The organism is Pseudomonas sp. PB105, assembly GCF_009764655.1.
Classification (GTDB): domain Bacteria; phylum Pseudomonadota; class Gammaproteobacteria; order Pseudomonadales; family Pseudomonadaceae; genus Aquipseudomonas; species Aquipseudomonas cyclaminis.
Genome location: NZ_RWIO01000015.1, coordinates 1 through 56,662 on the forward strand (window position 1 = coordinate 1; position 56,662 = coordinate 56,662).

53 protein-coding genes and 1 tRNA gene (1 of these 54 cut by a window edge) are annotated in these 56,662 nt (G+C 60.8%); 42 read left to right on the forward strand and 12 right to left on the reverse strand.

Features of this window, described 5'->3' with window-relative positions; all coding sequences use genetic code 11:
• Nucleotides 1-498: 498 nt before the first annotated feature.
• From EJD88_RS02035 to EJD88_RS02090, 12 genes are all read left to right on the forward strand, one after another.
• The gene (locus tag EJD88_RS02035) at nt 499-909 is read left to right on the forward strand and encodes a MarR family winged helix-turn-helix transcriptional regulator (RefSeq protein WP_112192894.1); all 411 of its coding nucleotides are present in this window, start codon (nt 499-501) and stop codon (nt 907-909) included.
• Nucleotides 906-2,984 carry an FUSC family protein gene (locus tag EJD88_RS02040; RefSeq protein WP_158876518.1) on the forward strand — a complete coding sequence of 693 codons (2,079 nt, stop codon included), beginning with the start codon at nt 906-908 and terminating at the stop codon, nt 2,982-2,984. Before EJD88_RS02035 ends, EJD88_RS02040 begins: the two co-directional genes overlap by 4 nt.
• On the forward strand, nt 2,981-3,190 hold the full coding sequence (locus EJD88_RS02045) for a DUF1656 domain-containing protein (protein ID WP_003187469.1): 210 nt from the start codon (nt 2,981-2,983) through the stop codon (nt 3,188-3,190). The genes EJD88_RS02040 and EJD88_RS02045 overlap by 4 nt, the downstream gene beginning before the upstream one ends.
• A complete protein-coding gene (locus EJD88_RS02050; protein ID WP_099584332.1) occupies nt 3,187-4,077 on the forward strand; it encodes an efflux RND transporter periplasmic adaptor subunit in 891 nt (296 codons plus the stop codon). Before EJD88_RS02045 ends, EJD88_RS02050 begins: the two co-directional genes overlap by 4 nt.
• Nucleotides 4,074-5,516, forward strand: a complete 1,443-nt coding sequence (locus tag EJD88_RS02055; RefSeq protein WP_158876520.1) for an efflux transporter outer membrane subunit — start codon at nt 4,074-4,076, stop codon at nt 5,514-5,516. Before EJD88_RS02050 ends, EJD88_RS02055 begins: the two co-directional genes overlap by 4 nt.
• Nucleotides 5,517-5,597: 81 nt before the next feature.
• Nucleotides 5,598-6,230, forward strand: coding sequence for an NADH:ubiquinone oxidoreductase subunit N (locus EJD88_RS02060; RefSeq protein ID WP_112192895.1), 633 nt, complete (start codon nt 5,598-5,600; stop codon nt 6,228-6,230).
• A 146-nt stretch (nt 6,231-6,376) separates the two neighbouring features.
• Nucleotides 6,377-7,873, forward strand: coding sequence for a YdgA family protein (locus EJD88_RS02065; protein WP_099584335.1), 1,497 nt, complete (start codon nt 6,377-6,379; stop codon nt 7,871-7,873).
• A gap of 298 nt (nt 7,874-8,171) precedes the next feature.
• The gene (pgaA, locus tag EJD88_RS02070) at nt 8,172-10,652 is read left to right on the forward strand and encodes a poly-beta-1,6 N-acetyl-D-glucosamine export porin PgaA (RefSeq protein ID WP_158876522.1); all 2,481 of its coding nucleotides are present in this window, start codon (nt 8,172-8,174) and stop codon (nt 10,650-10,652) included.
• 12 nt (nt 10,653-10,664) lie between these two features.
• Nucleotides 10,665-12,662 (forward strand): poly-beta-1,6-N-acetyl-D-glucosamine N-deacetylase PgaB, encoded by a 1,998-nt coding sequence (gene pgaB / locus EJD88_RS02075; protein ID WP_158876525.1) that lies wholly within the window; start codon nt 10,665-10,667, stop codon nt 12,660-12,662.
• Between the two features lie 2 nt (nt 12,663-12,664).
• The gene (gene pgaC, locus EJD88_RS02080; protein WP_099584338.1) at nt 12,665-14,005 is read left to right on the forward strand and encodes a poly-beta-1,6-N-acetyl-D-glucosamine synthase; all 1,341 of its coding nucleotides are present in this window, start codon (nt 12,665-12,667) and stop codon (nt 14,003-14,005) included.
• A 2-nt stretch (nt 14,006-14,007) separates the two neighbouring features.
• Nucleotides 14,008-14,490, forward strand: coding sequence for a poly-beta-1,6-N-acetyl-D-glucosamine biosynthesis protein PgaD (pgaD, locus tag EJD88_RS02085; RefSeq protein ID WP_099584339.1), 483 nt, complete (start codon nt 14,008-14,010; stop codon nt 14,488-14,490).
• Nucleotides 14,491-14,902: 412 nt separating this feature from the next.
• Nucleotides 14,903-15,523, forward strand: coding sequence for a hypothetical protein (locus EJD88_RS02090; protein WP_158876527.1), 621 nt, complete (start codon nt 14,903-14,905; stop codon nt 15,521-15,523).
• Between the two features lie 90 nt (nt 15,524-15,613).
• Here EJD88_RS02090 and EJD88_RS02095 read toward each other — a convergent pair whose 3' ends face one another.
• Both EJD88_RS02095 and EJD88_RS02100 read right to left on the reverse strand, forming a co-directional pair.
• Nucleotides 15,614-16,201, reverse strand: a complete 588-nt coding sequence (locus tag EJD88_RS02095; RefSeq protein ID WP_158876530.1) for a hypothetical protein — start codon at nt 16,199-16,201, stop codon at nt 15,614-15,616.
• Nucleotides 16,202-16,217: 16 nt separating this feature from the next.
• Nucleotides 16,218-16,829, reverse strand: a complete 612-nt coding sequence (locus tag EJD88_RS02100) for a hypothetical protein (RefSeq protein ID WP_158876532.1) — start codon at nt 16,827-16,829, stop codon at nt 16,218-16,220.
• 173 nt (nt 16,830-17,002) lie between these two features.
• Here EJD88_RS02100 and EJD88_RS02105 point away from each other — a divergent pair, with 173 nt between their 5' ends.
• From EJD88_RS02105 to EJD88_RS02155, 11 genes are all read left to right on the forward strand, one after another.
• Nucleotides 17,003-17,584, forward strand: a complete 582-nt coding sequence (locus tag EJD88_RS02105; RefSeq protein WP_099584343.1) for a hypothetical protein — start codon at nt 17,003-17,005, stop codon at nt 17,582-17,584.
• Nucleotides 17,584-18,303, forward strand: coding sequence for a CsgG/HfaB family protein (locus EJD88_RS02110; RefSeq protein ID WP_244653407.1), 720 nt, complete (start codon nt 17,584-17,586; stop codon nt 18,301-18,303). The genes EJD88_RS02105 and EJD88_RS02110 overlap by 1 nt, the downstream gene beginning before the upstream one ends.
• A 29-nt stretch (nt 18,304-18,332) precedes the next feature.
• Nucleotides 18,333-18,695 (forward strand): DUF4810 domain-containing protein, encoded by a 363-nt coding sequence (locus EJD88_RS02115; protein WP_032884856.1) that lies wholly within the window; start codon nt 18,333-18,335, stop codon nt 18,693-18,695.
• The gene (locus tag EJD88_RS02120; protein ID WP_099584345.1) at nt 18,692-19,342 is read left to right on the forward strand and encodes a DUF799 domain-containing protein; all 651 of its coding nucleotides are present in this window, start codon (nt 18,692-18,694) and stop codon (nt 19,340-19,342) included. The genes EJD88_RS02115 and EJD88_RS02120 overlap by 4 nt, the downstream gene beginning before the upstream one ends.
• A gap of 144 nt (nt 19,343-19,486) precedes the next feature.
• Nucleotides 19,487-21,109 carry a VWA domain-containing protein gene (locus EJD88_RS02125; protein ID WP_158876534.1) on the forward strand — a complete coding sequence of 541 codons (1,623 nt, stop codon included), beginning with the start codon at nt 19,487-19,489 and terminating at the stop codon, nt 21,107-21,109.
• A gap of 131 nt (nt 21,110-21,240) precedes the next feature.
• Nucleotides 21,241-21,813 (forward strand): RNA polymerase sigma factor, encoded by a 573-nt coding sequence (locus EJD88_RS02130; RefSeq protein WP_158876537.1) that lies wholly within the window; start codon nt 21,241-21,243, stop codon nt 21,811-21,813.
• Complete coding sequence (locus EJD88_RS02135; protein WP_158876539.1) at nt 21,810-22,415, forward strand: hypothetical protein; 606 nt, start codon at nt 21,810-21,812, stop codon at nt 22,413-22,415. The genes EJD88_RS02130 and EJD88_RS02135 overlap by 4 nt, the downstream gene beginning before the upstream one ends.
• Nucleotides 22,416-22,572: 157 nt before the next feature.
• Nucleotides 22,573-24,027, forward strand: a complete 1,455-nt coding sequence (locus EJD88_RS02140) for a DUF3375 domain-containing protein (protein ID WP_158876541.1) — start codon at nt 22,573-22,575, stop codon at nt 24,025-24,027.
• Nucleotides 24,024-24,692, forward strand: coding sequence for a DUF4194 domain-containing protein (locus EJD88_RS02145; protein WP_158876543.1), 669 nt, complete (start codon nt 24,024-24,026; stop codon nt 24,690-24,692). Before EJD88_RS02140 ends, EJD88_RS02145 begins: the two co-directional genes overlap by 4 nt.
• Nucleotides 24,685-28,041: an ATP-binding protein gene (locus EJD88_RS02150; protein WP_158876546.1), complete on the forward strand. Its 3,357-nt coding sequence runs from the start codon at nt 24,685-24,687 to the stop codon at nt 28,039-28,041. The genes EJD88_RS02145 and EJD88_RS02150 overlap by 8 nt, the downstream gene beginning before the upstream one ends.
• A 2-nt stretch (nt 28,042-28,043) precedes the next feature.
• Nucleotides 28,044-29,258 (forward strand): DUF3322 domain-containing protein, encoded by a 1,215-nt coding sequence (locus tag EJD88_RS02155; RefSeq protein ID WP_158876549.1) that lies wholly within the window; start codon nt 28,044-28,046, stop codon nt 29,256-29,258.
• Between the two features lie 395 nt (nt 29,259-29,653).
• Here EJD88_RS02155 and EJD88_RS02160 read toward each other — a convergent pair whose 3' ends face one another.
• Entirely contained in the window at nt 29,654-30,694 is a 1,041-nt protein-coding gene (locus tag EJD88_RS02160; protein ID WP_158876551.1) for a virulence RhuM family protein, read from the reverse strand.
• An 80-nt stretch (nt 30,695-30,774) separates the two neighbouring features.
• A tRNA-Arg gene (locus EJD88_RS02165) sits at nt 30,775-30,851 on the reverse strand.
• 369 nt (nt 30,852-31,220) lie between these two features.
• Here EJD88_RS02165 and gabD point away from each other — a divergent pair.
• Complete coding sequence (gene gabD, locus EJD88_RS02170; protein ID WP_095186318.1) at nt 31,221-32,663, forward strand: NADP-dependent succinate-semialdehyde dehydrogenase; 1,443 nt, start codon at nt 31,221-31,223, stop codon at nt 32,661-32,663.
• Nucleotides 32,664-32,846: 183 nt separating this feature from the next.
• Nucleotides 32,847-34,124 (forward strand): 4-aminobutyrate--2-oxoglutarate transaminase, encoded by a 1,278-nt coding sequence (gene gabT, locus EJD88_RS02175; RefSeq protein WP_032884867.1) that lies wholly within the window; start codon nt 32,847-32,849, stop codon nt 34,122-34,124.
• An 82-nt stretch (nt 34,125-34,206) separates the two neighbouring features.
• Here the strand turns inward: gabT and EJD88_RS02180 are convergent, their stop codons facing one another.
• Both EJD88_RS02180 and desA read right to left on the reverse strand, forming a co-directional pair.
• A complete protein-coding gene (locus tag EJD88_RS02180) occupies nt 34,207-35,208 on the reverse strand; it encodes a sensor domain-containing diguanylate cyclase (protein ID WP_099584355.1) in 1,002 nt (333 codons plus the stop codon).
• A gap of 188 nt (nt 35,209-35,396) precedes the next feature.
• A complete protein-coding gene (gene desA / locus EJD88_RS02185) occupies nt 35,397-36,581 on the reverse strand; it encodes a delta-9 fatty acid desaturase DesA (protein WP_099584356.1) in 1,185 nt (394 codons plus the stop codon).
• Nucleotides 36,582-36,747: 166 nt separating this feature from the next.
• Between desA and dibA the strand changes: the two genes are divergently transcribed.
• From dibA to EJD88_RS02215, 6 genes are all read left to right on the forward strand, one after another.
• On the forward strand, nt 36,748-38,661 hold the full coding sequence (gene dibA / locus EJD88_RS02190; protein WP_158876554.1) for a phosphodiesterase DibA: 1,914 nt from the start codon (nt 36,748-36,750) through the stop codon (nt 38,659-38,661).
• A gap of 279 nt (nt 38,662-38,940) precedes the next feature.
• The gene (gene oscA, locus EJD88_RS02195) at nt 38,941-39,123 is read left to right on the forward strand and encodes a sulfur starvation response protein OscA (RefSeq protein WP_003170956.1); all 183 of its coding nucleotides are present in this window, start codon (nt 38,941-38,943) and stop codon (nt 39,121-39,123) included.
• A gap of 66 nt (nt 39,124-39,189) precedes the next feature.
• Nucleotides 39,190-40,200 (forward strand): sulfate ABC transporter substrate-binding protein, encoded by a 1,011-nt coding sequence (locus EJD88_RS02200; protein ID WP_027607869.1) that lies wholly within the window; start codon nt 39,190-39,192, stop codon nt 40,198-40,200.
• A 76-nt stretch (nt 40,201-40,276) separates the two neighbouring features.
• Nucleotides 40,277-41,095 carry a sulfate ABC transporter permease subunit CysT gene (gene cysT / locus EJD88_RS02205; protein WP_064450147.1) on the forward strand — a complete coding sequence of 273 codons (819 nt, stop codon included), beginning with the start codon at nt 40,277-40,279 and terminating at the stop codon, nt 41,093-41,095.
• 13 nt (nt 41,096-41,108) lie between these two features.
• Nucleotides 41,109-41,981, forward strand: a complete 873-nt coding sequence (gene cysW / locus EJD88_RS02210) for a sulfate ABC transporter permease subunit CysW (RefSeq protein ID WP_099584358.1) — start codon at nt 41,109-41,111, stop codon at nt 41,979-41,981.
• Nucleotides 41,982-41,984: 3 nt separating this feature from the next.
• A complete protein-coding gene (locus EJD88_RS02215) occupies nt 41,985-42,965 on the forward strand; it encodes a sulfate/molybdate ABC transporter ATP-binding protein (protein WP_099584359.1) in 981 nt (326 codons plus the stop codon).
• A gap of 65 nt (nt 42,966-43,030) precedes the next feature.
• Here EJD88_RS02215 and EJD88_RS02220 read toward each other — a convergent pair whose 3' ends face one another.
• Nucleotides 43,031-43,558, reverse strand: coding sequence for a DUF962 domain-containing protein (locus tag EJD88_RS02220; RefSeq protein WP_158876556.1), 528 nt, complete (start codon nt 43,556-43,558; stop codon nt 43,031-43,033).
• Nucleotides 43,559-43,641: 83 nt separating this feature from the next.
• Here EJD88_RS02220 and EJD88_RS02225 point away from each other — a divergent pair, with 83 nt between their 5' ends.
• Nucleotides 43,642-44,328 carry a Crp/Fnr family transcriptional regulator gene (locus tag EJD88_RS02225; protein ID WP_158876560.1) on the forward strand — a complete coding sequence of 229 codons (687 nt, stop codon included), beginning with the start codon at nt 43,642-43,644 and terminating at the stop codon, nt 44,326-44,328.
• On the opposite strand, the gene uraH is transcribed toward EJD88_RS02225, so the two are convergent.
• Complete coding sequence (gene uraH / locus EJD88_RS02230) at nt 44,323-44,733, reverse strand: hydroxyisourate hydrolase (RefSeq protein ID WP_099584362.1); 411 nt, start codon at nt 44,731-44,733, stop codon at nt 44,323-44,325. The genes EJD88_RS02225 and uraH overlap by 6 nt on opposite strands.
• Nucleotides 44,734-44,755: 22 nt before the next feature.
• Nucleotides 44,756-45,229: a heme-binding protein gene (locus EJD88_RS02235; protein WP_112192919.1), complete on the reverse strand. Its 474-nt coding sequence runs from the start codon at nt 45,227-45,229 to the stop codon at nt 44,756-44,758.
• 100 nt (nt 45,230-45,329) lie between these two features.
• Between EJD88_RS02235 and EJD88_RS02240 the strand changes: the two genes are divergently transcribed.
• The gene (locus EJD88_RS02240; protein WP_112192920.1) at nt 45,330-45,695 is read left to right on the forward strand and encodes a response regulator transcription factor; all 366 of its coding nucleotides are present in this window, start codon (nt 45,330-45,332) and stop codon (nt 45,693-45,695) included.
• 118 nt (nt 45,696-45,813) lie between these two features.
• Here EJD88_RS02240 and EJD88_RS02245 read toward each other — a convergent pair whose 3' ends face one another.
• A complete protein-coding gene (locus EJD88_RS02245; protein ID WP_112192921.1) occupies nt 45,814-46,818 on the reverse strand; it encodes an AraC family transcriptional regulator in 1,005 nt (334 codons plus the stop codon).
• Nucleotides 46,819-46,918: 100 nt separating this feature from the next.
• Between EJD88_RS02245 and EJD88_RS02250 the strand changes: the two genes are divergently transcribed.
• The gene (locus EJD88_RS02250; protein WP_158876563.1) at nt 46,919-48,013 is read left to right on the forward strand and encodes a fatty acid desaturase; all 1,095 of its coding nucleotides are present in this window, start codon (nt 46,919-46,921) and stop codon (nt 48,011-48,013) included.
• On the opposite strand, the gene EJD88_RS02255 is transcribed toward EJD88_RS02250, so the two are convergent.
• Entirely contained in the window at nt 47,904-48,839 is a 936-nt protein-coding gene (locus tag EJD88_RS02255) for a LysR family transcriptional regulator (protein ID WP_158876565.1), read from the reverse strand. The two genes, EJD88_RS02250 and EJD88_RS02255, sit on opposite strands and share 110 nt — an antisense overlap.
• A 97-nt stretch (nt 48,840-48,936) precedes the next feature.
• A complete protein-coding gene (locus EJD88_RS02260) occupies nt 48,937-50,106 on the reverse strand; it encodes a CynX/NimT family MFS transporter (protein WP_158876568.1) in 1,170 nt (389 codons plus the stop codon).
• Between the two features lie 102 nt (nt 50,107-50,208).
• Between EJD88_RS02260 and EJD88_RS02265 the strand changes: the two genes are divergently transcribed.
• From EJD88_RS02265 to EJD88_RS02300, 8 genes are all read left to right on the forward strand, one after another.
• Nucleotides 50,209-51,075 carry a LysR family transcriptional regulator gene (locus EJD88_RS02265; RefSeq protein WP_158876570.1) on the forward strand — a complete coding sequence of 289 codons (867 nt, stop codon included), beginning with the start codon at nt 50,209-50,211 and terminating at the stop codon, nt 51,073-51,075.
• A gap of 224 nt (nt 51,076-51,299) precedes the next feature.
• On the forward strand, nt 51,300-52,139 hold the full coding sequence (locus EJD88_RS02270; protein ID WP_158876573.1) for an energy transducer TonB: 840 nt from the start codon (nt 51,300-51,302) through the stop codon (nt 52,137-52,139).
• Nucleotides 52,140-52,193: 54 nt separating this feature from the next.
• The gene (locus tag EJD88_RS02275) at nt 52,194-52,913 is read left to right on the forward strand and encodes a MotA/TolQ/ExbB proton channel family protein (RefSeq protein ID WP_150762466.1); all 720 of its coding nucleotides are present in this window, start codon (nt 52,194-52,196) and stop codon (nt 52,911-52,913) included.
• A 1-nt stretch (nt 52,914) separates the two neighbouring features.
• Nucleotides 52,915-53,316 carry a biopolymer transporter ExbD gene (locus EJD88_RS02280; protein ID WP_010565408.1) on the forward strand — a complete coding sequence of 134 codons (402 nt, stop codon included), beginning with the start codon at nt 52,915-52,917 and terminating at the stop codon, nt 53,314-53,316.
• Nucleotides 53,317-53,938: 622 nt separating this feature from the next.
• A complete protein-coding gene (locus EJD88_RS02285) occupies nt 53,939-54,187 on the forward strand; it encodes a hypothetical protein (protein ID WP_099584372.1) in 249 nt (82 codons plus the stop codon).
• 241 nt (nt 54,188-54,428) lie between these two features.
• Nucleotides 54,429-55,010: an alpha/beta hydrolase gene (locus tag EJD88_RS02290; RefSeq protein WP_099584373.1), complete on the forward strand. Its 582-nt coding sequence runs from the start codon at nt 54,429-54,431 to the stop codon at nt 55,008-55,010.
• Between the two features lie 47 nt (nt 55,011-55,057).
• A complete protein-coding gene (locus tag EJD88_RS02295; protein ID WP_158876574.1) occupies nt 55,058-55,981 on the forward strand; it encodes a sigma 54-interacting transcriptional regulator in 924 nt (307 codons plus the stop codon).
• 126 nt (nt 55,982-56,107) lie between these two features.
• Nucleotides 56,108-56,662, forward strand: partial view of a MetQ/NlpA family ABC transporter substrate-binding protein gene (locus EJD88_RS02300; protein WP_099584375.1) — the 5' portion only. It continues 228 nt past the right edge of the window; 555 of the gene's 783 nt are visible here — the first part of the coding sequence; its start codon is at nt 56,108-56,110; the stop codon falls past the right edge of the window.

Genomic DNA, 56,662 nt, shown 5'->3' on the forward strand with positions numbered 1-56,662 from the left:
GGTCGATCAGCTCTTGGGGAATGGATGGAAGGTCTCGCGGGGCCTCACGGGCCGGTTTCTTTTTGGTCGGCATACATGCACCTCTATCAACATGTTATGCCCGAACACAAAATTTATGACAGTCCCCTGACCGGCCAAGAGACCTGAGAACCCATCAAGTCTGTGGCACAACCTCATCTGACATCCAAAACCGCCGCACTGGTCTCCCTGCCCTATGGCCTCGACATGATGGAAAATCCAGCAAGCCGACACCGATCCAAATGTGGGAGGGGGCTTGCCCCCGATGAGGGAGTGCCAGCGCATGCATCAATGACTGGCCCGCCGCAATCGTGGGCAAGCCCCCTCTCACATGGGTTTTGCGCTGCTGCCACTGAAACGCTCCACCCATCGCTAAATTGTTTCAAAACTTGACGGAACAACCACCCTCCATCATATTGATAGTTAGCAAACTAACTGTATGCGAACTATCCAGTGCCTCAATCCCTCGAACAACTCCAGATGAACCTCAGCAGCAGCATGGTGGTGGGCGCCCGTAACTGGCGCAAAATCTGCCAGACCACGCTGGTGAGCTATGGCATCTCCGAAGCCTGCGCCGTGCCGCTCTTGATGATCGGTCGTTTGGGCGACGGTGTGCATCAGGTCAAAGTGGCCCAGGCGTCCGGGATGGAAAGCCCGTCCCTGGTGCGCCTGCTGGATCGCCTGTGCAGTGACGGCTACGTGTGCCGTACCGAAGACGTCCACGACCGCCGCGCCAAGGCCTTGAGCCTCACCGAGCGTGGCCGTGAGTTGGTGCAAGCGGTTGAAGTGCAACTGGTGCGCCTGCGCCGCGAAGTGCTGGCGCAGATCGCACCCGCCGATATGGAAGCCGCGCTGCGTGTGCTGCGCGCCTTTGAGGCGGCGACGCTTTGAACGGGTTCTTTACCGGTTTTCCGCCCGCCCGCGACTGGTTCTACGGCGTGCGTACCTTCGCCGCGTCGATGATCGCGCTGTACATCGCCATGCTCATGCAAATGCCGCGTCCGTATTGGGCGATGGCCACGGTGTATATCGTCTCCAGCCCGTTTGTCGGCCCCACCAGCTCCAAGGCCCTGTACCGCGCCATTGGCACCTTGATGGGCGCGGCGGCGGCGGTGTTTTTTGTGCCGATGTTCGTGCAGTCACCCTACATTTTGGTAGTGGTGATCGCGCTGTGGACGGGCACTTTGCTGTTCCTCTCCATGCACCTGCGCACCGCCAACAACTATGCGCTAATGCTGGCCGGCTACACGCTGCCGCTGATCGCCCTGCCCGTGGTGGATAACCCGCTGGCGGTGTGGGATGTCGCCGAGGCGCGGACCGAAGAAATCTTCCTCGGCATTGCGGTCGCTGCCGTAGTGGGCGCGATGTTCTGGCCGCGCCGCCTGATGCCGGTATTCGATGGCTCGGTGGCCAAGTGGTTTGCCGATGCCCAGGTCTACAGCCAGCGCTTTCTGACGCGCAACGTGGCGCCGGAAGAGGTCAGCACCTTGCGCGGCGGCATGGTTGCCACCTTCAACACCCTTGAATTGATGATCGGCCAGTTGCCCCACGAAGGCGCGCGGCCGCAGACAGTGCACAACACCAAGGAACTGCGTGGGCGCATGATCCATCTGCTGCCGGTGGTGGATGCCCTGGATGATGCCCTGTACGCCATCGAACACCGTGCGCCGGAATTTCTAGACCGCATCAAGCCGATCCTGGAAGCCACCAGCCAATGGCTGGAAGGCGCCCAAGAAAGCGCACCCATGGAAAGCTGGCGCGCCCTGCGTGATCAGGTCGACGCCCTGCAACCCCAAGGCGAAGCGCTGGATGATCGCCACACCTTGTTGTATTCCAACGCGCTGTACCGCCTGGGCGAATGGATCGACCTGTGGCAAGACTGCCGCAGCCTGCAGGCCGCGATCCAGTGCGAAAGCCAAGACACCTGGCGCGCCGTGTACCGTCACTGGCGCCTGGGCCGGCTTACGCCATTCCTCGACCGTGGCCTGATGTTCTACTCGGCGTTTTCCACCGTCACCGCGATCATCGTCGCCTCGGTGCTGTGGATTCTGCTGGGCTGGACCGACGGCGGCAGCGCCGTGATCCTGGCCGCCGTGGCGTGCAGCTTCTTCGCGTCGATGGACGACCCGGCGCCGCAGATCTATCGGTTCTTTTTCTGGACCGCCATGTCGGTGCTGTTCGCCAGCCTGTACCTGTTTCTGGTGCTGCCCAACCTGCACGATTTTCCGATGCTGGTGCTGGCGTTCGCCGTGCCGTTTATCTGCATCGGCACCCTCACCGTGCAGCCGCGATTCTACTTGGGCATGTTGCTGACGCTGGTGAACACCTCGTCGTTTATCAGTATCCAGGGCGCCTACGACGCGGACTTCCTTAACTTCGCCAACGTCAATCTGGCCGGGCCTGTGGGCCTGCTGTTTGCCTTTGTGTGGACGTTGGTCGCACGGCCTTTTGGCGCCGAATTCGCGGCCAAGCGCCTGACCCGTTTCAGCTGGCGTGACATCGTCGGCCTCACCGAACCCGCCACCCTGGCTGAACACCGGCACTTGGCCGTGCAAATGCTCGATCGCCTGATGCAGCACCTGCCGCGCCTGGCCCTTACCGGCCAGGACACCGGCATCGCCCTGCGCGATTTGCGCGTGGCGCTGAACCTGCTCGACCTGCTGGCCTATTCGCCGCGCATCCTCGGCGTGCCACGGGTGTTGCTCAACCAAGTGGTGGAAGGCGTCGGCGCTTACTTCAAAGCCTGCCTCAAGGCGGGTGAACGCTTGCCCGCGCCCAGCGGTCTGCTGATGACCCTGGACCGCACGCGCCGCGCCCTCAACGGGCAAGGCCTGCAGGACGAAGACGACACCCGCCTGCACCTGTTGCACGCCTTGGCCGGCCTGCGCCTGGCGCTGTTGCCCGGCGTCGAATTTATTGGTGGCACGGAGCTGGAAGCGCCGCTGCCGGATGGAGCGCCTTTATGATCGGTGATCTGGATATCAGCGGGGTGTTCCTGCCCACGCTGCTGGTGCTGATGGGCATTACGTACGTGTTGTTCCTGGTGGTGCACGGGCTGTTGACGCGCATGCACTTCTATCGCCTGGTCTGGCACCGGGCATTGTTCAATGTGGGGCTCTACGCGCTGTTGCTGGGCGCGGTGGACTCACTCAGTCGATACCTGATGACATGAAAAAACCTTTTTTGACCATCGGCCGTGTAGTCCTGACGCTGTTGATCGTGAGCTTCGCGGTCGTCGTTGTGTGGCGCATGGTCATGTACTACATGTTTGCGCCCTGGACCCGCGACGGCCACATTCGTGCCGACATCGTGCAGATCGCCCCGGACGTGTCCGGGCTGATCCAGCGCGTGGACGTGCGCGACAACCAGTTGGTGACCAAGGGCCAGGTACTGTTTGCCGTCGACCAGGACCGCTTCAAGCTGGCCCTGCGCCAGGCCCAGGCCGCCGTGGCCGACCGCCAGGAAACCCTGGCCCAGGCCAGCCGCGAGTACAAGCGTAACCGTGGCCTCGGCAACCTGGTGCCCAGCGAGCAACTGGAAGAAAGCCAGTCCCGCGTGGCCCGTGCCCAGTCGGCCCTGGCCGAAGCGCAAGTGACGGTGGATTCGGCCCAACTCAACCTGGATCGCTCGGTGATCCGCAGCCCGGTGGACGGCTACGTCAACGACCGCGCGCCGCGTACCCAGGAATTCGTCACCGCTGGCCACCCAGTGCTGTCGGTGGTGGACAGCAATTCCTTCCATATCGACGGCTATTTCGAAGAGACCAAGCTCGACGGCATCCACGTCGGCATGGCCGTGGACATCCGCGTGATCGGCGACAACGCCCGCCTGCGCGGCCATGTGCAGAGCATCGTCGCCGGTATCGAAGACCGCGACCGCAGCAGCGGCTCCAACCTGCTGCCCAACGTCAACCCGGCGTTCAGTTGGGTACGCCTGGCCCAGCGGATTCCGGTGCGCATCGCCTTTGACGACGTGCCGGCGGACTTCCGTATGATCGCCGGGCGCACGGCCACGGTGTCGATCATTGGCGACAAGCCCAATGACGGAGCCACGCCATGAAGCAGCTGTTGGCAACCGCCGCGCTGGGTTTGTTGCTGTCGGCCTGCCAAGTGGTAGGCCCGGACTACACGCTGCCGGACAAGGCCGCCGTCAACCGTGGCGACCTGCAAGGGCCAATCGCGGGCGAGGGCGCCAACGTGGTGTCGGCGCCGGTGCCGAGCGACTGGTGGAAGCTGTACAAAGACCCGCGCCTGGACGAACTGGTGCGCCAAGCGATGGCCTCCAACACCGACCTGCGCGTGGCCGCTGCCAACTTGCAGCGTGCGCGTTTCCAGACCCAACAGGCTGAATCTGCCGGCGGCTGGAGCCTCGGCGCCAAGGCCGAGGCGCAGCGCCTGCAGGAGTCCGGCGAAGCATTTTTGCTGGCCGACAAAGTGCCGGTGGGTAACATCGGCAGCGTCGGCATCACTACCTCGTATCAATTCGACCTGTTCGGCACCTTGCAACGCGGCATCGAAAGCGCCCAGGCCAGCGCCGATGCGGCCCAGGCCGCTGCCGATATCGCACGCATCACCCTGGTGGCCGATGTGGTGCGTTCCTACACCCAAGTGTGCGCGGCCAACGAAGAACTGGCGATTGCCAACGAGTCCCTGGACCTGCAAGCCCAAAGCACCAAACTGACCCAGCGCCTGCGCGACGCCGGCCGTGGCGATGAAACCCAGGTCACCCGTTCGCAAACCCAGTACAAATCCCTGCGCGCCGACATGCCGCGCTACGAAGCGGCGCGCCAGGCCGGGTTGTTCCGCCTGTCGATGCTGCTGGCCAAGCCGCTGGACCAACTGCCAGCGGGCACCGGCAGATGCGCCGAGCTACCGCACATCGCCCAACTGCTGCCCGTGGGTGACGGCGCGGCGCTGCTCAAGCGCCGCCCCGACGTGCGCCAGGCGGAACGCCAACTGGCCGCCGCCACCGCTCGGATCGGCGTGGCCACTGGCGCCCTGTACCCGGACATCGCCATCGGCGCCACGGTGGGCACCGTCGGCCTGCTCGAAAACCTTGGCACGCCTGCGACCAACCGCTGGGGTTTTGGCCCGATGATCAGTTGGACCGTGCCGACCAACGGCGCCCGTGCCCGTGTCCACGAAGCCGAAGCCGCAACCCAGGGCGCCTTGGCGCATTTCGACGGAGTGGTACTCAACGCCATCCGCGAAACCCAGACCGGCCTGGCGCAATACACCGCGCAGTTGCAACGGCGCGACGCACTGGCCGAAGCGGGTGAGTCGGCCAAGGAAGCGGCGGGGCAGACCCACCGCTTCTTCCAGGCCGGCCGTGCGTCGTTCCTGGCGGACCTGCAAGCCACCCGCACCTACACCGACGTGCGGGCGCAGCTGGCGGCGGCCAACACCCAGGTTGCGATGAGTCAGATCGACCTGTTCCTGGCCTTGGGCGGCGGCTGGGAAAGCGGACGAACGCAACCTGCGCAAGCCAGCAAACCCTGAGCAGATAGCTATGCTTTGTCAGGTGGGGCGCCGTGATGCCCTGCCTGACACTGCTCGCGTTTGCTCATGGGGATTCCAATAATGAAAAACCCTTATGCTCCCGCTTTCTGGTGCGTGCTCTTCGCACTGGTGCTGTTATCGGCCGCGTATTTCTACGGCGTCATGCTCGCTCACCAGCTCGACAAGGCCATGGTCTTTCTCGACAGCGCCTGCCTGGTGATCGGTACCTTGTCCATCGGCGTGGTGGCCTGGGCTTCTTACCAGAATCAACGCATCAAGAAAAAACTCCTCGAACAAGGCAAGACCCGCGTGGCGATCTGGGACACCAAGGTTGCGCTGCGCCGGGTGGAAACGGTGTTCGACCGTTATTTCTGGGGCAGCTATTGGCAGCCGGGGCGCACGTTCCAGGAAGTCATGGGCGACCTCACCGGCACGCCGTTGGAAAAAAGCCTCGAAGTCCTGAAAAAACAGTGCGTGGCCCTCGATCAGCAGGTCGCCGAAGGTAGGCATTGGCTCAATAATGCGCGGGAATTGTCTGATGTTGCGACACAGATGGCCCGCGAACGCTACCAACTGGACTTCTGCGACCCCAAGGCCGACACCCCCGGCAATGCGGTGATACACCGCGAGTTTGAGGTGCTGGTGTACACCTGGACGGCGCGCTTGAAGAGTTTCGATCACCAGTTGGATGAAATCGAGCTGGAGTATTCCTGAACTACTACTGAACTGATCCCTCTGAAAGGCTGGGCCGTTTACGGCCGCCAGTGCTAATCTTCCCCCGCTTTCGGCGGGCTTGAGCCAACCCTTACAGGGTTCAAGGAAGACAGCCCACTTCTCACAGGATTTGATCAGGTCACTTCATGAATAAGCCAGCAGTCGTTCTTTTGGGTTTTGTTGTCGCCGTTGGCGTCGTCAGTGCAGGCGGCGCCTGGTACACCGGTAAACAACTGGAGCCGGTGCTGCAAACCGCGATCCAGAACGCCAACAAGGAACTGCAGACCTCCATGGCCGGCGTCGATGGCACCGTGGCCCTGGAGCTGGTCTCCCTGGATCGTGGGGTGTTCAGCAGCACCGCCCATTACCGCTTGAAAGGCCAAGGCTCGGTCTTCGGCGAAGACAACCCGAACCCGGAACTGCTGTTTGTCGACCATATCGAACACGGCCCGCTGCCGTTCTCGCGCCTGGTGACGCTCAAGTGGCTGCCGGTCATGGCCACCAGTCACTACGCGCTGGAAAAGAACGCCACTACCGAGAAGTGGTTCGCCGCCGCCAAAGACGTGTCGCCGCTCAAAGGCGTGGCCAATATCGGCTACACCCGTTCGGTCAACGGCAACATCGAGTTGCTGCCGCTGGAGTTCAAGGACGACAAATCGTCGGTGAGCTTCTCTGGCGCCAACATGAACTTCGACGGCACCGCTGAGGGCCAGAAGGTCAAGGCCGATGGCTTTATGAACAGCCTCAAGGTCGCCGCCGTGGATGCCAATGGCGAAGCCTTCGAAGCCGAGCTGTCGGGCCTGACCATCGCCAGCAATCTGGAAAAATCCACCTTCGGTTTCTACACCGGGCAAAACACCGTTGAGCTGACCGACAGCAAGTTCACCTTCGGCCCGCAGAAAGCCGTGCTGACCGTCAAAGGCTTCGAGCAGAAAGACTCCAGCGAAACCAAGGACAACAACCTGGCCGGCCGTGTCGACTACAAGATCGACGAGATCGGCTACCAAGGCAAACCCGTGGGTTCGGCGGCGCTGGCTGTGAGCATGAAGAATGTCGACATCCCGGCCATGCTGGTGCTGACCAAGCTTTACCAGGACAAGATGCAGCCGGTACAAGCCGCTGCCGCCGCCAACCAGCCGGCACCTGAGCTGCAACTGACCGAAGCCGAGCAAGCCCTGGCCGAAGCCAACGTCAACCAGGTCCTGGCCGCCAAGCCGCAAGTGGCGGTGGAAAACCTGTCGCTGAAAACCACCCACGGCGAAAGCAAGTTCAGCCTGCTGGTCGACCTGGCCAAGCCGGTGTCCATGGAGCTGCCACCGGTTGAACTGGGCAAGCAGATGATTGCGCTGCTGGACGCCAACCTGACCCTGTCCAAGCCGATGATCGCTGACGTTTCCGCGCTGCAAGCGCAACTCGGCGGCGTGACCGACCCGAAAGCCATCGAGCAACAATCCCAGATGGCCGCCGAGATGGTCAGCGGCATGGCGGTGGGCACGCAGTTGGCGACCCTGGTCGGCAGCGACGTGGTGTCCAAGTTGCACTACGCCAACAATGAAGTGACGTTCAACGGCCAGAAGATGACTGTCGAGCAATTCATTGGTTTTGTGATGGCCAAAGTTGGTGCGGTGAGCGGCGCGCAGTAAATAATCTGCCCTGGCTCGCAAATAAATAATGGGGCAGCGGGCCTGCCCGCAACAGAGGTCAAACGGCTGGCGTTCATGCGTACCGAGCCCTTCTGTTGCAGGCAAGTCTGCTCCCGCATTCACATTTCAGATTTGCCCGCAATTCTGAACAATTGTTCTGAATTGGACTTCTGCCAACTTTCCTAAGAGATAGTTCACACAGGAAAGCTAGGCCGGGTCATTAGACGCCGGCACCCTGCAGCGAATCGCGCAGGACCACCTATCGTTACAGCTTTCCGTGTGTAAGGAAGCTCACGATATGTTGCGAAACCTACCACTCAGTGCATCAGGCCGGTTGCGACTGCTCGTCGGGGCAGCTTTATGCAGCCAGCTATTGATGCCCGCTTTCGCCATGGCCGATCCGGCCTATGACGCGCTGATCATCCAGGCGCGCAACGGCAACTTCACACCCGCCCTTACCCAATTGCGTCAGCTGTCGGCCGAGCGCCAGACGCCAGGCCAGGTCAGCGATCATGTGGTGATCGCCGGTTGGGCCGGCCAGGATGCTGAAGTACTTAAGGTGTACGAGGCCGAGGGTAAACATCGCAACCTCAGCACCCAGGCGCTCGCCACCGTGGCGCGCACCTATCGCAATCAAAAGCAGTGGGCCCAGGCAGAGGCGGTCTATCGCCAGGCGCTGCTGCGTGAGCCAAATAACATCGACCTGCAACTGGGCCTCGCCCTGACCCAGGCCGACGGTGGCAAGACCACCGAAGCCGTGCAACGCACCCGTGCGCTGGTGGCCGCCAAGCCCGATGACCCCAACCGGCGCATGGCCCTGGGGTACGCGCTGACCCGCGCCGGCTTGAACTACGACGCGTTGTTTGAATTCGACCAGGCGTTTATCCGCGCCGGCGCCAAGCCTGAAGTCGCCCGCGAATACATCGTTGCCCTGCAAAAGGCCCGCCTGCCGGAAGCCGCGTTGCGCCTGTCGGCCCAACGTCCCGGCCTGCTGGACCCGGTCACTCAACGGCGCCTGGAAGGCGACCTCGCCGCCGAGCGCGTGCGCATGGCCGAGTTCGCCACGCGCAGCGAAAAAGACCGCTACGTGATTGCCGACCGCGCCCTGGCGGATTACGACAAACTGCTCGCCCGCTGGACCCCGGACGCCGCCGCCCATGACGACGTGGTGCGCTGGCGCATCGACCGCCTGGGTGCGCTCAAGGCGCGGGCGCGTACCGCCGAAGTGATCCGTGAGTACGAAATTCTTAAAGGCGAAGGCGTGCAATTGCCGACCTACGCCGTGCGCTGGGTGGCCGCGTCCTACCTCGACCAACGCCAGCCGGAAAAAGCCGAGCCGCTGTATCGCCAGGCCCTGAGCGCCACCGACGCCGAGCCCGATGACCGGGTCGAAGACACCACTGCGTTGTTCTACGCCTTGCAGGAAAGCGACAAAGGCGAGGACGCCAACGAGGTTGCCAAGGGGCTCGCCAACAGCCAGAAACCCCGTGTCGAACTCAAGGGTCTGCCCGTCGGCAACCCCAACGACGCGTGGATGGACGCCCAGCAACTGTCGGCCCAGGCCGGCGTCTACGGCGGCGACCTGCCGGGCAGCGAAGCCGGTTTGGAAGCGCTGGTCGCCAAGGCTCCGGGTAACGTCGGCCTGCGCCTGGCCCAGGCCGACATGTACCGCGCCCGTGATCTGCCACGGCGCGCCGAAGGCATCCTCAAGGAAACCGAAGCCCAGGCCCCGCGCGACATCGGCCTGGAAGTGAGCCAGGCGTACACCGCGATGGACCTGCAGGAGTGGCGCCAGCTCGACGTGCTCACCGACGACGTGGTTGCGCGCAACCCGGACAACCGCCAAGTGCAGCGCCTCAGCCGCCTGCGCGATGTGCATGACATGGCTGAGCTGCGCGTCGAGGCCTACACCGGTAAAAGCTTCGGCGGCGGTAACGACAGCGAGGCAGGGGCGGTTTCGGGGAGTCGTGACTGGGGCATCGAAAGCCGTCTCTACACGCCGCCCATCGACGAAGACTGGCGCCTGTTCGCGGGTGCCGGCTACGCCCGTGCAGATTTCGAAGAGGGCACCGGCCAGCATCGCTGGCAGGTGGTCGGTGTAGAGCGGCGCACCCGCGACATGACCATCGAAGCCGAGGTCTCCAACCATTCCTATGGCGATGGCTCCAAACAAGGCGCCGCGATTTCGATTGCCCGCGACATCAACGACCACTGGCAATACGGCGGCAGCCTCGGCTACCTGCTAAGCACCACGCCGTTGCGCGCGCTGAATGACGGCATCACGGCCAACGGCGGCAGCGGGTTTGTCCGCTGGCGCGCCAACGAAAGCCGCGAGTGGAAACTGACCCTCAGCCCGTCCCATTTCAGCGACGGCAACGACCGCTTCGAAGCCTTGCTCAGCGGCCGCGAGGGCCTCTACAGCTCGCCGAGGGTGCAAGTCGACCTGGGCCTGGAAGTCGGCGCCAGCCGCAACAGCAAGGAAGACACGGTGTACTTCAATCCGAAGTCGGATTTCACCGTGCTGCCCGTCCTCACCATCAACCATGTGCTTTATCACCGCTACGAGACCCAGTGGAGTCAGCAGTTCCAGGTCGGTGCGGGTACGTATAGCCAGCGTGATTACTCCACCGGCGGCATGGCGTTGATCGGCTACGGCCAACGCTATCGCTGGAACGATGTACTGGACGTTGGCGCCAACCTGAGCCTGATCAGCCGACCTTACGACGGTGATCGCGAACGCGATCTGCGCCTGCTCGTCGACCTCACTTACCGTTTCTAAAAGAGCCTGACCATGACCTTCCTCAGCCGTTGCTTGTTGGTTCTGGGTGTATTGCTGGCCAGTGCCTGCGCCCAGCAACCCGCACCTTTCACTCCACCCGCCGAGCGGCCGATCCCGCTCAACGAACAGGCGTGGCCGAAAAACCATTTCCTGGGCATTGCCTACCACGACGTGTCGGATCGCGATCCCGACCAGGCCGTGGTGGCGGTGCGCACCGAGCGTTTGATCGAACAATTGGCCTGGCTGCGCGAGAACGGCTACCAGGCGGTCAGCGTTGACCAAATCCTGGCCGCCCGCCGTGGCGGCCCGGCATTGCCGCCCAAAGCCATCATGCTCAGCTTCGACGATGGCTATTCGAGCTTCTACACCCGCGTGCTGCCGATTTTGCGCGCCTACCACTGGCCGGCCCTGCTGGCGCCAGTGGGCAGTTGGATCGACACACCGCTCAACCAGCCGGTGGACTTTGCCGGCTCGCCCCGGCCGCGTGGCGAGTTCCTGACCTGGCAGCAGATTCGCGAAGTGTCCCAGTCCGGCCTGGTGGAAATCGCCGCGCACACCGACGCCAATCACAAAGGCATCCTCGCCAACCCCCAGGGCAACCTGGAGCCGGCGGCGACCTCGTTGCGTTTTGACCCGGCTACCGGGCGTTATGAAAGCCAGGCGCAGTTCGATGCGCGGTTGCGTGCGGATGTGGTGGCGATCTCCAACAAAATCCAAACCGTGACCGGCAAGAAGCCACGGGTCTGGGTATGGCCATACGGCGCGGCCAAAGGCACCTCGCTGGCCATTGTCGGCGAGCAGGGCTACCAGATGGCCCTGACCCTGGAAGACGGCCTCGACAGCTCCGATAACCTGATGAACAGCCCGCGCTTCCTGGTGGCTTCCGACCCGGACGGCGAGCATTTCGCCAACAGCATTGTCGCGGTGCAAACTCCGGCACCGCTGCGGGTGCTGCATGTGGACCTGGATAACGTCTACGACCCGGATGCCGCCCAACAAGCGCGCAACCTCGACCAGTTGGTACAACGCGTGGTGGACATGGGCGCCGGTACCGTATTCCTGCAAGCCTTCGCCGACCCCAAGGGTGACGGCCTGGTGCACTCGCTGTACTTCCCCAACCGCCACTTGCCGATGCGCGCCGACCTGTTCAACCGCGTCGCCTGGCAGCTGCACACCCGTGCCCATGCCAGCGTGTATGCCTGGATGCCAGTGCTGAGTTTTGCCCTTGATCCCAAGCTGCCGCGTGTGACGCGCTGGGACCCGGAAACCGGCAAGGTGGGCATCGACCCGGATCAATACAAGCGCCTGTCGCCGTTCGACCCGCAAGTGCGCAAAATCATTGGCGAGCTCTATGAAGACCTGGCGCGCAACAGTGCCATCGACGGGGTGCTGTACCACGACGACGCGGTGTTCTCGGACTTCGAAGATGCCAGCCCCGCCGCACTCAAGGCCTATGCCGCCAACGGCCTGCCGGGCAGCATCGAGGCCCTGCGCGCCGACCCTGCGGCGATGCAGCGCTGGACGCGCTTCAAGAGCCGCTACCTGATCGACTTCACCAATGAGCTGACCGCCAAGGTCCGCGCCATTGCCGGGCCGCAGGTGCTGACCGCGCGCAATATCTTCGCGCAGCCGATGCTCAATCCCGAAAGCGAAGCCTGGTTCGCGCAGAACCTTGATGACTTCCTGCAGACCTACGACTGGACCGCGCCCATGGCCATGCCGCTGATGGAAGGCGAGACGCTGAAAAACTCCAACGCCTGGCTGGAAAAGCTGGTTGCGACGGTCAAGGCCCGCCCCGGTGCGATGCAGCGAACCGTATTCGAGCTGCAAGCCAAAGACTGGCGCACCCCGGATGCCCCTGACCTGTCCGCCGCGCAAATGGCTGAATGGATGGGTGTACTCAAGCGCCAGGGTGTCACGAGTTTTGGCTACTACCCGGACAACTTCCTGGAAAATTCCCCGGACCTGAAGACTGTGCGTCCGGCCCTTTCCAACCAATGGAACCCTTGACCATGTTCGACAGAATCCTGGCTTTATTCGTGCTGGCACTGGTCTTGGGCGTGCCCCTGGGCCTGATCTTCCTGGTCACCGGGCAGTTCCTGATGGACTTCGTGTTCTTCTACCCGCTGTTCATGTCGGCGTTGTGGATTGCCGGCGGCTTGTACTTCTGGCTGCACTGGGAGCGCCACTGGCCTTGGGAAGAAGACACCCCGGCGCCGACCCTGGCCGGCAACCCGCTGATCTCGATCATCATCCCTTGCTACAACGAGGGAGATAACGCCGCCGACACCATCCATGCGGCGCTCGGTCAGCTGTACACGAACATCGAAGTGATCGCAGTCAACGACGGTTCCAAAGACAACACCGCCGCCGTGCTCGATGCCCTGGCGCTGGAACATCCCCGCCTGCGGGTGCTGCACCTGGCGCAGAACCAGGGCAAGGCCGTGGCCTTGCGCATGGGCGCCGTGGCGGCGCGCAGTGAGTACCTGGTGTGCATCGACGGCGATGCGCTGCTTGATAAAAACGCAGCGGCCTACATGGTCGCGCCGATGCTCGACAACCCGCGCCTGGGCGCCGTGACCGGCAACCCACGCATCCGCACACGCTCGACCTTGATCGGCCGCGTGCAGGTGGGCGAGTTCTCCTCGATCATCGGCTTGATCAAGCGCACCCAGCGCGTGTTCGGGCGGATCTTCACCGTGTCGGGTGTGGTGGTGGCGTTCCGTAAAAAGGCGCTGGACCGTATCGACTACTGGTCCACCGACATGATCACCGAAGACATCGACGTCAGCTGGAAGCTGCAACTGGACCACTGGAGCATCTTCTACGAGCCGCGCGCACTGTGCTGGATCCTGATGCCCGAAACCGTCGGCGGCCTGTGGAAACAACGCCTGCGCTGGGCCCAGGGTGGTGCCGAAGTGTTGTTCAAAAACATTCGTGGCATCTGGCAATGGCGTCACCGCTACCTGTGGCCGCTGTTGTTCGAATACTGCCTGTCCACCGGCTGGGCCTTCACCTTCATGCTGTCGGTGATCTTTTGGGGCGTGGGTAAGTTCATCCCGCTGCCCCAGGCCATCGCCGTGGACTCACTGATGCCGCCGGCGTTTACCGGCCTGGTGTTGGCGATGGTGTGCCTGCTGCAATTTGCAGTCAGCATCCTGATCGACCGCCGCTACGAGAAAGACCTGTGGAAAACCCTGTTCTGGACCGTGTGGTACCCGATGGTGTTCTGGCTGGTCAGCCTGTTCACCACGTTGGTCAGTTTTCCCAAGGTGCTGTTCAACCAGCACCAGAAACGCGCGCGTTGGGTCAGCCCCGATCGCGGTATCAAACCTGTTGAAGAGGAGGCGTGATCATGAAACTGGTCAGAACTCGCCAAAGTACCGTGATGTGGATCATCGACGTGATCCTGACCCTGATGGCCTGGGCCGGACTGGTCTGGCTGCTGGCGCGTGGGATCACCTCGATGCTCGACACCCACGGCGGCCCGCGCATCGAGGCGCCGATCTTCGCCGCGCTCAACACCTTGCAGATCTACCTGTGGATCGCATTGTTCAACGCCGTGATCCTGGTCTCCTGGGCGCGCTACCAGCAACGCAAGGGGCGCAAATTCGCCCAGCGCCGCGCCGAGGCCAAGGCCCTCAGCGACAAGCGCCTGAGCGAAAGCTTCAGCCTGGCGGAGGGCGACCTGGAGCAACTGCGCCGGCCAGGCGTGTTGGTGATCCACAACGACGAAGAGGGCGGCGTGTCGGAAGTCAAAGCCCATGTCTCCCGTGACGTGGAAAAGCCGGGGTTGACCCTCGTGCCTGGCGCAACCCAAAGCAAAGACGCCAGCTAAGGCTGTAAACCCAATCCAATGTGGGAGGGGGCTTGCCCTAATGCCAGTCAGTTAAGGACGAACGCCGTACCTGTGGCGAGGGAGCTTGCTCCCGCTGGGCTGCGATATAGGTGGTCCGTTCCTTGTTCACAAAGAATGGGACTGCTGCGCAGTCCAACGGGAGCAAACTCTTATCAAACAAAATATAACCCATTGTTTTTGCTCTTAAAAAATCAAGCTGCCTTGACCAGTTGCTTCCCCAGCTTGCGCGCTTTTCGTTCTAAAGCGCGCAGTTGGCGGTCACGGCTCTTCTCCTCAAATGCTTCAAGTCCCTTTTCCACAATAAGCCGGAGTGGCACCTTATGGACGCAAATCCCCCGCTATGCGCCTGACCTTTCCGGCCCGCAATTATTTAGACCCAAGGAAGCTGTCAATGAAACTGTATCGTCTGTTTATCTCACTCACTGCACTGGCGACCTGCACCAGCAGCTTCGCTGCGGCGCCTGCCCTGCAAAATTTTCTCGCCTGCGACCAGAACTCCCTGGCGGTGGTAAGCCAGGCAGGGCTCACGGAACGTGTCGCCCATAAGGTGGCGAACGGCAAGATCACGCTCAGCGGCGGCACAAAGTCCGATATGGGCCAGCGCTGGATGTTCGACACGCCACTGACGCTTGACGGTATGACCTTGACCGGCTTTTTCGCCGAAGACCAGGACCTGATGGGCTCGCGCATCATCAACTGGGGTTTCTACACCGAACAGGCGCCCGACGCGCTTTACGCACAGCTGAGTAAAGTACCGGGTACGGCGTTGGAGAAAGCCAACGGTATCTACGCGCGTGCGCAGATCTGGTCGCACAAGCAATCAGCCTGGGTGCCGGAAGGCGGCGATGACAACGCGGGCAAGCTGGTCACCGATACGGCCGAACGCATCTTGATGGTCGAGCCCGCACCCGGTGACTTGGCCAAGACCAGTAATGGCATGATCACCTGCTCGGTTCAGGGCGCGGTGAGCGCAGCGATGCTCAAGACCACTCGACCTGACCTGATCAAGTGAGCTGAGGCCGGTAGCGATACCGCAGGCATGCTGAATGCCTGCGGTGTTCTCTGGTTTTTCGCGAGCAAGCTCGCTCCTACAGGGGCGGGGTTACAGCAACTTGCGCTGCACCGCCTCATCCAGCGTACTGCGCGTCAACGCCTCGACCACTTCCCGTGTGTCGCTTTGGAACGGGATGCCCACGATCAGCACCAGATGCATCCAGGTGCGCACCGATTCGCTCTTTTTGACGCGGCCCAGTTCCTTGCCATCCTTGTCCTTGAACACTGTCTCCAGGGTGAAGATGTTTTTCGCCGTGGTCGGGATAACGAAGAACGTGAAACCGGTGATAAACGCCGACACCGGGCTGTATTCCTCGTTGTTGTGCAGCGTGGCATCCACGTAGATGTCCGAGTCGACCTTGTCGGTACTCACCCGCGAAAAGCGCTGGGAGTCACGATACGAATCGGCCACGGCCTTTTCCCACATCACCACCGGGGCGCCGACGGCTGCGTTGCCCGGGCCGCCGTTGACGTGGTTCTGCGCGGTAGTGTGCACATACGCCGTGGGCTTTTGCGCCGGTGCGTTGGCGGTCGGTGGCCAGGTCTGTACGGCGGGCAGTTCGTGCTGCGAGTAGGACACGCAACCGGTCAGCAAGACCGCTGCGAGTACCAGGCTGTGTTTGATCAATCCTTTCATGTTTCGCTTCCTTTAATTACGGTTTGGCCAGGTTGGCAGTGGCGGTGTCGAGCAATTGCCCGACCAGTTTGGTCAGCTGTTGGCCGCCCATTGAAGGCGCCCAATATTGGCCGCTGTACAGCCCGACGTTGTGCTCGAACTTGATCGAGTCCTTGGCCTTGGCCAGCTCTTTACCAGTGCGGTCGACAATCACCAGGTCGCCGGCCACCTCGAAGCTGTCCACGTAGATCGGGCCGTTGACCCAGATCCAGATGGTCAGCGTCAGCAGCGCGCCGGGGACGTACGCCGGGTGCGGTGCGCGATGGCCTTTGAGGGCGGTCATGTTGAATTTGAGTGTCACGTCCTGCTCGCCCAGGCGCACCGGATACTCGGTGACCTGTTTGAAGTAACCCCCAGTGCGCACGTACTGAGTGATCTGGGCCGTCAGGGAGCTGCTGATGGCAGCCTTGTTGGCCTCATTGACGTCGGCGGCGCTCACCGCCACATCAGCAATTTGCGCGCTGCGCGGGCTGCTGACAGCTACGGGGTGGAGCGGGGCGGCGATAGGGCCGGTGACGGTGTAGGAAACGCAGCCGGTCATCGACAGCGCGGCGAGCAGGGCCGAAGCCCGGAGAAGAACTTTAAACACGCAATATCCCTATTAATAAACAGACCCAACACAGTGTCTCGACCGCATGGTACACAACTTGAGAAATGTGCAGCGGCGCACGCAGGCGACCGAAAGCACTTGAGAAGCCCTCTCAACCCCGTAAAATGCCGCGATTGTTTAAAGCACGATACTTTTCAGGGACGAATTCAGACATGCGCGCGTTTGCCGTATTCCTCGTTGCCTGCCTGATGGCGGGCTGCGCCTCCAAGCCGGAGTACTATATTTCTCCGGCGCCGGTGACTATTCCCAAGACGGCCACTTACTGGCTCGATACCTTTGATGTTGAAGTGGTGGGCAAGAACGAGCGTTTTTTGCCGGATGACAAGGTGCGCCAGCAACTGGGCGTCGATCTGGTCGACCGCCTGCTCAGCGCCAAGCGTTATGCGACCAGCAAGGAAAAGGCCGATTACCTGTTGGACGTGAGCATCGTCTATACGCGCCATATCCCGGACTCCAAAGGTGGCCTCTCGACGTTGATCGTGGATGACAACACCATTCTGGCCGCTGTGGATTTCAGCTATCAGGTCAAGGTCAAGAAGGGGGCTGGCGAGGTGCTGCATTTTGCCAAGACGCGTAACAACCTTGTGCCCGCCGGTGTGATGGGTGAAGCACAAAAGTGGAGGACCATGGGCGGTATCATCACCAACTCCGGTAACTCCAGCGTCGAGCGTTTTTATACCGGCGTTTTGAGTCGCGACATCGTCGATGACCTGCGCGCCATTCCCTCTCGTTAATGCTGTCTACTACCGATTTATCACCCCAGGAGCACTACGTGAAAGCACTCTCCAAAATCCTGCTGTCAGGCCTCACCGCCGCAGCGCTGCTGACCGTGGCCGGTTGCGCCACCGAAAGCAATCGCGCCATGCCGGTGGAGCAGGTTGCCAGCGCCCACGTTGCCTATTCTGGCGTGCGCGTGCCGATTGCCGTGGGTAAGTTCGACAACCGCTCCAGCTACATGCGCGGCATCTTCTCCGACGGCGTCGACCGTCTCGGTGGCCAGGCCAAGACCATCCTCATCACCCACCTGCAGCAAACCAACCGCTTCAGCGTGCTGGACCGCGACAACATGGGCGAAATCTCCCAGGAAGCCGCGATCAAAGGCACCGCGCAGAAGCTCAAGGGCGCTGACTACGTAGTGACCGGCGACGTGACCGAGTTCGGCCGCAAAGAAACCGGCGACCGCCAGCTGTTCGGCATCCTCGGCCGTGGCAAAACCCAAGTGGCCTACGCCAAAGTTGCGCTGAATATCGTCAACATCAGCACCTCCGAAGTGGTGTATTCCACCCAGGGCGCCGGTGAATACGCGCTGTCCAACCGTGAAGTGGTCGGCTTCGGCGGCACCGCCAGCTACGACTCCACCCTCAATGGCAAGGTCCTGGACCTGGCCATGCGCGAAGCGATCAACCGCCTGGTCGACGGCATCAACGCCGGTGCCTGGAACCCACGCAACTGATCAGCAACACCTCAAGGAGCAGTACACGGATGAGCAAGGCAGTGAAGTTGGCGCTGATGCTGACAGCAATCGCGGCAGTCGCCGGGTGCCACACGGCGCCCCAACCCCTGTATCAATGGGAAAGCTACCAGCCGCAGGTTTATGAGTACTTCAAGGGCGAGCCCAAGGAAGCGCAGGTCGAGGCACTGGAACGCGATCTGCAAAAGATCAACGCCAGTGGCCGCAAGGCGCCGCCGGGTTACCACGCGCACCTGGGCATGCTCTACCTGAGCATGGGCAAGGATGATCAGATGGTGCAGGAGTTCCGCACCGAGAAAGCACTGTTTCCTGAGTCCGCCGCTTACATGGACTTTCTGCTGAAAAACGCCAAGACCGGAGTGGCCACCAAATGAGCCTGTTAAAACTCACTGGCGCCTTGCTGGCCCTGGCGTTGCTCGGCGGTTGTGCGACGCCCAAGACCGTGGATTACACGGCGTATAAACAGGCGCGGCCGAAGTCGATCCTCGTGCTGCCACCGATCAACGAATCCCCGGAAGTGCAGGCCTCGTACAGCCTGGTCTCGCAAGTGACCTACCCGCTGGCCGAAGCCGGTTACTACGTGTTGCCGATCGCTCTGGTGGACGAAACCTTCCGCCAGAACGGCCTGACCACCGCCAACGATATCCAGGGCCTGGCGCCGACCAAGCTGCATGACATCTTTGGCGCGGACGCGGCGCTGTACATCACCGTCAGCGAGTACGGCACCAAGTACATGCTGATCGCCAGCGACACCGCCGTGACCGCTTCGGCCAAACTGGTCGACCTGCGCACCGGCACCACCTTGTGGACCGGCACCGCACGCGCGTCCAGCGAGGAAGGCAACAACAACGGCGGTGGCCTGGTGGGCATGTTGATTACGGCGGCGGTAAAGCAGGTGATCAACAGCTCCACCGACGCAGCGCACCCGATTGCCGGTATCACCAGTGCGCGGTTGCTGTCACCGGGCCAACGTGCCGGGATCCTGTACGGCCCGCGCAACCCCAAGTACGGCACGGACTGAGTCAATAACCTCGGTTCAACTGTGGGAGGGGCTTGCCCCCTCCCACAATTGGTCTGCAGTGTTATCTGAATCCGATTTAACCCGAACACACCACCCCCCGCGTCTGACCTTGTGAACAGATCATTCACTCACGAGGCTCAGCCCATGTCCCATCCTCTGCTCTTCCTGCGTCCTGCCGCCCAAGGTTTTGTCGTTACCGTGCTGGTGGCGCTGGCTGGGTGTGAGTCGTCCTCTTCCCCCGATTTGGCCAAACCGGCTGCCCCTGTCGCCGAGCTGCAAAGCGCGCCGGTGCAAGGCGCACTGGTCAAACGCATGGCTATGCCCGCACCGATGCGGATGCAGGAGTCGGTGGCGATGGACTATCGCAGCGAACCCCGTGAGCAATACGCCAACCTGCCGGACAACCCGGTGCACCGTGTGGCCGAAACACCGGTCTCCACCTTCAGCGTCGATGTCGACACCGGCAGCTACGCCAACGTACGACGTTTCCTCAACCAAGGCAGCCTGCCGCTCGAAGGCGCTGTGCGATTGGAGGAAATGGTCAACTACTTTCCCTACAGCTACGCACTGCCCAGCGACGGCTCACCGTTTGGCGTAACCACCGAACTCGCTGCCACACCGTGGAACCCGCACACTCAACTGCTGCGCATCGGCATCAAGGCGTCCGACCGTGCCGTGGCGGAGCTGGCGCCGGCCAACCTGGTGTTCCTGGTGGACGTGTCCGGTTCCATGGACCGCCGCGAAGGCTTGCCGTTGGTGCAAGGCACGCTGAAATTGCTGGTGGATCAGTTGCGTGATCAGGACCGGGTTTCGCTGGTGGTGTATGCCGGTGAATCCCGCGTGGTGCTCAAACCCACCTCGGGGCGCGACAAGGCCAAGATCCGCAATGCCATTGATCAACTCACTGCTGGCGGTTCCACGGCAGGCGCATCCGGCATCCAGCTGGCCTATCAGATGGCCCGTGAAGGCTTTATCGACAAGGGCATCAACCGCATCCTGCTGGCCACCGACGGTGACTTCAATGTGGGCATCAGCGACTTCGACAGCCTCAAGCAGATGGCTGCCGAGCAGCGTAAAAGCGGCGTCTCGCTGACGACCCTCGGCTTCGGTGTGGATAACTACAACGAACACCTGATGGAACAACTGGCCGATGCGGGCGACGGCAACTACGCCTACATCGACACCCTGCGCGAAGCCCGCAAAGTGCTGGTGGACCAACTCAGTTCCACCCTGGCCGTGGTGGCGCGGGATGTGAAACTGCAGGTGGAATTCAACCCGGCCCAGGTCAGCGAATATCGCTTGCTGGGCTACGAAAACCGCGCCTTGAAGCGTGAGGATTTTAACAACGACAAGGTCGACGCCGGCGAAATTGGCGCAGGGCATACCGTGACCGCGCTGTACGAAATCGTACCGAAGGGCGAGAAGGGCTGGTTGGAGCCGTTGCGCTACGCCAGCGCGCCTGCGGTCGAAGCTAAGTCCGATGAACTGGCGATGCTGCGCGTGCGCTACAAGCCTGCTGCAGGCGGTGATAGCCGCTTGATCGAGCGGCCCATCAGCCAAGACATCACCAAGGCCAGTGACGACCTGCGCTTCGCGGCGGCGGTAGCCGCCTTCGCCCAACAGCTCAAGGGCGATGGCCGCTACACTGGCAACATGAGCTTGAAGGACACCGCAGCACTGGCCCGCTCGGCGCGGGGCGATGACCCGTTCGGCCTGCGCAACGAGTTCGTGCAATTGGTCGAACTGGCCCAAAGCCTGAAACCCTGAATGTGGGAGGGGGCTTGCCCCCGATGACACTAGAGCAGTCAATACATCGGTTACTGATAAACCGCCATCGGGAGCAAGCTCCCTCCCACCTTTGAGCAGCGCTAACTTTACAAAAGGAGTTCGCCCCTTACATGGCTGTTCCCGATGATCCACCCAGCGACGAATCCCTGCTGGCCCGCTACCGCACCGGCGACGCCGCCGCGTTCGAAGTCTTGTACGCGCGCCATCGCCAGGGCCTTTACCGTTTCCTCGTATCCCTCTGCAACAAGGCCGAACTGGCCGAGGAGATCTACCAGGAAACCTGGCTCAGCCTGATTCGCAGCAGCACCCAGCCACAAGGCCGGGCGAGTTTTCGTACGTGGTTGTTCCAGATTGCCCGCAACCGCCTGATCGACCACTGGCGCAAGCACGGCATCCATAACCCGCTGCACGACAGCTACGACGAGCAACTGCACGCCCAGGCCGACGACAGCGCCGGCCCCGAGCAACATTTGAGCCTGAGCCGCGACCAGGCGCGCCTCGACACCGCCCTGCAAGCCTTGCCCGAAGACCAGCGCGAAGTCTTCCTGCTGCGCGTGCACGGCGATCTCGACGTGCCACAAATCGCCACGCTCACCAACGCCCCGCTGGAAACCGTAAAAAGCCGCTTGCGCTACGCCTTGCAGAAACTGCGTCGTCTGCTGGCCGAAGAGGTATCTGTATGACTGATTCCCGACACACCCCGGACAATGACGACGAGCTGCTCCAGCATTTTCGTCAACACAGCACGGTCGAGCCGCCCTCGTCCCTCGACGCCTTCATCCTCAACACCGCCCGCCGCGAGGCCCCGGCGCCGCAACCGAACCTGTGGCAACGCTGGCTGCAAGCCTGCCAACGCCCGCGCTGGCAAATGGCATTCGCCACCGTGGCCGGCCTGGCGTTGATGATCGGCGTGGTCATGCGCGAGCCGGTGCCGCAACCGGAAATCTCCACGGCGACGTTCTCCGCCGTGCACGAAGAAGCTGCACGGCCGGCACCTCAGGCGTTATCCGCCCCAGCACCAATGGCCCGCATCGCCGCCGCGCCCAAGGCCGAAAATGCGCCGGTTCAGGCTGAAATTGCCGGCGCGATGGCGGATCAGTCCATGGCAAAAATGAGCAAGCGCGCACCGGTTGCCCAGCCTTCGTTGGAGGAGGGGCTGCGGGAAATTATCCGGTTGCGTGAAGCGGGGCAAACCAAAGCGGCGGACGAACAGTTGCTGGTGTTGCATGAGCGTTTTCCCGAGGAGGATTTGCCGGCGAAGTTGGAGGCGCTTCACAAACAGTGATTAGGCTCGCGTGGCAGGTTGTGCAAATTCGGGCGCTCATTTGTATCTCCGGGTTGCCATACCTGTCCGTTCAGCTAGTAAGTACGATTTAGGGCTGGAAAATACTGAAGTCTGGCACCATTGTTCCGATTTGACCCCTACGGCAAATTGGTGAGTGATGGATTACGCCACCCTTGAAAGTTTGCGCAAACACCACCCCGCGTGGCGTTTGTTGTGCTCGGATCATGGCCCGTTGGTTGCGAGTTTTCTGCACCGTGTTTTTATCGCGCCCAACGTCCGGGTAATATGCGCCGCCGATCTGGCGGAGGCTCTGGAGGACGAGCTGTTTGCTCTACGCAGGCAGCTTGAAGACGAGGCTTTCCCGAAGCCGGCGCTGCAATATCTCAACGAATGGGCAAGCCCGGAAAAAGGCTGGCTGCGCAAATTTTATCGTCAGGACGACGATGAGCCTCAGTTCGATCTCACGCCTTCGACCGAGAAAGCCATCGCCTGGTTGGCTACCCTCGCTGAGCGGGGCTTCGTCGGAACCGAATCGAGGTTGCTGACGCTGTTTGAGCTGCTCAAACAAATGAGCGAAGGCACCGAAACCGATCCGGCAAAGCGTGTCGCCGAACTGCGCAAGCGCCGGGACGAACTGGACGCGGAGATCGCGCGGATCGCCGGCGGCGACGTGCCGCTACTGAACGACACTGCACTCAAGGATCGCTTCCAGCAGTTCACCCAATTGTCGCGGGAGCTGCTCGCCGACTTTCGTGAGGTGGAACATAATTTTCGTTTGCTGGACCGGCGTGTGCGCGAGCGGATCGCCCTGTGGGAAGGCGCGAAGGGTGCGTTGCTGGAGCAGATCATGGGCGAGCGCGATGCAATTTCCGACTCGGACCAGGGGCGCAGTTTCAGAGCGTTCTGGGGCTTTCTGATGTCAAGCCGACGGCAGGAAGAACTGACACAGATGCTCGATCATGTGCTGGCCCTGGCGCCGGTCATGGAACTCAACCCTGATATTCGTACGCGCCGTGTGCATTACGATTGGCTTGAGGCTGGCGAGCATACTCAGCGCATGGTGGCTCAGCTTTCCCAGCAATTGCGACGGTTTCTGGATGATCAGGTATGGCTGGAAAATCGGCGGATCATGGACATCTTGCGTGGCGTGGAGGCCAAGGCGCTGGGTGTGCGCGAGCAACCGCCTGCGGGTGAGTTCATGGACATGGACGACGTGGCGGCGCGTATCGAATTGCCCATGGAACGGCCCCTGCATACGTTGACCGTCAAGCCTGACTTCGCCGGCCTGGTTGTCCAGGCTGGCAACGACGATGTGGATTTCAGCGCCCTTTACAGCGAGCAGACCGTTGACCTGCCTCGCCTGGCAAATCATATCCGGCAGGTGTTTCAGACCCGCTCGCAAATCACCCTGCATGAATTGATCGAACTGCAACCCTTGCAGCAAGGGTTGGCTGAGCTGGTGGCTTATCTTCATCTGGGCAGCGAAACCTTTACCACGGTGATTGATGACAGCTGTAGCGAGCCGATCATCTGGAGCGCAACGCTGCGTGAAGGCGGTTATGTAAGACGGCAGGCGCGCCTGGCGAGGATTATTTTTGTGAGGGAAGCATGAACGAAGAGCAACCTGCGCCGGCGGCAACCATTGATGTCGCGGCGGCGGACTTGTCCACACTGCTGGTTTCGCTGCTTAAAGGGGTGATTTACCGCGAAGGCGATGAGCGCATGTGGGGCGCATTACTCAATTTGCAAATGCGTGTGCGTGACTACGTGGCGGTACTGGGCCTGGAATTGATATTGGATGAAGCCGAGGGCTACGCATTTCTGCGCAGTCGTCCAGAGCCGGAAGTCGACGAACCCACGGTTCATATCCCGCGTCTGGTCGCACGACGGCCCCTGTCGTTCCCGGTCAGTCTGTTGCTGGCCCTGTTGCGCAAAAAATTGGCGGAATTCGACGCCGGCGGTGCTGAAACTCGGTTGGTGTTGACGCGTGATGAAATCGTCGAGTTGGTTCGCGTATTTCTACCTGACAGCAGCAACGAAGTTAAGTTGATCGACCAGATTGATGCACAAATTACCAGGGTGGTCGACCTGGGTTTTCTGCGTCGACTCAAAAACAGTGGAGGCCCCATGAGTTACGAAGTACGGCGCATATTGAAGGCATTTGTGGATGCCCAATGGCTGTCGGATTTTGACAAGCGTTTGGCTGAGTACCGCGCGCGCCTGGCTGGCGATTACAGCGGTCCACCCGATATCGAGCAGGAGAAAAACCATGAATGATGCACTGCTTCCGAAACTGGATTTTATCGGCAACGACAGCCTGTCCGGTTTTCGTCTCAAGCGCCTGGAAATCTTCAACTGGGGCACCTTCGATCAAAAGGTGTGGTCGCTGTTACCGGACGGTAAAAACAGCCTGCTGACCGGCGATATTGGTTTTGGTAAGTCCACGTTGGTGGATGCGATCACGACGCTTCTGGTCCCCACCCAACGTATCGCCTATAACAAGGCTGCCGGGGCTGAGAATAAGGAGAGAGGCCTGCGTTCCTACGTATTGGGGCATTACAAATCCGAGCGCAGTGAGGTCACGGGCACGGCTAAACCCGTAGCCCTTCGCGACCACACCAGTTACTCGGTGATTTTGGGCGTATTCCATAATGCCGGATACGATCAGACTGTGACCCTGGCCCAAGTGTTCTGGATGAAGGATGTACACGGCCAGCCGGAGCGTTTTTATGTGGGGATCGAGCGCGACCTGAGCATTACCGCAGATTTCGCCGATTTCGGGTCGGACATCCCGCAGTTGCGTAAACGGTTGCGTACAGGGGGGGCGGATATCCAGGACAGTTTCCCCAAGTACAGTGCGTGGTTTCGGCGGCGCCTTGGTATCGATAACGAACAGGCGCTGGAACTGTTTCATCAAACGGTTTCGATGAAGTCGGTGGGCAACCTGACCGAGTTCGTCCGCAGCCACATGCTTGAACCGTTTGATGTCGCTGCTCGCATCGGCGCATTGATTGCACATTTTGATGATTTGAGTCGTGCCCATGAAGCAGTTCTGAAGGCCAAGCATCAGCAATTGTTGTTGCAACCGTTGGTGGCCGAATGCGAAAAACACCACGGGCTGAGTGTCGAGCAGGAGCGACTGCGCGACTGCCGTGAGGCCCTTAAAGCCTGGTTTTCGGAACTCAAACTCGGTTTTCTGGATCGTCGGCTTGAGCTGCTGGCCAATGAGCAGCAGCGACTGTCGTCGCAAAAGAAACGTCAGCTTGAACAACGCGACCGTCAGCGGCTGGATGTCGATGCACTCAAGCAAGCGGTGTCCGAGCAGGGCGGCGATCGTCTGGAGCAACTGGCTACCGAAATTCGTCAGCAGGACGATGAGCGCGAACGGCGTCAGCTGCGCGCGCGCAGACATGCGGAGCTTCTCAAGGCAGTCGGAGCCTCCCCGGTGTGCGACGAAAACGAATTTGTGCATTTGGGGCAGCAATTATCGGCCCGTCGGGAACAGTCGGAGGCCGATGAGGCCACGTTGCAAAACCAGGTTACCGAATGGTCTGTATCGCTGCGTCAGGGGCGGAGTGAGCATGAAGCGCTCGTTGGCGAGATAGCCAGTCTCAAGGCTCGCCGTAGCAATATTCCCCTCGCACAGATCAAGATGCGCACGTCCATGTGCCAGGCGCTTGAGCTTGCCGAAGACCTGATCCCATTCGTGGGTGAGTTGCTTCAGGTACGTGAAGAGCATCGACCCTGGGAGGGGGCGATAGAGCGTGTGTTGCATAATTTTGGCTTGGCGTTGCTGGTACCGGATGAGCATTACCCTGCAGTGGCTGCCTGGGTGGACCGAACCCACTTGGCCGGGCGTCTGGTGTATTTTCGGGTGCGCATTGGCCGCCAGGCCGAGGCTGCGGATTTACACCCGCAGTCGCTGGTGAAAAAAATCAGTGTCAAACCCGACTCACCGTTCTACCCCTGGTTGGTCCGAGAATTGGGTTATCGCTTCAACTATGCCTGTTGCGAGACACCGGAACAGTTCCGGCGTGAGCTACGTGCCCTTTCGCTGTCGGGCCAGGTCAAGGGGGCGGGGGAGCGCCATGAAAAGGATGACAGACATCGTCTGGATGACCGCAGCCGGTATGTCCTGGGCTGGAGCAACGCAGAAAAGATCACAACTCTTGAAGCGCTGAAGGATCGCCTGGAACAGCAACTGGCTGATATCGGTTCGAATATCTCCGACGCTGGCAGGCAGCGAGCCCATCTTCGTCAACAGATGGAGGCTCTCGCTGCGCTCCATGAATTTACCGAGTACCGCGAAATCGACTGGGCTGAATGTGCGACGTTGGTGGCGCGCTTGCAGGATGAAAAAGCGCAGTTGGAGGCTGCCAGTGATGCGTTGCTGGCACTGGCTGCGCAATTGAAATCCATGCAGGCGCTTTTAAAGGAGACGGAGGACGAGTTGTCTCGACTGGACAGGGAGCTGGGTAACGTCGAGTCAAAACAAGAAGCCGCCAGCACATTGCGGTTGGACACCCTCAATTTGCTTGTGGAGATTGAGGCGTCGGCTCGGCTGCGGCTCGAAACCCTGCGCGTTCAGGTTTTGGGTGAGCGCGTTCTGACTGTTGAATCCTGCGACAACGCCGAGCGCGAAATGCGTGAAGCCCTGCAAGCGCAAGTCGACGCTGAGGCCAAGGTGCTGGAGCGTTTGCGCGACAAGATTATCCGGGCCATGGGGTCCTTCAAGGACGCCTACAAATTGGAAACCAGCGAATTTGATGCCGACCTCAAGGCTGTCGATGAGTACCGCCATTTGCTTGAGCAACTCAATCGCGACGATTTACCGCGTTTTGAACAGCGCTTTAAGGAGTTGCTCAACGTCAACACGCTTAATGAGATCGCTAACTTCAATGGGCAACTGGCGCGGGAGCGCGAGACCATCAAGGAGCGGATTGGCCGGATAAATGAATCCCTTGGGCAGATCGACTATAACCCCGGGCGCTTCATTGTGCTGGAGTCGCAACTGAGCCCGGACATGGATATTCGCGACTTCCAGATGCAACTGCGGGCCTGTACCGAAGGTGCATTGACGGGCTCTGAGGATGTGCAGTATTCGGAAAACAAGTTCCTGCAGGTCAAGACGATCATTGATCGGTTTCGTGGTCGGGAAGGCTTGGCGGAGCAAGACCGTAAATGGACTGCCAAGGTCACCGATGTGCGCAACTGGTTTCTGTTTGCGGCCAGTGAGCGCTGGCGCGAGGATGGCCGAGAACATGAGCATTATCCGGACTCCGGAGGCAAGTCTGGTGGGCAGAAGGAAAAGCTGGCTTACACCATTCTGGCGGCCAGCCTGGCCTACCAGTTCGGTTTGGAGTGGGGGGCGGTGAGGTCGCGCTCGTTCCGTTTTGTGGTCATCGATGAGGCGTTCGGGCGTGGCTCGGATGAGTCCGCCGAGTATGGCTTGAGGCTGTTCGAGCAACTCAACCTGCAGTTATTGATCGTGACGCCTCTGCAGAAGATTCACATCATTGAGCCCTTTGTTTCCAGCGTCGGCTTTGTGCGCAACGAGGGAGGCAAGGCTTCACAATTGCGTAATTTGTCGATTGAAGAGTATCGGACGAACCGGAACGAGCTTTGAGCATGCAATGGACCACAGCGGCAGACTTGAATAAGCAGATGCAGCGACTCTGGCTGCGTGGTGACTTGCTGCGACCGCTGGTGACGGGGCAATCCTGGGAACCACGGCGGCTATCCCTGAAAGCGCCTGAGGCGGTTCAGCTCAGTGAACAGTTTGAAGAGGTCCGCAAGTGGGTTGCACATCTCAGTGCTATCGTCGGTATCCGCATTCAGTGGCGAGAGGTCAATCATCGTGTCGTAGGCTTGCAACGTTTGCCTGGCGCAGTGTGGGTCGATTCGTTGGAGGCAGCCGTCGCACTGGTAGGCAAGGGCAATGAGGTAAACGAGTTCAAGGTCCTGCTTGATTTAACGCTTCAATGTCAGCCGCTGCTCGTCGCCTGGCTGGAAGCCCGTCCATTACAGGCCATTACTCTTGCACACCAATGGCCCGCCTTGTTGGAGGTTGTAACCTGGATAACCGAGCATCCCAAACCCGGTATCTACCTGCGGCAGGTCGATATCCCAGGTATCCATAGCAAATTTATCGAAAGGCACAAGGGGGTCTTGGGTGAGCTTTTCGATCGAGTCCTGCCCGAGCAGGCCATTGCCTCGCACTATAAAAGCGGCGCTTCACAATTTTCTCTTCGCTACGGTTTTCTCGATAAACCTACGGGGATCCGCTTTCGCGTTCTGGATCAAAAAATGGCCACGCTTCCAGGCTTGACCTGTCCTGACATAACCCTGGACTCAGCCAGTTTTGCTCAACTGGATATCGCTGTCAGTCGGGTGTTCGTTACAGAGAACGAGACCAACTTCCTGGCATTTCCTTGCTTCTCGTCTGCCATTGTGATCTTTGGCAAAGGCTATGGCTGGGAGGCGTTGGGGCGGGCGAGCTGGTTGTCGCGGAGCACAATTTATTACTGGGGGGATATTGATACCCACGGGTTCGCCATTCTTGACCAATTGCGACGCAGGTTTTGGCAGGTGGAGTCGTTATTGATGGACCGCCAAACGCTCCTTGCCCATGAGGGCGTCTGGGGCCAAGAGGCCCGGCAAGCGTTACATGAATTGCCTCGCCTCAACTCGGATGAGCGTTTGCTGTTCGATGAGTTACGGGACAACCGACTAGGTGTAGGCGTTAGATTGGAGCAGGAGTATATAAAATTCAGCTGTCTGGAGCGTGCTTTGGCGTCGATCAGCCGGAGTAACGACAGCGATTCTGTAAATCCGGCCAGTTGAATAAGCGATGGTCTGCAAGTAGTCGGTTTATCCTCCTCGGAAGTAATCGACCAACTCGCGCGCACTGGGGTACTGCGGGTGTTGAGCTGCACGAACAATGCTGAAATCGAAGTGCTTGACCACTTTTTTGGCGAAGGCGGGTTTATCGTCAGGGCCTGGCCAGCGTAATCGACAAACAGCTTTTCGCCCGCACGGTGCTCCTGGTGCATGACCATGTCGATCTTGACCGCCTAGATGCGGTAGTGTTCGCAGAACCAGCTGTACTGGAAGCCTTGCGCTGGCAGCAAAGCGATTGAGGTGCTCACCGACGTTGCTCAGCCTTTGGGCGTCGCCGCCGCCCCACAAACAGCCCTAGGTCTTTTGACCTGGGGTCTATGATTAGCTATAGAACGGCTTCACTGATTTGTCTTCTGTGAGATAGCCTGCAGCGCCTCAATGTTTAAGGATTCTCCCTTGGCTTCTTTCAATACCCTGCGTTGCTGATTGTAACGTTCGTACTCTGCTTTCGCTTTGTCGTCAGCCACGTGCTTGCTGACCTGTCCCGAATCCTGCAAAACCTCACGGTCATTGAAGGCTAGGAACTGATCCAGTTTTTCCTGCCAGTCCCGTAGGAAGATTTGTTTGCGCCTCAAAGCTTGGTCTTCTGCGAAGTCCAGCCACATGGTGACAATGCGATTCAATGTGGAAATTTCGTCTGCACGCAGATAGTTTTTGGCGATCGTGACATCGCTTTTGCGTATCTCATCACCTTTGAAGCTGGTGAGGCCCATATTTGGTTGCGTCGAGTCGACACGTTGGGCAATCAGTTCGGCAGCGGTAAGGCCGGTACTTGCGAAGTGCAGTTTGTTTTGAATGATTTGAAAGAAAGCGGTCGTTTCACTATTCGATGGCACGTAATCCGCTGCCATTGCGAAAATCTCCCGAACTCGCAGGTAAACCCGTCGCTCGCTGGCGCGGATATCGCGAATGCGTTCAAGCAATTCGTCAAAGTAGTCAGGAACCAATGAACGCCCCACGGGAGGGTTTCTCAGCCGTTCATCATCCATGGCGAAGCCTTTGACCAAGAACTCCTGCAAGATCTGCGTAGCCCATTGGCGGAACTGCGTACCTCGCTTGGAGCGTACTCGATAACCGACTGCCAGAATCAGCGGTAGGCTGAAGTATCTGACGTTGTAGGGCTTATCGTCGGCGGCAGTTGTTCGGTAAAGCCGAACAACTGAATTTTCAACCAATTCGCCCTCTGCAAAGATGTGGCTGATATGTTCGCTGATAGTCGCTTTGGCCTTGCCATATAACTCACAAATCATGGCCTGCGATAGCCACAGGGTGTCGCTGTCAAAGCGACACTCCAGGCGAACTGAACCATCACCGCTTTGGAACAGCAGTATTTCACCTAGTGGGGCTGGAGGGTGTTGGTTCTGGCTGCTGTCGCTCATGTGAGAACTCAGTGATCGGGCTGATCGACAGTCTACAAAAAAGCCCCAGGCCTTTCGACCTGGGGCTTTTTCATCGTATCTGGTGCACCCGGCGGGATTCGAACCCACGACCCCTGCCTTCGGAGGGCAGTACTCTATCCAGCTGAGCTACGGATGCTTGTGCGGGCGACATCATACCCATGTCGACCATGGGCGTCCATGCTGGTCTTTGGTCCTTAAACGGTAGGAATTTGCCTGACGAAGGCCCTGCGCCGCGTAACTCGGATCAATGCACGCCAATCTGCCTCGGCTACGCTGATCCGAAAGATTCGGCAAATGCGCCGTTTTCGTTCTTTTTTTCGAACAGACTATTGCCCTGTACCCCCATTGATCCTAGGATTCGTTTGAGATTTCAAACGCTCTGTCTCCCGTGCGCATTTAACTTCCTCGCGTGCTGGGGCTGATTTCCCTGACGGCAGCCCACAAGGCGCCTTTCAACAACTCTAATTCGCTCCGCGTGCGCGCGGTGCTGTTAAGGAAAGCCGACATGCAGCTCAAAGATACCCAGTTGTTTCGCCAGCAAGCCTTTATCGATGGCGCTTGGGTCGATGCGGACAATGGTCAAACCATCAAGGTCAACAACCCTGCCACGGGCGAGATTCTCGGCACCGTGCCAAAGATGGGCGCCGCGGAAACCCGCCGTGCCATCGAAGCCGCCGACAAGGCCCTGCCGGCCTGGCGTGCACTGACCGCCAAGGAGCGCGCCAACAAGCTGCGCCGTTGGTTCGAACTGCTGATCGAAAACCAGGACGACCTCGGTCGCCTGATGACCCTCGAACAAGGCAAGCCGCTGGCCGAAGCCAAGGGCGAAATCGTCTACGCCGCGTCCTTTATCGAGTGGTTCGCTGAAGAAGCCAAGCGCATCTACGGTGACGTGATCCCCGGCCACCAGCCCGACAAGCGCCTGATCGTGATCAAGCAGCCAATCGGCGTGACCGCTGCCATCACTCCGTGGAACTTCCCGGCTGCCATGATCACCCGTAAAGCCGGCCCGGCCCTGGCCGCCGGTTGCACCATGGTGATCAAGCCTGCGTCGCAAACTCCGTTCTCGGCTCTGGCCCTGGTTGAGCTGGCGCACCGTGCCGGTATCCCGAAAGGTGTGTTGAGCGTGGTTACCGGCAGCGCTGGCGACATCGGCGGCGAGCTGACCAGCAACCCGATCGTGCGTAAATTGTCCTTCACCGGCTCGACCGAAATCGGTCGCCAGCTGATGGCCGAATGCGCCAAGGACATCAAGAAAGTCTCCCTGGAACTGGGCGGCAACGCGCCGTTCATTGTGTTCGACGACGCGGACCTGGATAAGGCCGTGGAAGGCGCGATCATCTCCAAGTACCGCAACAACGGCCAGACCTGCGTCTGCGCCAACCGCCTGTATATCCAGGATTCGGTGTACGACGCGTTCGCCGAAAAACTCAAAGTGGCCGTGGCCAAGCTCAAGATCGGCAACGGTCTGGAAGACGGCACCACCACGGGCCCGCTGATCGACGAAAAAGCCGTGGCCAAGGTTCAGGAGCACATCGCTGATGCCCTGAGCAAAGGCGCCAAGCTGCTGGCCGGTGGCAAGGTGATGGAAGGCAACTTCTTCGAGCCGACCATCCTGGTCGACGTGCCGAAAAACGCCGCCGTCGCCAAGGAAGAAACCTTCGGCCCACTGGCGCCGCTGTTCCGTTTCAAAGACGAAGCCGAAGTGATCGCGATGTCCAACGACACCGAGTTCGGCCTGGCATCCTACTTCTACGCCCGCGACCTGGGCCGCGTGTTCCGTGTGGCTGAAGCGCTGGAATACGGCATGGTCGGCGTCAACACCGGGTTGATCTCCAACGAAGTGGCGCCATTCGGCGGCATCAAGGCCTCGGGCCTGGGCCGTGAAGGCTCCAAGTACGGGATCGAGGATTACCTGGAAATCAAATACCTCTGCCTGGGCATCTAGGCCCCGGTTTGGCATGGCTGTAAACGCAAAGGGCACGAGAGCGCTGACCCTTTGCGTGTTTCGAGACGTTATTCGTAGTGGCCGGGAACGCTGTGGCAGTCGATCATCGCATGCTGCCGCAGTTGCCTCCCCGCCACGTATTCCTTGAACCGCGCCACCCGATGAGTGGCGAATGAGGACTTTATGAGCAAGACCAACGCATCCCTGATGAAACGCCGCGAAGCTGCTGTACCACGCGGTGTTGGCCAGATTCACCCGATTTTTGCCGAATCCGCAAAAAACGCCACCGTGACCGACGTTGAAGGTCGCGAGTTCATCGACTTCGCCGGCGGTATCGCCGTGCTGAACACCGGCCACGTGCACCCGAAAATCATCGCCGCCGTGACCGAGCAACTGAACAAGCTGACCCACACTTGCTTCCAGGTATTGGCCTACGAGCCGTACGTAGAAGTGTGCGAAAAGATCAACGCCAAGGTGCCAGGTGATTTCGTCAAGAAAACCCTGCTGGTCACCACCGGTTCCGAAGCTGTCGAAAACGCCGTGAAAATCGCCCGTGCCGCCACTGGCCGTGCTGGCGTGATCGCCTTCACTGGCGCTTACCACGGCCGCACCATGATGACCCTGGGTCTCACAGGTAAAGTCGTGCCTTACTCGGCCGGCATGGGCCTGATGCCTGGCGGCGTGTTCCGCGCGCTGTACCCGAACGAGCTGCACGGCGTGAGCGACGACGATTCCATCGCCAGCATCGAACGCATCTTCAAGAACGATGCCGAGCCGCGTGATATCGCTGCCATCATCATCGAGCCGGTACAGGGCGAAGGCGGTTTCTACGTCGCGCCTAAGTCGTTCATGAAGCGCCTGCGCGAGTTGTGCGACAAGCACGGCATCCTGCTGATCGCCGACGAAGTGCAAACCGGTGCCGGCCGTACCGGTACCTTCTTTGCCATGGAACAGATGGGTGTTGCCGCCGACCTGACCACCTTCGCCAAATCCATCGCCGGTGGCTTCCCGCTGGCCGGTGTGTGCGGCAAGGCTGAATACATGGACGCCATCGCGCCAGGTGGCCTGGGCGGCACCTACGCCGGTAGCCCGATCGCCTGTGCCGCTGCGCTGGCGGTGATGGAGGTGTTCGAAGAAGAGCACCTGCTGGACCGCTGCAAGGCCGTGGGCGAGCGCCTGGTGACTGGCCTCAAGGCTATCCAGGCCAAGTACCCGGTGATCGGCGAAGTCCGTGCCCTGGGCGCGATGATCGCCGTCGAGCTGTTCGAAGACGGCGACAGCCACAAGCCGAACGCCGCTGCCGTTGCCTCCGTGGTGGCGAAGGCGCGTGACAAGGGCCTGATCCTGCTGTCCTGCGGTACCTACGGCAACGTGTTGCGCGTACTGGTCCCGCTGACCTCGCCGGACGAGCAACTGGACAAAGGCTTGGCGATCATCGAAGAGTGCTTCTCCGAGCTGTAAGCCCGGCGCCTTCCTCGATGTAAAAAACCCGCCTCGGCGGGTTTTTTTATGACGGCCACTTCTGAACCCCTGTGGGAGGCATTCAGCCAGCGATGACGCGGTTCTTGCCCTGACGTTTTGCCTCGTACATGGCGGCATCGGCGCGGGCGAACAGGCTATCCAGGGTCGAGTCTTCCTCAGTCAGGCTGGCCAGGCCCTGGCTGATGGTGACGCTGAACGCCTGGCCTTCGAAGCTGAAACTCAGCGCCTGGATCTCTTTGCCCAGGCGCTCGGCCACTTGCAAGGCCATCTCAGGCGCGCAACCGGGCAGTACGGCGGCGAACTCTTCGCCACCAATGCGTCCGAACAGGTCGCCTCGGCGCAGTACCCCACGCCCGCTCTCGGCAATACGCCGCAGCACCTGGTCGCCCTCCAGGTGGCCATAGGTGTCGTTGACGTCCTTGAAATCATCAATGTCCAGCAACAGGAAGGCCAATTGCGCGCCTTGGGCACAGGCGGTGTCGAAGGCCTGGTTGGCGCATTCGAAGAAGTGCCGCCGGTTGCTGCTCTGGGTCAGCACGTCGGTGGTGGCGAGGCGGTGCAGTTCCAGTTCCAGCTGCTTCTTTTCAGTGATGTCTTCGGCCATGCCGACCACGATCACCGGCTCGCCGGGTTCGACCTGCTGGTTGATGTAGCACTTGTCACTCAGCCAACGGATCTGCCCGTCGGCGGTGATGATGCGGTACTCGCGGTCTTCTACGGCGCCTTGTTCCAGCACACGGGAAAGGCTGTGTTCGGCGTAGTCGAGGTCTTCTGGGTGAATGCTGTTGCGCCATTCCCGATGATCGGCGAGCAGCAAACCGGCGGAACGGCCGAATATTCGCTCGTAGGCCGGGCTCACATAGAGCACACGCCGGGTCTCCCAATCGATGGCCCAAAGCACGGCATTCACGCTGACCAACAGCGAGCTGAGCAGTTGTTCGCGTTCGCTCAGCCGTTCGACTTCGCCCTGGGCATGCACCAGCGCCAGCAGGGTTGCAGCCGCAGCCGGACGTGGAGGGTCAGCGGTTGGGGTGTCGTTAACTAAGGGCTTTTCGAGAACCATCGGCACAACTCTCTCTGGGCGCGCCGCAGGATGGAGCAGCGGTCACAACAAGGGGCCACCATGATGGCGAAGTGTTCATTGAGAGAGGGTAAATGCGATGAAGTTCCATGAACGGTGCCGATTGGCGGTGCCCGGATAATGACGCCAAAAAGAGGGTGCGTGGGAGAGCAAGCCCTCCCACGGCACTGTCAGACCGCCGCAGGACGCAGCGAATAGGTCTTCAATTGGTGGGCAAAATCCCGCAGGGACTGGATGCCGCTCGCTTCGGCCTCGTGCACCCATTCCTTGATGGCCGCGAGCATATCGTGGCCGTTGGTGCTGGTCTTGAGCCAGATCTGCTGCAGCGCCAGGCGCTTTTCGTAGATCACTTTCAAGGCCTGGCTGTGTTCCAGCATGCTTTGGATACGCAGGTGATGGCGGTCATCCAGCAGGCTGGTTTCCCGCGACAGCAGACGCTTGGCCCGGTGGAACTGGTGACGCACCGAATGATCGACCTTTTCCAGCTCCTGCTTGACCAGCGGGCCGATCACCAATTTGCGGTACTGGGCCATGATCTGGAAGCGGTTGTTGAGGATCGCCATGGCGGTGTCCATGTCCAGACTGCCTTTGCCCTCGACGCGATGGGCAATCGGCGCCACGCGCTGGACTTTGGCCAGGCGCAGGAAGCTGAACAGTTTTATCCACGCCCAACCCAGGTCGAACTCCCACTTCTTCACCGACAGCTTGGCCGAGTTGGGGTAGGTGTGGTGGTTGTTATGCAGTTCTTCGCCACCGACGATGATGCCCCACGGCACCAGGTTGGTCGCCGCATCACGGCATTCGAAGTTGCGATAGCCCACCGCATGGCCCAAGCCGTTGATCACGCCGGCGGCCCAGAACGGAATCCACATCATCTGGATCGCCCAGATGGTGATGCCGATGGTGCCGAACAGCAGCAGGTCGATCACGCCCATGATCGCCACGCCCAGCAGCGGGTACGGGGTGTAGATCTTGCGTTCGATCCAGTCGTCCGGGCAGTTCTTGCCGTAGATGCGCAGGGTCTCGGGGTTTTCGGCCTCGGTGCGGTACAGCTCGGCGCCTTTGCGCAGCACGGTGGACAGGCCTTTGATGACCGGGCTGTGCGGGTCATCGACGGTTTCGCACTTGGCGTGGTGCTTGCGGTGGATGGCGGTCCACTCGCGGGTGTTCTGCGCCGTGGTCAGCCACAGCCAGAAGCGGAAGAAGTGTTTCAGGCCGGCATTGAGCTCCAGGGAGCGATGGGCTGAATAGCGGTGCAGATAAACCGTGACCCCAACGATGGTCACGTGGGTCATCAACAGAGTGACTGCAACCAGTTGCCAGGCTGACAGGTCAAGAAAACCGTTGTACCACATAGGCTGTATGGCCCTCTGATAAAGAAAAAAACAGCACCCGCATTATCACTGGCTTTAAGGATAAAACCAGTCACCGTTTCAGATAAGACTTACAAGGTGTTTCCTATTCTATAATCCCGACGCGTTGTAGGGCGATTCTGGTTTTTTAGTAAGGACTACTGGCCATATGCTGTTTTCATACCGAGGGGCCCTGCGTGTGGGGCTGGTATACCTGCTGGTTTCCATCGCATGGCTCCAGTTCAGCCATTACGTATTGATCAACTTTCTCGATGAACCGTGGGAGTTGGGGCGTTGGCTGCAGGTGCGCGGTTATGTGTGGGTAGCCCTGAGCACCTTGGCCATTTACCTGTTGTGCGCACGCTTCGCCCGGACCCACCAGTTGCAGCAACCCCTCAAGGAAAACCGCGAGCGCCTGCGCCAGGCGGCGGCCGTCTTCGACTGCACCCGCGAAGGCGTACTGGTCAGCGACGCCAACGGCCTGATCGTGCACGTGAACCGGGCATTCATAGAGATCACCGGCTACCAGCGTGAAGACGTCATGGGCCAGCAGCCCAGCCTGCTGAAGTCCGGTCGCCATTCGTCGAGTTTTTACCAGCAGATGTTCCAGACCCTGGAACACACCGGTGAATGGAGCGGAGAAATCTGGAACCGACGCAAAAGCGGCGAGATTTACCCACAGTGGCAAACCATCCGGGTGATTCACGATGACCAGGGCCACGTCAGCCATTACGTCGCGGTGTTTTCCGACATCAGCGCCATCAAGGATTCCGAGCACGAGTTGGCGCACCTGGCGCACCACGACCCTCTGACCGACCTGCCCAACCGTCTGCTGTTTACCGACCGCGCCGAGCAGGCGCTGGCCTCGGCACAGCTGCACAAACGCGGGTGCGCCCTGCTGTTGCTGGACCTGGATCACTTCAAGATCATCAATGACAGCCTTGGCCATAACGTTGGTGACCAGTTGCTCAAGCTGGTGGGCGAGCGACTCAAGACGCTGTTCGGCCCCGGCGTGACCCTGGCGCGCCTGGGCGGCGATGAGTTCGCGGTGCTCGCGGAAAGTTGTTCACAGGTGGTGCAGGCAGCGGCGTTGGCCCAGCGCATGCTGGACGTGATGAAACAGCCGTTCACCTTTGACGGCAATCAACTGTTTATCAGCGCCAGCATCGGCATCAGCCTGTTTCCCAATGACGCCCTCAGCGCAGAGCAACTGCTGCGCAACGCCGACTCCGCGTTGTTCAAAGCCAAAAGCGCGGGCCGCGAAGGCTACGCCTTGTACACCGAAGAACTCACCGCCCACGCGCAGAACCGCGTGGAAATCGCCAGCGAACTGCGCCGCGCCCTCGACCAGCAGGAGTTGCGCGTCTACTACCAGCCTGTGCACGACCTGCATAGCAGCCGCCTGGTCGGGGTCGAAGCGCTGGTGCGCTGGCAGCATCCGGAACGCGGCCTGGTGCCGCCGGGCGAATTCATCCCCATCGCTGAACGCACCGGCTTGATTGCCGATATCGACGCCTGGGTAATGGAGCAGGCCTGCCGCCAGATGTGCCAATGGCTGGCCGACGGCGTGGCGCTGAGTTTTATCGCGATCAACGTGTCCAGCCGCCTGTTTGCCCGGCGTGAACTGTACGAGCAAGTCGCCCAGGTGCTGCACGATACCGGCCTTGATCCGGCTTTCCTGGAGCTGGAAGTCACCGAAAGTGCAGTGATGGATGACCCTGAGGTGGCCCTGGAACAACTGCACCGCCTGCGCGAACTGGGCCTGCGCCTGGCTATTGATGACTTCGGCACCGGCTATTCCTCCCTGCTGCGCCTCAAGCGCCTGCCGGTGCAGAAACTCAAGATCGACCAGGGTTTTGTCGCCGGGTTGCCGTGGGATGAAGACGACGCCGCGATTGTGCGCGTGGTTATCGCGTTGGCGAAAAGCATGGGCATGCAGGTGCACGCCGAGGGCATCGAGCAGGTGGAGCAGGCGCAGTTTTTGTTGGAGCAGGGCTGTGACCTGGGGCAGGGCTATTGGTTTGGCAGACCGATGCCAGCGAATGAAATTGACTGGGAACGCGCCCCCACTATCCAGCCTTGAAGTGCATTCAAAATGTGGGAGGAGGCTTGCCCCCGATAGCGGTGCCCCAGTCACAGAGTTGTTGGCTGAAAGATCGCCATCGGGGGCAAGCCCCCTCCCACATTTGGCTATGTGCACGGCTTAATCCCTTCGCAACCTCGTGCCCCTGCAGAAAATTCTTTCTGGTTATATAAACATTCTTAAATAGTATTTTTAAGAATATCCGCGCTTATCTACTATCGCCCTACGCCGCAAGCAGTGCCGCCACTGCGAGGCACTATTCATTTCAGGAGCGAGACCATGAGCGCATCTCTACGTAGCGTCGACGGCCAGGACGAAGCAGCCATTTTGCGTGAGATCCAGAGCGCCCTGCGCGATCTGCGGTTTGGCGCGGTGGAAATCACTGTGCATAACGCCCAAGTGGTACAGATCGAACGCAAGGAAAAATTCCGCCTGCAGAATCCGGGTAACAAACCGAGCTGAGCAACCACGGCGATAGACCCCGTCACTATAAGAAAAAGCCAACACCCAAGAATTCTAGGAGCTTCTATGTCGTCGATTCGCCGTTACGCCCTGGCCGCCCTGGCCAGCGCCGTGTTTGCAGGTTCCGCTGTTGCCAAGGACTACGAGTTGCTCAACGTCTCGTACGACCCTACCCGTGAGCTGTACCAGGATTACAACGCTGAGTTCACCAACTTCTGGAAGCAGTCCCACCCTGGCGACACCGTCAAGATCCAGCAATCCCACGGTGGCTCGGGCAAGCAGGGCCGCGCCGTGATCGACGGCCTGCGCGCCGACGTAGTGACCCTGGCCCTGGCCGGCGACATCGACGAAATCGCAAAACTGGGCAAGACCCTGCCGGAAAACTGGCAGACCCGCCTGCCGGATGCGAGCACCCCGTATACCTCGACCATCGTGTTCCTGGTGCGCAAGGGCAACCCTAAAGGCATCAAGGACTGGGGCGACCTGATCAAGAAAGACGTGTCGGTGATCACGCCAAACCCGAAAACCTCCGGCGGTGCGCGCTGGAACTTCCTCGCCGCCTGGGCCTACGGCCTCAAATCCGGTGGCAGCGAGGCCAAGGCCCAGGAATACGTGAAAGAGTTGTTCAAACACGTGCCGATCCTCGATACCGGTGCACGCGGTTCGACCATCACCTTCGTCAACAACGGTCAGGGTGACGTGTTGCTGGCCTGGGAAAACGAAGCCTTCCTGGCGCTGAAAGAAGACGGCGGTGCCGACAAGTTCGACATCGTCGTACCGTCCCTGTCGATCCTCGCGGAGCCGCCAGTGGCCGTGGTCGACAAGAATGCCGAGAAAAAGGGCAACACCGAGATCGCTACCGAATACCTGAAACACCTGTACAGCCCGGCTGGCCAGGAGATTGCGGCCAAGAACTTCTACCGCCCACGCGATGCAAAAGTGGCCGCCAAATACGCCCAGCAGTTCCCGAAACTGGACCTGGTGACTATCGACAAAGACTTCGGTGGCTGGAAAACTGCCCAACCGAAATTCTTTAACGACGGTGGCGTGTTCGACCAGATCTACACGGCGCAGTAAGCCGAGAAATACACACCCACCGAGCCCGCATTCACCTGCGGGTTTTGTGTGTCAGTTCCGTTAACCAAGGACTCTTATGTCGCGTCGTATTTCCCCCGTCATACCCGGCTTCGGGCTGACGCTGGGCTACACCGTGGTGTACCTCAGCCTGATCGTACTCATCCCCCTCGCGGCGATGTTTGTCCACGCCGCTCAACTTACCTGGGATCAGTTCTGGGCCATCATCTCCGCGCCGCGTGTATTGGCGGCGTTGAAGTTGAGCTTCAGCACCGCGCTCTACGCCGCGCTGATCAACGGTGTCATCGGCACGCTGCTGGCCTGGGTGCTGGTGCGCTATACCTTCCCCGGCCGCAAGATCATCGATGCGATGATCGACCTGCCGTTCGCCCTGCCCACCGCCGTGGCCGGTATTGCGCTGACCGCGCTGTACACGCCGACCGGCCTGGTCGGCCAGTTCGCCGCTGACCTGGGCTTCAAGATCGCCTACTCGCCGCTGGGTATCACCCTGGCGCTGACCTTCGTGACCCTGCCGTTCGTGGTGCGCACGGTGCAGCCGGTACTCGCCGACATCCCCCGGGAAATCGAAGAAGCCGCTGCCTGCCTGGGCGCCAAGCCGTTGCAGGTGTTCCGTTACATCCTCGTCCCCGCGCTGCTGCCCGCCTGGCTCACCGGCTTTGCCCTGGCGTTTGCCCGTGGCGTCGGTGAGTACGGTTCGGTGATTTTCATCGCCGGCAACATGCCGATGAAAACCGAGATCCTGCCGCTGCTGATCATGGTCAAGCTTGACCAGTACGACTACCGCGGCGCCACGTCCATTGGCGTGTTGATGCTGGTGGTTTCCTTTGTCCTGCTGCTGCTGATCAACTTGTTGCAGCGGCGCATCGAACGTCCATAAGGAGGCGCGGAACATGTCCCAATCGTCTATTTCCGCCGCGTCCTCGGCCAACGCCGCCCGGCGTGGCAGTGCGGTCTCGCGACGCATCCTGATCGGCCTTGGCTGGCTGGTGTTTTTCCTGTTCCTGTTGCTGCCGCTGTTTATCGTGGTGTCCCAGGGCCTGAAGAACGGTCTGGGTACGTTCTTTAGCGCAATCCTGGAGCCCGACGCGTTGTCCGCGTTGAAACTCACGGTGATCGCCGTATTGATCTCGGTGCCGCTCAACCTGGTGTTCGGCGTCAGCGCCGCCTGGTGCGTGAGCAAGTACTCGTTCCGTGGCAAAAGCATCCTGGTGACGCTGATCGACTTGCCGTTCTCGGTTTCGCCGGTGATCGCGGGCCTGGTGTACGTGTTGATGTTCGGCGCGCAGGGCTTCTTCGGCCCATGGTTGCAGGAGCATGACATCCAGATCGTGTTCGCCCTGCCGGGCATCGTGCTGGCGACCATCTTTGTCACCGTGCCGTTCGTGGCCCGTGAGCTGATCCCGCTGATGCAGGAGCAAGGCACGCAGGAAGAAGAGGCCGCACGCCTGCTTGGGGCCAATGGCTGGCAAATGTTCTGGCATGTCACTGTGCCGAACATCAAATGGGGCCTGATCTACGGCGTGGTGCTGTGTACCGCGCGGGCCATGGGTGAGTTCGGCGCGGTGTCGGTGGTGTCCGGGCACATTCGCGGCGTGACCAACACTTTGCCGCTGCACGTCGAGATCCTCTACAACGAATACAACCACGTTGCCGCGTTTGCGGTGGCCAGCCTGTTGCTGATCCTGGCGCTCTTCATCCTGCTGCTCAAGCAGTGGAGCGAGAACCGTATCAACCGCCTGCGCAAAAGCGCCGGTGAGGAATAAGTCATGTCGATCGAAGTCCGTAATGTCAGCAAGAACTTCAACGCCTTCAAGGCCCTGAACAGCATCAATCTGGACATCCAGAGTGGCGAGCTGGTGGCGTTGCTGGGCCCGTCCGGCTGCGGCAAGACCACCTTGCTGCGCATCATCGCCGGCCTGGAAACCCCGGATGACGGCAGCATCGTGTTCCACGGTGAAGACGTTTCCGGCCACGACGTGCGTGATCGCAACGTCGGGTTTGTGTTCCAGCACTACGCGTTGTTCCGCCACATGACCGTGTTCGACAACGTCGCGTTCGGCCTGCGCATGAAGCCCAAGAACCAGCGCCCGAACGAAACCCAGATCGCGGCCAAGGTTCACGAACTGCTGAACATGGTGCAGCTCGATTGGCTGTCTGATCGTTACCCGGAACAGCTCTCCGGTGGTCAGCGCCAACGTATCGCCCTGGCCCGCGCCCTGGCGGTCGAGCCCAAAGTGCTGCTGCTGGACGAACCCTTCGGCGCCCTCGACGCCAAGGTGCGTAAAGAACTGCGCCGCTGGCTGGCGCGCCTGCACGAAGACATCAACCTGACCTCGGTGTTCGTGACCCACGACCAGGAAGAGGCCATGGAAGTCGCCGACCGTATCGTGGTGATGAACAAGGGCGTGATCGAGCAGATCGGCTCACCGGGTGACGTTTATGAAAACCCGGCCAGCGATTTTGTGTACCACTTCCTGGGTGACTCCAACCGCCTGCACCTGGGGGAAGACAAGCACGTCCTGTTCCGTCCCCATGAAGTGTCGCTGTCGCGCCATGAACTGGAAGACCACCATGCGGCCGAAGTGCGTGATATTCGCCCGCTGGGTGCGACCACGCGGGTGACGCTGAAGGTCGAAGGCCAGCCCGAGCTGATCGAGGCCGAAGTGGTCAAGGACCACGACAGCCTGACCGGTCTGGTGCGTGGCGAGACCCTCTTTTTCAAACCCAAGGTATGGCAAAAAGCCTGATAACCCCGCATACCCAATGTGAAAATGGGAGCCAATGTGGGAGGGGGCTTGCCCCCTCCCCACATTTAGACCTCGCTTGGCTTTAGATCGCGGCGCGCCACCGGGCCCGAGCGTTTCTCAATGTTCGCCTTCAGGTCCTGCCGCAACCCCAGCAAAAACGCCACCTCCACCACCACAAACAGCGGCCCTACGATCAACCCCGACACGTCATCCACAAACGCCGGTTTCTTGCCTTCGTAGTAGTGCCCGACAAACTGAATCACCCAGCCCACCACAAACATGCCGATACCGCTGCTCAGCCACACCAGCGTGCTCTGCGCCGCCAGCACATGTCCGGCCCATACCGACAAGCCCATCAACACCGTCATCAGCACGCCCAAGGCCAGTTCGAGGCGCAGGTAAAACCATGCCGAAAACAACGCCACGATCACCGCCGGTGAAATCCACAGCCCCCCAATCGTCCATTCGGGACGCGACAGCAGCACGGCCACCGCCACCACAATCAGCGGGATACCAATGAAGTGGCTGGCGATATTGCGTGGGTCGCGGTGGTAGGCGGCGTATTGGCTGAGGTGGTCGACGAGGCTTTTCATTGTTGTTCCTCCTGTAGGATGTTTGATCATGCCCTGTCAGCCAGCGCCTGACTGTCAGCTGGGCGACAATCTTCGGAGTTCTCATGGACGCAGAGAAATGGCACGCCCGCCTGGCCAGCGGCCACTGGTTCAGCCACCTGCCTGTCGAGCTACAGCGTAGTCTGCTGGCGGCAGCGCGAGTGCGTTCGCTGACGGCGGGGCAATACCTGTTCAAGCGCGGCGACCCGCCTTGTGGCCTGTACGCGGTGCTCGAAGGCGCGGTGCGCATCAGCGCGGTGAATGCCCAAGGCAAGGAAGCGGTGTTGAGCCTGGTGGAAACGCCTTACTGGTTCGGCGAAATCTGTCTGTTCGATAATCTGCCGCGCACCCATGATGCCCTGGCAATGGGGCCATGCACGTTGTTGCAGGTGCCGCAGGCGGCGATGCTCGGCATTCTCGAAGACCATCCGGCGTATTGGCGCGACGTGGCCCTGTTGATGAGCCACAAACTGCGCTTGTCGTTGATCAACATCGAACAGATGAGCCTGATGCCCGCGTCCGCGCGCCTGGCCCATCGGTTGCTGATGATCGCCGAGGGCTACGGCGAAATAGACCAGGCGCGCCGCACATTGCAGCTGCCCCAGGAGGACTTGGCGGCGATGCTGGGCCTGTCGCGCCAGACCACCAACAGTCTGCTCAAGGCGCTGGAGCAGCAGGGCATCATCGGCCTGGGTTATGGCGCGATTGAGATCCTCGATCTCAAAGGCCTGCAGCAGGCTGCGGGCCTATGAACCGCGATACGTCGAGAAACCGTAAGGGCTGAGCAGCAGCGGGATGTGGTAATGCTGGTCGGCCTGTTTGACCTGGAAGATCACCGGCACTTCAGGGAAAAACGTCTCGCGGTTGGCCTTTTTGTAGTAGTCGCCGGTCTTGAACACCACGCGGTACTCACCCGGCGTCATGCTGCGGTTGGCGGGGAACAGTTCGGCGATGCGCCCCTGCTGGTTGGTGACGCCTTCGGACAGTGACTGCCATTTATCGCCCACCTGCTGCTCCAGGGTGACGCTGACGCCGGCAGACGGCAGGCCGTTTTCCAGGTTGAGCACGTGCACGCTCAGGGGGTTGCCGTCGGCCAGGGCCAGTGTGCACAGGCTGCTGAGGCTGAGGGCGGCGAGGGTCATGCGGAGGGTTTTCATCAAGCGATCCTTTAGAGGGGAATCAGAGGGAAGTTTTCAGGCCCAGTTGCCCGGCGGCCTGTACGGCACAGGCTTCGTCCTGCGCGGCGCCGCCGGCACCTGCGATGCCCAGCGCGCCGACCAGTTCAGACTCGGCAAACAGCGGCACGCCGCCGCCGAGCAACAGCAACTCGGGCAAGCTGTTAAGGTTGGCGGCCTCGGGGTTGTTGCGCGCACGCTCGGCAAACAGCCGCGTCGGGGTTTTGGTTGATAGCGCGGTGTACGCCTTGCGCTGGCTGGCGAGGCTGTTATGCGGGCCGACGCCGTCGGCGCGCAGGCTCAGCAGCAGGTTGCCGCCACGGTCCAATACCGTCAGCGCGGCGCTGCAGTGGGCAAGGCTGGCGTCGGCCAGTTGGCGCGCTGTGTGCAAGTCGAGGTCGGCATGGCGTGGCAGCTGCGGTGCAGCCAGCGCGCCGGTACAGATAGCGAGGCTCAGGAACAAGGCATGGCGGGACATAAAGACGACTCCGGAAAACAGGCCGCCACCCTAGCCAGTCAACGGGGTCAGAAACCGCACAATTTGATGACAGGTTTGTAATCAAACCCAGAGGTAGGGCATGCAGGTGTTGTTAGTGGAAGACCAGCCGCAACTGGCGAAGCTCATGGCCCAAGGCCTGGGCGAGGCCGGTTTCGCCGTGGAAGTCGCGGCCAATGGCATGGCGGCGCAGCGCTTTGTGGAAAGCACCGAGTACGATCTGGTGATTCTCGACGTGATGCTGCCAGGGCTGAATGCCTGGAAATTGCAGCAGGCGATTCGGCACAAGGGCGATACGCCGGTGCTGTTCCTGACCACGCCGGGCGGTATCGAAGATCGCCTGCGTGGGTTGGAATTGCATGAGGATGACTACCTGCTCAAGCCGTTTGAAGCCAAGGCGTTGGTGGCGCGGGTGAGGAAGTTGTTGCGGCGCGATCGTGGGCGCTGACTGATCCGGAACTTGCAGTGCCTGGGCCATTGCTATCGGGGGCAAGCCCCCTCCCACAGGTTGAAATGCGTTCCCCTGTGGGGGCCCAATGAGGCCATGACCCTCACCCCACATCTACCTACCGCAACCCATCGCGAAACTGCCCCGGTGTTACCCCCGTCCATCGTTTGAACGCCCGATTGAAACTGCTGGTATCGGCAAACCCCAGCAAATGGCTGATCTCGGCCAACGAGCACTGCGGGTCCCGCAAGTGCAGCAGCGCCAGGTTCTGCCGGCACTCATTGAGCAGCGCATCAAACCGACAGCCTTCATCCGCCAGGTGCCGCTGCAAGCTGCGCAAACTCAAGTGCAGCGCCTGGGCAATCCGCTCGGCGCTCGGCTCGCCGTCGGGCAGTTGCGCTTCTATCGCGGCGCGTACCTTGCGCTCCCAGGTCAGCGGTTGCAGCTGGGCGAGGGTGCGCTTGAGCACGGTTTCGTTGTGTTCGGCCAGCTCCGGGTTGGCGTCGTCGAGGTGGCTGTCGAAGTCCTGCGCGGCGAACTCCAGGCAGTCATCGACGGCGCCAAAAAATACCGGTGCGCGGAACACTGCATGCCAGGGCTTGGGGTCAACCGGTTCCGGACGCCTTAGATAAACGGCCAAGGGCGCGTAATCCCGGCCCAGGCGATTGCGGCAAGTGCGCACATAGATCGCCGCAAATGCATCGATGGCTTCCAGTGCTGGCGCCGGGCTGCCTTGGGGTTGCAGCAGGCGAAAACGGTAGCGCTCGTCGTGCCGCGTCAGCTCCAGCGTCAGCGCATCGCTGACCACCTGGTGATAACGCACGATGCGCTCGAACACTTCGCGCAGGCTGCCGCTGGCCACCAGCGCGTAGCCCAACGCATGAAACGTGGTGGGGCTGACAAACCGCGACACCCGCAACCCTATCGCCGGATCGCCGCTGGCCTGCACCGCCAATTCCCACAGGCGCGTGGTCGCCGACAGCGGGTAGCGCGCATTGGGGTCGTCCATCTGCTGCGGGTCGAGCCCGGCCTGGATGCACAGCGCGGCGCTGTCGAGGCCCAGGGCGTCGAGCTGCTTGCGCAGGGCACGGGTCCAGCTGGCGAGGGACGTGGGTTCGGTCATGGCGATTGGCGCTTGCGGTCAACAGGTTGGCGTGTGGGGCTGCTGCCCTGACGTACCGCGTGAGTCAGGATGCATCCATCAATAAACAGAGGATGGAAGCATGGACGGTACTTCTGCAAGTCCCCAGCAGATGAACGCGCAACAGCGTTCCGCGCATATCCGTGAAGTGGTACTGGCCGAAGGCGTGCGCTTGCGCCGGCAGCACCCGTGGTTGCTGCATCAGGACGCCTTGGGCGCGGGCATCCTGGCCTTTGCGCTGCTGGGCATGTTCGGCTCGGCGGCGCTCTACATCACCGGGCATATGGCCTGGTGGGTGTGCCTGCTGCTCAACGCCTTCCTCGCTTCGCTGACCCACGAGCTGGAACACGACCTGATCCACAGCATGTACTTTCGCAAACGGCGTGTGCCCCACAACCTGATGATGGCCCTGGTGTGGCTGGCGCGGCCCAGCACCATCAACCCGTGGATCCGCCGCCACCTGCACCTCAACCATCACAAAGTCTCCGGCACCGAGACCGATATGGAAGAGCGCGCCATCACCAACGGCGAGCCTTGGGGCTTGGCGCGTTTGCTGATGGTGGGCGATAACGTGATGTCGGCGTTTATCCGCATGCTGCGCGCCAAGACATGGGGCCACAAATTCAAGATCCTCAAACGCTCGCTGCTGGTCTACGCACCACTGGCGCTGCTGCATTGGGGCGCGTGGTACATCTTCCTCGGTTTTCATGCGGCCAACGGCGTCGCCAGCCTGTTGGGCGCGCCGGTCGAGTGGTCCGCCGGCACGTTGCAGATGATGCAGGTGATCGACATCGCCGCCGTGGTGATCATCGGCCCCAACGTGCTGCGCACCTTCTGCCTGCACTTTGTCAGCTCCAACATGCACTACTACGGCGATGTGGAGCTGGGCAATGTGATCCAGCAGACCCAAGTGTTGAACCCCTGGTGGATGTGGCCGTTGCAGGCGTTTTGCTTCAACTTCGGCAGCACCCACGGGATTCATCATTTTGTGGTGAAGGAGCCGTTCTACATCCGCCAGATGACCGCCAAAGTGGCGCATAAGGTGATGGCCGAGATGGGCGTGCGGTTCAATGACTTCGGGACGTTTGCGCGGGCCAATCGGCTTGGTTTTCCACCGCCAGCAGCGTTTCGATCAGCGCCTTCGCCGCAGGCGACAGGCGAGCCCCAGCGCGGGTGATCACCCCGCAGCGGCTGTTCAGGCTTTCCAAGGCATGAGGCACGTTGCGCCAGTGCAACACGTTCAATTCGCCACTGGCCAAGGGGGCGGCGAAGGCTTCTTCGGCGCCCAGGCCGATGGTGTCTGACTGGCGCACGATGACAGCCAGCGCGGCGAATTGCTCCAGCTCGATAGCGGGGGCAAAGTCGATGCGCCCGCTGAGGTTGGCCAGCAGTTTTCGAATGCCTGGTGCGATCAACGGCGTGGCCAGTGGATAGTCGAACAGGTCATTGGTCGACAGGCTGTCCTTGGCCAGCAACGGGTGTCCGGCGCGGCAGAAGAACACGCTGCGCCGAGACGAGAGCGCTTGGGTCTGGAAGTTCGGGTCGGCTTCGAAGTGGCGCACATCGGCGATGAAAAATTCGATCTCTTCACGGCTCAGGCTGCGCCCGAGCCTTTCCCAGTTATCCACCTGCAACACGCTGCGTACCTTGGGGTGGGCGGTGATGAGCCGTGCCATCGCTTGGGGAACCAGGTTGACCGCCGCCACTGCATCGCTGCCGAAGCGCACTTCACCGGCATCCAGCTTGGTCATGCGTGTGACTTCATGGCTGAGCCGGGCGGCGCCTTGAACCAGGCTCAAGGCATGTTGCAACACCACTTGGCCTTCGGGGGTGGGGCGCAAGTCCTTGTGCGCGCGGTCTACCAGTATGCAGCCGAATTCCTGCTCAAGGCCCTGGATGCTGCGACTGAAAGCCGGTTGGGTAATGCCCATGGCATCGGCGCCGCGCACAAAACTGCGGTACTCATTCAACGCGATGAAGTAGCGCAGTTGGCGAAGGTCCATTGTGTGCCCGACATCCTGTAGGAGAACCGGGATTTTAAGGGGATTGCTTATTCCGTCAACGAAGCTATAGCGATTTTGCTAGACCTTAAATGCATATCTATAGAGCCGGCGCCGTGCGGTAGGTGGCCGGGCTGAACACGCGCGTCACCACCAGCATCGTCACTGCGGTCACCGTCAGGACCACCCAGGCGCTGGCAAAACTGCCGGTGATTTCGCGCAGCCAGCCGGTCATCCATGGCGAAATCGCGTTGATCAAAAACCCCACGCCCTGCACGAAGGCCGCCAGTTGCCCGGCTTGGCGTGGGTCGCGATGGTGGTCGAGGGTCAGCAGCAGGCTCAGGGCGAAACACGCACCCAGGCCGAAGCCGCACAACGCTACCCACACATGGGGAAACTGCAGCGGCGCCAGCAGCAGCCCGAAGTAACCCACCGTTTGTGCCAACAGGCTGACCCAGAGCAAGGGGCGGCGGTCGATACCGCGTTGCGCCAGCATCGGCATCAGCAGTGCGGCGAGTACCTGGAAGATGGTCATGAACGCCAGCAACGAACCGCTGGGCAGCACGTCCCAGCCCAGTTGCTGATAGTAGGCCGGCAGCCACGCCACCAGGCTCATGTAGCCGCAATTCACCAGCCCGAAATACACCGCCAGCAGCCAGGCCCGACGATTGCGCAGGCCCTTGAACGCCGGCACCACCTGCGGATTTTTCGCCGCACCCAAGGGCAGCCACACCCATAGCAGCAAGGCGCCCAGCGCCGGCAACAGCCACACGCCCAAACCTGCCTGCCATTGCTGGAAGTGTGTGGCCACCAATGGGCTGAGCAGCGCTGCCAGCCCACCACCGGCCATCAGAGAGGCCGAATACACGCCCATCGCCACCGGCACACGGTGACGAAATTCGCGTTTGATCATCGCCGGCACCAACGCCTGGATCAGCGCCACCCCGGCACCGCCGAGCAACGCGGTGACCAACAGCGCCGAGCCCTGGCCCATCAGCCAGCGCGCGAGGCACGCCAGCAGAATCATCATCAAGCCCAGGGCGATGCCGCGCCGTTCACCGAGCTGCGCTTCGACGCGCACGCCCACCAGCGCCACCAGCCCCATGCACACCACCGGCAGGCTGGTGAGCAGGGCGCTGCTCTGGAAACTCAGGCCGGTGGCCAAGCGGATTTCACCGAGCAACGGGCTGATGGAACTGAGGATCGGCCGCAGGTTCAGGCCCAGCACCACCAGCAGGCCCCAGCCGGCGAGGGATTTGTTGAGGGTCATGCAGCGCTCTTGCGGTGAGTAAATGAGGTGTGAGTATGGCCAGCACCACAGGTATTCTGAAATTAAATATAACCATGCCAACCAGTGGTAAAGGGAATGATCATGTTCGATCCCGTGTTGCTCAGAAGTTTTGTGGCCGTGGTGGACTGCGCCAACTTCACCCGTGCCGCCGAGCGTCTGCACCTGACCCAATCCACCGTCAGCCAGCAGATCCGCCGCCTGGAAGACGCGGTGGCGTGCCAGTTGCTGGATCGCGACCAACGCCGCGTCGTCGCCACGGCCGAAGGCGAGCGCTTGCTGGCCTATGCGCGGCGCATCCTCGCGCTGCATGAAGAGGCCGCCGATGTGTTGATCAACCAGCAGAGCGACAGCGTGCTGCGCCTCGGGGTGCCGGAAGACTTTGCCGCCGAGCGCCTGATGCCGTTGCTCTCGGCCTTCGTGCTGGCGTATCCACGGGTGCGCCTGGAGGTCACCAGCGGTCTGGGCCCGGAGTTGCAGCGCCAATTTCGCAGCGGCGAGTTCGATGTGCTGCTGGTCAAGCAGATGGGCGACAGCGACGACTGCCTGGCCTCGTGGCCCGAGCCGCTGTGTTGGGTCGACAGCCGCAGCACGCCGTCGTTGGGCCGCGATCCATTGCCGCTGGTGGCGTTCCCGGTGGGCGGGCTGTACCGCAATGAAATGCTGCATCACCTGGAAGTAGGCGGCTGGCGCTGGCGTATCGGCTATTCCAGCGCCAGCCTGGCCAGCGTGTGTTCGGCGGTGGCGGCGGGGTTGGGCGTGAGCTTGTTGCCGCGCCGGGTGGTGCAGCCGGGGCATGTGGAATTGGGACCGGACAGCGGTTTGCCAGCGGTACAAGGCGTGCGCCTGGCGTTATATGCGCGCCACGGCCTGAGCGCGGCGGGGCAATGCTTGCAGGCTGAGTTGCTGGATTTGTGCGCGAACAGCCCCGTCGAGCCATGCCTTCAATGAATACTTTTTATGCCTGAAAAGCATTGAAAAAATGCACCTTGGCGCCAGCCCTTGCAGGCCGTGGCCTGGGCATTTACGTCAGGTTTATTTATTCAATTTAGATCTATGTATAACTTTAAAGATTACTTTAAGAGATAAGCGTCTGGCCCCGATGATTCAGCCCTCGACGGCCTTCCACGCAGGCCCGTCGGTTTTTTGTTTCAAAAACCGTAGGGAGTGAATCAATGGGCAATGTCCAGACCGCCACCAGTGCACACGAGGCGCCATGGCGTCAGGCACCGGCTGGTGAGTTGGTCGACCTTGGCCGGCCGCATCGCGCGCCATTGGGGCAACTGCGGACGCAGAAGACGCCGAAGCGTTTTTCCAGCCGCCGCGAAGGGATTCTGCTCGGGTTGCTGGTGCTGGCCCTGCACGGTGCGGTGATCTATTGGGTGAGCCAGAAAGCCACACCGGTGCTGCCGATTGTGCCGCCGGAAATCCCGCCGATGACCATCGAATTTTCCCAGCCGGCGCCACCCGTGGTGGAACCGCCACCGCCCGCGCCGCCACCACCGCCGCCGCCGGTGGTCGAGCCGCCGCCACCTGTGGTGGATGAATTGGCCGCCAAGCCGGCGCCGAAAAAGATTCCCAAACCCAAGCCAGTTCCCAAGCCGGTGCCCAAGCCTGTCGCGAAACCGGTTGAGCAACCGCCGGCGCCGCCTGTACCTGCGCCACCCGCGCCGGCACCGGTCGCGCCGCCAGCACCCGCGCCGGCACCGGTCGCGCCGCCAGCACCCGCCCCGGTCACCCCGGCTTCGGCCGACGCCGCGTACCTGAAGAATCCGGCGCCGGAGTATCCGTCACTGGCCCAGCGCCGGGGCTGGGAAGGCACGGTGCTGTTGCGGGTGCATGTATTGGCCAGCGGCAAACCGGGTGAGATCCAGATCCAGAAAAGCAGCGGTCGCCAGCAACTCGACGACGCCGCACTGACCGCCGTGAAGCGTTGGAGCTTCGTGCCGGCCAAGCAGGGCGAAGTGGCCCAGGACGGCTGGGTCAGCGTACCGATCGACTTCAAGATTCACTAACTATTGCGCTGCGGGGTGCTGCACACGCCGCGACTTGTACAGAGGGAACACACCATGGCATTAGCATCTCCACTTGAATCCATTGAAAGCGCGGTCATCTGGCTGTTGGTGGTCTTTTCGGTCGCCACCTGGGGCCTGGCCCTGCTCAAGGGCGTGCAGTTCGGGCGTCTCAAGGCCCAGGATCGCAAGTTCCACAAACAGTTCTGGGCGGCGTCGAGTCTGGATTCGGCCGCTGAACTGGCTGAAACGCAACCGGGCGCTGCGGCCCGTGTGGCCCAGGCCGGTTACGCCGCGATCCAGGTCGGCGAGGCGCCCCACGCGGCGGACTTGAGCCAGGCGATCAACCACCAAGACCGCCTCGAACGCGCCCTGCGTCAACAGATCGTACGCGAGCGCCGCTCCCTGGAAACCGGCTTGGCCGTGGTCGCGAGTATCGGCAGCACCTCGCCGTTTATCGGCCTGTTCGGCACCGTGTGGGGGATCATGGAAGCGCTCAAGGGCATCAGCGCCGCCGGTTCTGCCAGCCTGGAAACCGTGGCCGGGCCGATTGGCGCAGCGTTGGTGGCGACTGGCGTCGGTATCGCCGTCGCGGTGCCTGCGGTGCTGGTCTACAACTACTTCCTGCGTCGCCTGAAGCTCACGGCGGCCGATCTTGATGACTTTGCCCACGACTTCTACAGCCTCGCGCAGAAAAACTCCTTCCGCGTACTGCTGCACCCGGCGCTGAACAAAGCCAATGCCGGCAACCCGCAAAAAGTGAAGGAGGCGTCCTGAGATGGCCTTCTCCACGCAAGACAGCGATGAGGTACTGAGCGAGATCAACGTTACGCCGCTGGTGGACGTGATGCTGGTGCTGCTGGTGGTGTTCATCGTCACCGCGCCGCTGCTGACCAACGCGATTCCGATCAACCTGCCCAAGACCGAGGCCGTGGCCCCGGTCGAGCAAAAAGACCCGCTGGTGGTCAGCATCGACGGTGCCGGCAAGCTGTTTATCAACAAGGACGAAATCCAGCCGGACCTGCTGGAATTCAACCTGCAGGCGGCCAAGGCCAAGGACCCCGATGTGCGGGTGCAACTGCAGGCGGATGACGGAGTGAACTACGGCGAAGTGGCGCGAGCCATGGCGTCTATCGAACGCGCGGGGATAACCAAACTGTCGGTGATTACCGCCCGTTGATTGCAAAAGCCTCGACAATTTTTTGGCCGTCTCCTTGGCAGGGTGCGGCCTTTTTTTTGCCTCGATTTCAGCAATACCACAGATTCAGAGTGAACCAACCCCAGCGATTTGCGGATACCGGATTTCAACTTCACGCTGAAACTTTCCAGCGCTTTCTTTAAGCCAGCCAATCAACCGAGCAATATCAGGTTCCGATTGCCGTCCGTTGCGACAAATAACGTAGTACGCCGCCGGCGACATCATCACCGGCCCGCCGAGTGTGTGGAGGCGGCTATTTAACGCAGCCAAGCGTGATGGCCAGAAGCGAAAACTCGTCATGGTTTGTAAAGGGCCAGCAAGTCATATCCCTTTAAATTGCAGGACGTTTCCGAGACAATCCCCGCCGCCTTGTGGCTGTTGGAATGGATGGCTAGTCTTCGGCCCGTCGCTGGTTTTCAGTGATCGGGTTTAGCAGCCTGAGTTCAATAGGCACACGGTTCACATCCGCGTTTATGGCGGCTGTGCGTGGGGCACCCTCGGGTGCGCTGGTGTTCCTATTGGCCAGTCTGCTAACCCGCGTACAGCTGCCACTTATCGTTTAGCAGCGTTAGTGGTCGCTCCCATGTTCAATAGGAGTTACACCATGACCAAAGCACTTCCCGATCCACCCCTCGATTGTCTCGTCGCCAACGAAAATCTCAGTTTCGAAGACGCCCAACTTTATATCGCTCACCTGATCCACAGCGCCTCGGCCACCGTATGGGACTGCTGTGAGCACCTGCAGCCGCACGACCGCGCGAAAGTCCATGCGGTGTGGCATTTGCTGGAAATGGCCAAGACGGTGGTAGATCGCACCATCGACTGTATGCCTCGGACCCGTCACGCGAGCTGAAAACCACTGCAATTCCAATGTGAATCCGATCAATGTGGGAGGGGGCTTGCCCCCGATGGCGGTGTATCAGTCAGCTTATCTGTAGCTGACCCACTGCAATCGGGGGCAAGCCCCTCCCACATTTGGATCTGCTGGGGTAATAAGTTTTTGGTTATTAATAAATAGCTTCTTATTCCTTAACGAATATAAACCCCGTCCCTATACTGTCCTACAACGTTAAACGCTGCAGGAGGGCACACCCATGCACAGCGAGTCGATTCGTTATCTGATCGTGCCGGGCTGGCAAGGATCGCCAGAAGATCATTGGCAAACCCATTGGCAAAACAGCTTGCCCAACAGTGCGCGGGTGGAGCAGGCCGACTGGTTCACCCCGCGTCGCGAAGACTGGGTGGCTGCGCTCGCCGAGGCCATCGCCGCCGACAGTACGCCGGTGATTCTGATCGCCCATAGCCTGGGCTGCATCACCGTGGCCCATTGGGCCGCTGCCGCGCCGTTGCAGTACCTGCGGCAGGTGCGTGGTGCCTTGCTGGTGGCGCCCGCCGATGTCGAACGCCCGGCCTGCTCTGCGGCCCTGCGCAACTTCGCACCCATCCCGACCGATCTGCTGCCGTTTCCCAGCCAAGTGGTTGGCTCCGACAACGACAGTGCCGTCAGCGCCCCGCGTGCGCTGGAGTTGGCGCGTAATTGGGGCGCCGAAGCCGGCATCCTCTCCGGCGCTGGCCACATCAATGTGAAGTCCGGTCACCAGCGCTGGGAGCAGGGTTTCGCCTACCTCTATCGCCTGCAAAACCGCCTTGAGCACCACGCCCGGCGTAGCGCATAAATTTTTTCAACGCCCCGTCCCTGAGTGGATTGGGGCGGGAGCCTGCCATGAGTCATGAAACCTTCGGCCAGCCGTTGCTGACCTTCCCCGACGCCGAAAAGAGCCCGCTGAGCATTCGTGCCAAGGCGCTGGTGTTTGTCGACCCGCGTTCGCGGCAACTGCGCGAAGACCTGGAAAACCTCGCCCCCCGAGCCTTGCCGGTGTTGATCCGTGGCGAGACCGGCAGCGGTAAAGAGCTGCTGGCGCGGCATATCCACCGTGGCAGTGATCGCACCGGGCTGTTTGTCTCGGTCAACTGCGGCGCGATCAGCCCGACTTACGCCGATGCCGAGTTGTTCGGCTACGCCGCCGGCGCCCACAGTGGAGCCGCCAGCAGCCGGGCCGGTTGGTTTGGTTCGGCCAATGGCGGCACCTTGTATCTGGATGAGATCGGCGACTTGCCGCTGCCGATCCAGGTCAAATTGCTCGCTGCCCTGGAAAACCACGAAGTCACCCGCGTCGGCGCCCATCAGCCGAGCCCGGTGGACGTGCGCCTGGTGGCCGCCACCAGTATCGACCTGGCCCAGGCCGTGGCGGCGGGCAAGTTTCATGAACGGCTGTTCCATTACTTGAGCGAAGGCCGGCTCGACTTGCCGGCGCTGCGCGAGCGGGTCGGCGACATCCTTTCATTGGCCGAGTACTTCCTCGGCATCTACAGCCAGCGCCTGGACCTGCCCGTGCCGCTGATCAGCGATGCGGCCCAGCGCGTCCTCGAACACCACAGCTGGCCGGGCAATACCCGGGAACTTGAGAACGTCATTCACTTTGCCCTGCTGGTCAGCAGCGGCGACGAGATTTTGCCCGAGCATTTGAACCTGCCGGCGGCGGGCTCACCGTTGGAGCACCTGCAGCGGATTTTCAACAGCGCCAGTCCTGCCGAGCAGGAATCATTGCGAAAATTCCTACATGAGCAAAATGGAATATCAACGTGAATAAAAGATATTGTTCGGGAATAAAAAAACTAGGTATTGTCCGTTTCACGCCGCGATAGCACTTCGCTGGCACACCACATAACAACGGTCGTCACCGACGCCCCGGAATTCCGATAAGGACACTGCATGAAAAAGGTTCTGTTGTTTACCGCTCTGGCGGCTGCCCTGACTGCCGGCTTCGCCCAGGCCAACGAGAAACTGGTGGTGGCCGCCACCCCGATCCCGCACGCCGAGATCCTGGAGCTGATCAAGCCAACCCTGAAAAAGGAAGGCGTGGACCTGGAAATCAAAGTGTTCACCGACTACGTGCAGCCGAACGTGCAAGTCGCTGAGAAACGCCTGGATGCGAACTACTTCCAGACCCTGCCGTACCTGGAAAACTTCAACAAGGGCAAGGGCACCAACCTCGTGACCGTGGTCGGCGTGCACGTTGAACCTTTCGGTGGTTACTCGAAAAAGATCAAGAAAATTGAAGACCTGAAAGATGGCGCCACGGTTGCCATCCCGAACGAAGGCTCCAACAGCGGCCGCGCCCTGTTGCTGCTGCAAAAGAACGGCGTGATCACCCTGAAAGACCCGACCAACGCTCTGGCCACGCCCAAAGACATTGCCAGCAACCCGAAACACCTGAAATTCAAAGAATTGGAATCGGCCCTGCTGCCACGCGTACTGGACCAGGTT

Bases quoted from the DNA above. Each gene is read 5' to 3' on its own strand.
- EJD88_RS02035 (WP_112192894.1), top strand. From the start codon at position 499: ATGAACCTCAGCAGCAGCATGGTGGTGGGCGCCCGTAACTGGCGCAAA.
- EJD88_RS02045 (WP_003187469.1), top strand. From the start codon at position 2,981: ATGATCGGTGATCTGGATATCAGCGGGGTGTTCCTGCCCACGCTGCTG.
- EJD88_RS02050 (WP_099584332.1), top strand. From the start codon at position 3,187: ATGAAAAAACCTTTTTTGACCATCGGCCGTGTAGTCCTGACGCTGTTG.
- EJD88_RS02055 (WP_158876520.1), top strand. From the start codon at position 4,074: ATGAAGCAGCTGTTGGCAACCGCCGCGCTGGGTTTGTTGCTGTCGGCC.
- EJD88_RS02060 (WP_112192895.1), top strand. From the start codon at position 5,598: ATGAAAAACCCTTATGCTCCCGCTTTCTGGTGCGTGCTCTTCGCACTG.
- EJD88_RS02065 (WP_099584335.1), top strand. From the start codon at position 6,377: ATGAATAAGCCAGCAGTCGTTCTTTTGGGTTTTGTTGTCGCCGTTGGC.
- pgaA (WP_158876522.1), top strand. From the start codon at position 8,172: ATGTTGCGAAACCTACCACTCAGTGCATCAGGCCGGTTGCGACTGCTC.
- pgaB (WP_158876525.1), top strand. From the start codon at position 10,665: ATGACCTTCCTCAGCCGTTGCTTGTTGGTTCTGGGTGTATTGCTGGCC.
- pgaC (WP_099584338.1), top strand. From the start codon at position 12,665: ATGTTCGACAGAATCCTGGCTTTATTCGTGCTGGCACTGGTCTTGGGC.
- pgaD (WP_099584339.1), top strand. From the start codon at position 14,008: ATGAAACTGGTCAGAACTCGCCAAAGTACCGTGATGTGGATCATCGAC.
- EJD88_RS02090 (WP_158876527.1), top strand. From the start codon at position 14,903: ATGAAACTGTATCGTCTGTTTATCTCACTCACTGCACTGGCGACCTGC.
- EJD88_RS02095 (WP_158876530.1), bottom strand. From the start codon at position 16,201: ATGAAAGGATTGATCAAACACAGCCTGGTACTCGCAGCGGTCTTGCTG.
- EJD88_RS02105 (WP_099584343.1), top strand. From the start codon at position 17,003: ATGCGCGCGTTTGCCGTATTCCTCGTTGCCTGCCTGATGGCGGGCTGC.
- EJD88_RS02110 (WP_244653407.1), top strand. From the start codon at position 17,584: ATGCTGTCTACTACCGATTTATCACCCCAGGAGCACTACGTGAAAGCA.
- EJD88_RS02115 (WP_032884856.1), top strand. From the start codon at position 18,333: ATGAGCAAGGCAGTGAAGTTGGCGCTGATGCTGACAGCAATCGCGGCA.
- EJD88_RS02120 (WP_099584345.1), top strand. From the start codon at position 18,692: ATGAGCCTGTTAAAACTCACTGGCGCCTTGCTGGCCCTGGCGTTGCTC.
- EJD88_RS02125 (WP_158876534.1), top strand. From the start codon at position 19,487: ATGTCCCATCCTCTGCTCTTCCTGCGTCCTGCCGCCCAAGGTTTTGTC.
- EJD88_RS02130 (WP_158876537.1), top strand. From the start codon at position 21,241: ATGGCTGTTCCCGATGATCCACCCAGCGACGAATCCCTGCTGGCCCGC.
- EJD88_RS02135 (WP_158876539.1), top strand. From the start codon at position 21,810: ATGACTGATTCCCGACACACCCCGGACAATGACGACGAGCTGCTCCAG.
- EJD88_RS02140 (WP_158876541.1), top strand. From the start codon at position 22,573: ATGGATTACGCCACCCTTGAAAGTTTGCGCAAACACCACCCCGCGTGG.
- EJD88_RS02145 (WP_158876543.1), top strand. From the start codon at position 24,024: ATGAACGAAGAGCAACCTGCGCCGGCGGCAACCATTGATGTCGCGGCG.
- EJD88_RS02150 (WP_158876546.1), top strand. From the start codon at position 24,685: ATGAATGATGCACTGCTTCCGAAACTGGATTTTATCGGCAACGACAGC.
- EJD88_RS02155 (WP_158876549.1), top strand. From the start codon at position 28,044: ATGCAATGGACCACAGCGGCAGACTTGAATAAGCAGATGCAGCGACTC.
- EJD88_RS02160 (WP_158876551.1), bottom strand. From the start codon at position 30,694: ATGAGCGACAGCAGCCAGAACCAACACCCTCCAGCCCCACTAGGTGAA.
- gabD (WP_095186318.1), top strand. From the start codon at position 31,221: ATGCAGCTCAAAGATACCCAGTTGTTTCGCCAGCAAGCCTTTATCGAT.
- gabT (WP_032884867.1), top strand. From the start codon at position 32,847: ATGAGCAAGACCAACGCATCCCTGATGAAACGCCGCGAAGCTGCTGTA.
- EJD88_RS02180 (WP_099584355.1), bottom strand. From the start codon at position 35,208: ATGGTTCTCGAAAAGCCCTTAGTTAACGACACCCCAACCGCTGACCCT.
- desA (WP_099584356.1), bottom strand. From the start codon at position 36,581: ATGTGGTACAACGGTTTTCTTGACCTGTCAGCCTGGCAACTGGTTGCA.
- dibA (WP_158876554.1), top strand. From the start codon at position 36,748: ATGCTGTTTTCATACCGAGGGGCCCTGCGTGTGGGGCTGGTATACCTG.
- oscA (WP_003170956.1), top strand. From the start codon at position 38,941: ATGAGCGCATCTCTACGTAGCGTCGACGGCCAGGACGAAGCAGCCATT.
- EJD88_RS02200 (WP_027607869.1), top strand. From the start codon at position 39,190: ATGTCGTCGATTCGCCGTTACGCCCTGGCCGCCCTGGCCAGCGCCGTG.
- cysT (WP_064450147.1), top strand. From the start codon at position 40,277: ATGTCGCGTCGTATTTCCCCCGTCATACCCGGCTTCGGGCTGACGCTG.
- cysW (WP_099584358.1), top strand. From the start codon at position 41,109: ATGTCCCAATCGTCTATTTCCGCCGCGTCCTCGGCCAACGCCGCCCGG.
- EJD88_RS02215 (WP_099584359.1), top strand. From the start codon at position 41,985: ATGTCGATCGAAGTCCGTAATGTCAGCAAGAACTTCAACGCCTTCAAG.
- EJD88_RS02220 (WP_158876556.1), bottom strand. From the start codon at position 43,558: ATGAAAAGCCTCGTCGACCACCTCAGCCAATACGCCGCCTACCACCGC.
- EJD88_RS02225 (WP_158876560.1), top strand. From the start codon at position 43,642: ATGGACGCAGAGAAATGGCACGCCCGCCTGGCCAGCGGCCACTGGTTC.
- uraH (WP_099584362.1), bottom strand. From the start codon at position 44,733: ATGAAAACCCTCCGCATGACCCTCGCCGCCCTCAGCCTCAGCAGCCTG.
- EJD88_RS02235 (WP_112192919.1), bottom strand. From the start codon at position 45,229: ATGTCCCGCCATGCCTTGTTCCTGAGCCTCGCTATCTGTACCGGCGCG.
- EJD88_RS02240 (WP_112192920.1), top strand. From the start codon at position 45,330: ATGCAGGTGTTGTTAGTGGAAGACCAGCCGCAACTGGCGAAGCTCATG.
- EJD88_RS02245 (WP_112192921.1), bottom strand. From the start codon at position 46,818: ATGACCGAACCCACGTCCCTCGCCAGCTGGACCCGTGCCCTGCGCAAG.
- EJD88_RS02250 (WP_158876563.1), top strand. From the start codon at position 46,919: ATGGACGGTACTTCTGCAAGTCCCCAGCAGATGAACGCGCAACAGCGT.
- EJD88_RS02255 (WP_158876565.1), bottom strand. From the start codon at position 48,839: ATGGACCTTCGCCAACTGCGCTACTTCATCGCGTTGAATGAGTACCGC.
- EJD88_RS02260 (WP_158876568.1), bottom strand. From the start codon at position 50,106: ATGACCCTCAACAAATCCCTCGCCGGCTGGGGCCTGCTGGTGGTGCTG.
- EJD88_RS02265 (WP_158876570.1), top strand. From the start codon at position 50,209: ATGTTCGATCCCGTGTTGCTCAGAAGTTTTGTGGCCGTGGTGGACTGC.
- EJD88_RS02270 (WP_158876573.1), top strand. From the start codon at position 51,300: ATGGGCAATGTCCAGACCGCCACCAGTGCACACGAGGCGCCATGGCGT.
- EJD88_RS02275 (WP_150762466.1), top strand. From the start codon at position 52,194: ATGGCATTAGCATCTCCACTTGAATCCATTGAAAGCGCGGTCATCTGG.
- EJD88_RS02280 (WP_010565408.1), top strand. From the start codon at position 52,915: ATGGCCTTCTCCACGCAAGACAGCGATGAGGTACTGAGCGAGATCAAC.
- EJD88_RS02285 (WP_099584372.1), top strand. From the start codon at position 53,939: ATGACCAAAGCACTTCCCGATCCACCCCTCGATTGTCTCGTCGCCAAC.
- EJD88_RS02290 (WP_099584373.1), top strand. From the start codon at position 54,429: ATGCACAGCGAGTCGATTCGTTATCTGATCGTGCCGGGCTGGCAAGGA.
- EJD88_RS02295 (WP_158876574.1), top strand. From the start codon at position 55,058: ATGAGTCATGAAACCTTCGGCCAGCCGTTGCTGACCTTCCCCGACGCC.